A 50911-nucleotide genomic window follows, 5' to 3' on the forward strand; every position below is an offset into this window, starting at 1 on the left:
TGCCATCAACCCCGGCCAGCCGCGGACCCGCAACGCGGTTTCCTGCAGCATGGTCTTGTCGCTAACCAGCGGCAAAAGCTGCTTGGGCATCATGGCACGCGACAAGGGCCACAGGCGGGTACCGGCGCCGCCGGAGAGGATGACTGGATAGATTTTCATGCGCTAATTTTCTCTAAATTGTTATCTGTCTCTTCCGCGCCGTCCTTGCGACGGCTGCGGCGGCGATCGCGGGCATTCAGCCATTCGTCCGAGGTGTATTCCGACGAATGTTTCATCTCGCCGGCACGGTCGATGCTGTAGTCCTTGAAGACTATCATTTCGTGCAACGTTACATCATTTAACACGCGAGTATATTCGAAAAGCACGCTGCGGACGATTTCGGCACCCTCGCAGATGTGGCTGCCATGGCCGATCCAGGTCGGGCCGATGATGGTGGAGCCGGCCTCGATCTTGACGCCTGAGCCGATGTAGACCGGGCCCTTGATCGTGGTGCCGTTCCAGTCGATGCTGGTGTTCAGGCCGACCCACAGGCCCGGCTCGATCTGGATGCCGGGCACGTCCATGTGGTTGACCTCGCCGGTCAGCACGTTCTGCAGCACTTCCCAGTAGTCGGAGACGCTGCCGATGTCCAGCCAGTTGAACGGACGGCCCTGGGCGTAGAACGGCATGCCCTTCTCGGCCAGCAGCGGGAACAGCTGGGAGCCGATGTCGAATTCCACGCCCGACGGGATCAGGTCGATGACTTCCGGCTCGAAGATGTAGATGCCGGTGCTGATGAAGTTCGACAGCGCCTCTTCCTGCTTCGGCTTTTCCTGGAACTGGGTAATGCGGCCATCCTTGTCGGTGACCACCACGCCGTAGCTGGAGACCTTGTCCCACGGCACTTCCTTGGTGATCACGGTGGCCATCGCGCCCTTCTGGCGGTGCTCCAGCAGCGCGGCCTTCAGGTCGAGGTCGATCAGGGCGTCGCCGCACAGGACGATGGTGGTGTCGTCGAAGAAGCCGCCGAACTCCTGGATCTTCTTCATGCCGCCGGCCGAACCGATCGGCACGGCCACGACTTCGCCGTCTTCCTTCGTGTAGCCCTCGAAGGAATAGCCGATCTGGACGTTGAATTGCTCGCCCTCGCCAAAGTATTCCTCGATCTTTTCGTGCAGGTGGCTGACGTTGACCATGATTTCGGTTACGCCGTGCTTGCGCAGGTGTTCGATCAGGTAAGCCATGACCGGCTTGCCCAGCACGGGGATCATCGGTTTCGGCAGGTCATAGGTCAGCGGACGTACGCGGGTGCCTTTGCCTGCTGCAAGAATCATCGCTTTCATGGTTCGGTCCTCATGCTCATTTTGGGGTAGTTTGGTAGCGCCAGGAGTCGGCGCACATTTGCGCGATGTCACGCTGCGCCGTCCAACCGAGCTCCTCACGAGCGTGGGTCGGGTCGGCGTAGCATTTCGCGATGTCGCCGGGGCGACGGTCTACGATCTGGTAGGGAATCGGCTTGCCACTGGCCTTCTCGAAGGCGTGAATCATTTCCAGCACGCTATTGCCATTGCCGGTGCCGAGGTTATAGGTATGCAGTCCCGGACCCTGGACCAGCTTGTCGAGGGTCTTGACGTGGCCGATCGACAGGTCGACCACGTGGATATAGTCGCGCATGCCGGTGCCGTCCGGGGTCGGGTAGTCGCCGCCGTACACGGACAGCTTCTCGCGCTGGCCGCTGGCCACCTGGGCGATATAGGGCACCAGGTTGTTGGGGATGCCGTTCGGCTCCTCGCCGATCAATCCGCTTTCATGGGCGCCCACCGGGTTGAAATAGCGCAGCAGCGCGATGCGCCAGTCCGGTTCGGCCTTGAACAGGTCGCGCAGGATGTCTTCGATCATCAGCTTGCTGCGGCCGTAGGGATTGGTGGCCGACAGCGGGAAGTCTTCGCGGATCGGCACCGAGGCCGGGTCGCCGTACACGGTGGCCGACGACGAGAATACCAGCGTCTTGCAGCCGAACTTGGCCATGGTCTCGAACAGCACCACGCTGCCGGAGACGTTGTTGTCGTAGTAGCGCAGCGGCTGCGCCACCGATTCGCCGACCGCCTTCAGGCCGGCAAAGTGGATCACGGCGTCCACCTTGTGCGCGCCGAACGCGGCTTCCATCGCCGCGCGGTCGCGGATGTCGGCCTCGACGAACTCGAAAGCCTTCCCCGTGATGCGAGTCACCCGCTCCTGCACGGAACGGTTGGCGTTGGACAGGTTGTCGACCACGACGACCTCATGGCCCGCATTCTGCAGCTCGACCACGGTGTGCGAACCGATATAACCCATACCGCCTGTAACCAGAATCTTCATTGATGTGTGCTTTCGTAAAAGTTATGCCTGTCGCCATACCGGGTTGATCACCCGGCTGGCGTCTTCGTTTTATTCATGCGGCGGCTTCTATGGCCGCCGTATCCCTGCCTGGTGTTATTGCGGCGAACGCCTGGCGGCTTCCTTGATCAGCAACCACACGAACGCCATGTCCTCGATGAAATAGCGGCGGAACATCCGACGCGGCTCCTGCAGGAAGCGGTAGAACCATTCCAGGCCCGACTTCTGCATCCACACCGGCGCCCGCTTCACGTGGCCGATCGCCACGTCGAAGGTGCCGCCCACGCCCATCGCGAACGGAATCCTCATCTCGCCCTGGTAGCGGCCGAGGAACTGCTCTTTTTTCGGCGAACTGATCGCCACAAACAGCAGGTCGGGCCGCGCTTCGCGGATCTGTTCCACGACTTGCGCTTCTTCCGCCTCGCCCTTCCAGTAGCCGTTGCGGTAGCCCGCCAGCACCAGCCTCGGATACTTGCGCTGATAGGTGGAGGCCACCTTGCTGACCACTTCTTCCTTCGCGCCCAGCAGGAACACCCGCCAGCCCTTCTCCCCTGCCCGGCGCATCAGCGCCTCGAACAGGTCGACGCCGGCGACCCTTTCCTTGAGCGGCTTGCCGAGCAGGCGCGAAGCCCACACGACCGGCATGCCGTCCACGTTGATGAGCGCACAGTCGTTGATGATCCGGCGCAGGTCCGGATCGCGGCTGGCCTTGACCAGCTTGTCGACGTTCACCACCACATGCTGATGGGGCCTTCCTGTCTGGATGAAACCCTCAATGGTCTGCAATGTCTCCTCCATCGACAGGTTGTCGATGGAGCACCCCATCAGTGTGATGCGTTCGCTCATCTGTTCATCCTTTATTCAACGTTGAGTTCCTTTGCGAGGATCTCGACGATACGTTCCGCCGCCTTGCCGTCCCACAGGTGCGGCCGGCGGCCCTGCTTGCCTTCGCCGCGCAACACCTTGCGCGCCTCCAGCATGATGGCGGCCGGGTCGGTCCCGGCCAGTACGTTCGAGCCCTCGTCGACGGTGACGGGGCGCTCGGTGTTCTCGCGGATCGTCACGCAGGGCACGCCCAGCGCGGTGGTCTCTTCCTGCAGGCCGCCGCTGTCGGTCAGCACCACGGCGGCATCCTTCCACAGGTTCAGGAAGGCCATGTAGGCCTGCGGGCCGGCCAGGGTGATGTTCGGCCCCAGGTCGATGCCGAATTTGTCGATGTTGGCGCGGGTGCGCGGGTGCACCGGGAAGATCAGCGGCAGCTCGTTCGAGATTTCCTTGAGCGCGCCGGCGATGCGGGTGAAGGCTTCGGCATCGTCGACGTTGCTGGGGCGGTGCAGCGTGACCACGCCGTAGCGTCCGCCCGTGTCCTTGCGCGCCTGTTGCGTTTGCTTGTACGCGCTGGTGTCGAAGGCCGAGGTGTCGGAACGGGCCAGCTTGTCGGCCTGGTACAGCACGTTGTCGACCATCACGTGGCCGACGTAGTGGACCGCGGATTCCGGCTTGCCTTCGCGGCGCAGGTGCTCGAGCGCGGCCGGTTCGGTGACGAAGAACCAGTCCGAGATGCTGTCGGTGACGAGGCGGTTGATTTCTTCGGGCATGGTCATGTCGCCCGAGCGCAGGCCGGCCTCGACGTGGGCGACCGGGATGTTCAGTTTCTTGGCGACGATCGAGCAGGCCAGCGTGGAATTCACGTCGCCCACCACCAGCACGGCAGCCGGACGCTGGTTGACGCACAGCTCCTCGAAGCCGACCATGATCTTGGCGGTCTGCTGGGCATGGCTGCCGCCGCCGGCGGCCATGAAGACGTCGGGTTGCGGAATGCCGAGTTCTTCGAAGAACACGTCGTTCATCTCGCGATCATAGTGCTGGCCGGTATGGATGATCTTGTACGACAGCGTGCTCGAGGTCTGTGCCTGCAAGGCACGGACGATCGGGGCGATCTTCATGAAGTTGGGCCGGGCGCCGGCAACCAGATAAATAAGCATGAACCAATTCCCTAGTAATTAATATAAAAACAAGTACTGCGACTGCGGGGTATTAAAAAAACGTTATTGTAAACCTGCACTCGACTGGGACGGCGGACGATACGGTGCTGATCTTCAGCACGTCGCAAGGCTGCTTCGATTCGTAGCAGCGCGAATACCATCCCAGCGGCGGATTTTCGTTGGCGCGCACCAGTTCCAGCTTCAGGTCGGCGCCGTGCGCATGCATCTGCAGCGCGAAGCGCTTGCCGCGCACGTGCAGGCCGGAGCTGTCCAGGCGAACGCTCAAACCGGGCGCGAAATGCCAGAACAGCTCGACCTGGTGGTGCTTCTTGGCGGCAAACTCGTCGCGCACCACCAGGCTCGAGGTGGCGGCGTCGAAGCGCACGCTGCGCATGTGGCGCACCGGATCGGCCAGGCGCTCGTAGCCGTCGTGCGAGCCGCGGAAATCGAATTCGTGGGGCGACTGCGGCATGCGCTCGATGCGGGCCCTGGCCTTCTTCAGCCACATGAAGCGCCCGCCCGACACCGACTGGTCGAGGCCGTCGATGCGTACCGTGTTGTGGGCCGAGGTGCCGCGGAAGTAGTCGCGCCACTTGTGTTCCTGCCAATAAGAATAGGTGCCGGGGTCGACCAGGCATTCCTCGCCGCCGACCGACAGGTTCAGCGCCAGCGCGTCCGCATGGCCGTGGGCGGCGATGCCGAGGTAGCCCAGCGGGCCGCAGTCGACCATGCCCTTGATTTCCCTGGCTTCGCCGAAGTGGGAGCCGAACAGCAGGTAGCCGCCATCCGGGAACGCCCAGCCGGTCTCGGATTCGTGCGGATCGGCTTCCGGGCGCTTGCCCGGCAGCGCATGCAGCAGCCAGCGCACCCCGATGTGGGAAGGTTCCTGGCGCCGCAGCACCGCGTCACCCAGGGCCAGCAGCTGGGCCGCGCGGTCGCCGCCCGGCGCATCGAGGCGGAACACGATGCCGTCGTCGGCGTCGCCCACCATCGGCACGTTGCCGCCGACGTCGCGCACCGAGCGCAGGAAGCGCAGCGCGCGCTGCAGGCCGGTCCAGTAGGCACGCGAGAACGGATGGCCGCAGGCCTGGCCGACCAGGCCGGCGACGAACAGGAATTCGCTCGAGAAGATGTGGTAGGCGAAGGCCTGCTCGCGGTTCACGCCGTCGCGCGAGAACTGGGCCTGGGCCTCGTGTTCGAGTTCGCGCCGGGCCTGTTCCAGCCAGGCCCCGGACGACTTCCAGCAGGGCCAGACCGAAGCGCCCACGTACAGGCCGGCGAGTTCGCCGATCAGGTGATTGTTGGCCGAGGAGTGGCGCGACAGGTGACGCGCGATCGCGCTGCAGTGGGCGTGGATCGAGTCGAGCCAGTCGGCGCGCAGGCGCTCGCCGTCCTCGCCGGCGAACAGGCCACTGCCGTTTTCACTCCCGTTTTCGCCGCCGACCAGTTGCCAGACCAGGCTCCAGTTGATCAGCCGGATGCCCATCTCCAGCGAGCTGGTCCAGTTGGGGCCGGTCAGCGGCGGGCACTGGTCGAGCCAGCTGCGCAGCTGCTGGTGCAGGGCGTGCAGCCAGGCGACGTCGTTGGTCACGGCCCAGGCCTGGGCCAGGCGCACCAGGTGCAGGTGGCGGTTCAGCTCCCACACGTGCTTGATGTCGCCGACCAGTTCGCGGTTGGTGATGGCGATGTCGCCGGCGTAGATGGCCGGTCCGGTGACGCCGCTTTCCGGATCGCGGTTCCACAGCGGCGGCATGCCGACGTCGAAGCGGCGCTCGGCGAACAGGACCACGTGGCCGGCGCAGATGCTGTCGGCGTCGGCCAGGAGAAGCTCGCGCTCGGCCGCGCTCATCGCCGGGGCGCCGGGTACGTTGAAGGTGCGAGCGCGGGGCAAGGGCGGCGCGGCGCGCGGTCGCACCCGTTTCGCCACGCCCTTTACCGCCGCCTGCTGGATCCGGTAGCCGACCTCGGCCATCGACATGCAGCGCAAACGGTTCACCAGCCAAGTCATCCCTGTCGCTTCGCTCATTATTATGTCCCCGCCAATTCACGGTAGAGCGCGGACAGTTTTCCGCACACCACCTCGGTTGAGTAATGTTGCTCAATCGTTGCACGCGCACGTCCTGCCAGCCGTGTGCGCAGGGCCTCGTCGCCCAATACCTGTTCCAGCTTTCTTGCCAGCGCTTCCTCGTTGCGCGCCGGCACCAGCAGGCCGTTGTCGCCGTCGACGATGGTTTCCGGGATCCCGCCGACGCTGCTGGCGACCACCGCCGTGCCGGATGCCATCGCTTCCAGCATCGACATCGGCAAGCCTTCCGCATGCGAAGGCAGGCAGAACACGGCGGCGCGCGCCAGTTGCGCGTCGCGCTCGCGCGGACCGACCCAGCCGGGCAGTTCGATGCGTTCGCCAATGCCGAGCTCGGCCGCACGCTTGCGAATGGCGTCGGCATCGCCTTCGCCGCCGAATACCAGGCGCAGCGCCGGGAAGCGCGGCGCCAGGCGGGCACCTGCGGCCAGCAGTTCGAACACGCCCTTGGCCGCTTCGAGCCGGCCCAGGAACAGGATGCGCTGCGCTTCTTCCCGGTCGTTCGACAGTGGCGCCGGCAGCGGCACCGAATTCGGCAGCACCATGACCCGCGACGCCGGCGCGAACGACTGCACGAATTCGGCCCAGCCGTTCGAGAGCGTGATCACCACCGAGCTGGCTTCCAGCGTGTGGCGGATCCAGCGCCGCATCAAGGCGCCGGCCTCGACCGTCGCGAACTGGCGAAAGCCGCCGCCATGCAGGTGAAAAATGGTCTTGCAGCCCGCCAGGCGGGCGATCAGCAGCACGATCGACTTGCGCACGAAGCTGGCGCGCGAGGCCGCATGCACGTGCACCACGGCCGGATGCTGGCGCACGCAGGCCAGCACGGTGTTCCAGAAGCCGGACAGGGCGCCCCTCGCCTTTTCGGCCTTCGAACCCTCGCGATGGGTGGCGACGTAGCGCACCCGCTCACGCTCGAACAAGCCATGCTGGCGCAACACAGAGACGACTGCCGCCACCCCGCCCTTGCCTTCCAGTGCGGTGCCGACCATCAGTACCCGTGGTGCCGGCGCTTTCACGCCTTACTCCCCTGCTTCGTCGTTTGCTGTTGTAACAAAATTCACGCTCTTATTAAACGGGCAATGTTTCGATCATACATCATGAATTTCCCGTGGTGCGCACAGTTCGCCTTCCTCCTCGACAACAACGAACTCGAATTTGCCGCGCGGCCCGCGTGGAATGGCCGCGACTTGCTCCACCCTCACCTCGACGCCGGGCACGCGCAGCAGGAATTTGTCGACCATGGCCCGGCTGTCCGCCTCGCTCCAGCCTGCGGCGGCGACCACCCGCAGCACGAAGCGGCCGTTGCCGCGGTACGACACCTGGCCCTCGACCAGGTGGCGGTCGTGGCCCTGGAAGATGCGGTCCAGGCGCCCGATCATGCGGCCGTCCGGCAGGGTGATGACTTTTTCCTGGCGTCCCAGCACGGTCTTGATGGTCGGGAAGACGCGGCCGCAGGCGCACGCCTTGTTTTCACTTTCGTCGCCGGGAACCACGGTGTCGCCGGTGCGGTAGCGCTGCAGCGGCATCGCCAGGTTGTTCAGGCTGGTGCCGACCAGCTCCCAGGCGTCCGGCTTGTCCGTTTCCAGCAGCGCCACGCCGCTGTAGTCGGTCAGCACATGGTAGCTGCCGTGCTCGCAGGTGCCGATCGCGGCCACCCGCTCGGACTGGCCGTACCAGTCGAACACGCGTACGCCGAAGGCCTGCTCGACCGCCGCGCGCACCTCCGGCTCCATCGTTTCCGACGAGGTCATCACACCGCGCAAGGCCTTGCCGGCATAGCGCCGCCCGCGCGCGTTCAGCCAGGCGGCCAGCGCCGCGATCGAGGACGGGTAGGCGTGGATCACGACCGGTTCGAATCGTTCGAGCGCGTCGATGTAGGCGCCGATGGTGTCGTTCGACAGGTGATACGAGGACATCATCAGCATATTGCCGACCCAGTCGCGGCACCAGTAGCGCTCGTCCCGCGGGTGGTCGGCGCACACGATGTCGCCGCGGATCCAGGCACGCGGCTGGCCCTGGCGCCAGCCGATCCAGCGCAACTGGCGGTAGACGAAGCCTTCCTCACGCACCATATTGCCGAGCGACTGCACGATGGTGAGCGGCGTGCCCGAGGTGCCGCTGGTCTTGATGGTGGTGCGGATCAGGGAGCCGAAGCGGCGCGGGCGCAGCAGGCGTTCGGGATGCTGGCGCAGCTCCTGCTTGGTGAGCAGCGGAGTGCCGGGCGCCACGCGCGGCAGGGTGAACGGGTCACCGTCGAGCGCGACGCCGGCCTTCGCGGCGCGCTGCGCCACATAGCGGGCCAAGGTCTCGCGCGAGCGCTCGTTCCTGGCGAGAAGCGGATAGACGAACAGGCGTCCCCACAGGTTACGGACCAGCTCACGCCCGAGCGAACGCAGGGAGAACTTGAGCGAATGGGTCCACATCGTCGAGGCTTACTCCGTCAGGATTTTTTTGTAAGTTCTTGCAACATTCCTGCCGAGAATATCATAGGTGCGGTGGCTCTTAACGTACGCTGGACCACGCATCGCGAACTGCCGCGCCAGCCCGGCATCGTTCAGCAACTGCAGGGTGGCGGCGGCGAACGCCATCGCTTCCATCGGCACGCATAGCCCGGCCCTGCTCTCGTCGATGACCAGGCGCTGGTCGGGGATGTCGTTGGCGACGCTGGGGATGCCCAGCGCCAGGTATTCGACCAGCTTGGTCGGCGAGGAGACGTCGAACAGGGTGCCGCGCGGGATCGGCGACAGTCCGACCTCGGCCCGCACCGCGTAGCCGAGCGCCGTGCGCTGGGGCAGCCAGCCGGTCAGCAGCACGTGGTCGTCGAGGCCGCGTGCGGAGATTTCGCGCCGCATCCAGGCCATCTCGTCATCGGAAGGCGCATCGCCGGCGATCACCAGCAGGGTTTCCGGCATCGTCTTGCGCAGCTCGGCGGCGACCTCGAGCAGGAAGTCGGACTTGCGCGACTGCGCGATGCGCCCCAGGTAGAGCACCACCCGGCGCCCGTCCAGGCGCGCGTCATCAACGGGCGCGACGCTACTACGGTCGAACAGCGCGGCGTCGACGCCCATCGGCACCGCCGTCATGCGCGCGCGGTCGAAGCCCTTGACGCTCAGCCAGTCGGCCATCGCATCGCTTTGCACGAAGATGTGGCGTGCGCCCGGCAGCACCAGTTTGTAGATTGCCAGGCGCGAAGCCCAAGCGCGCAGCGCGTGCGCGGCCCACTTCAGGCGCCCCTTCAGGCCGCGCTCCTGGCGCGCGATGTCGTCGCGCCGCACTTCGAAGCCTTCGACGATGGGGAAGGACATCCAGTAGACAAAGGGCACGCGCAGGAGCGCGGCCATGACGCGGCCCAGCACGCCGCTGGCGATCTTGTCGCGCACCTGCAGGCAGTCCGGACGTTTTTCGCGCAGCGCGCGGCACAGGCCCAGGAAATCCCACAGCGGCGAGCAGACGCTGGCGAAACGCGAGCGCAGGCTGCCCACCACATGCATGCCGCCGGCCGGCCACGGCGAGCCGGGCGCATCGGCCCCGCCCTGTCCCACCAGCTCAGTGCGCACGCCGTAGCGCGGCATTTCGGCACCGAACAGGGTGAGCACGTCGGCGCGGATCGGGGGCAATGGATCGCGGACGATGAAGGCAATCGACAGCGTCGATTCTGGCGGCTGGCTCGGCATGGATTCCTTGCAGGATGCACAACGTTGGAAGCCGATTCTAACGTAGGGTGGGCACCCTGTGCCCACGCGGAGGCCAACCGTACGCGCGTTTACTGTCGCAATGCGAGCAGCCGCGGCAGCAGCGCCGCACTGGCCCGGCTGTCGATCTTGCGGCAGAAATGGGCCTTCGAGGCGGCGATGCGCTCGAAGTCGTGCTCGTCGAGGACCTTGGGATTGCGCGCACCCTGCTCCGGCCACTGGATGTAGCGGAAATTCTCGGGCAGCACGCGCTCCCTGAAACGCGAATTCATCACCAGGGTCTGGAAGAACATCTCGTCCGGGCAGGACACGCTGCGGAAGAAGCGCACCAGGCCGGGCTCGCGCCGGACACGCTCCAGCAGCTCGCGCACGCAGTCGCGCGACAGCGCCCACCACGACGAGCCGCCGTAGGGCGCGAGCCCGCCCGGCAGGCGCCGCGTGGTGCCGCAGGCGCGCATCGCGCGGTTCGCCAGCGAGCAGGCCAGGCGCCCCGCCTTGCCGGCCTCGTTTCGGTAAAAATATTGGTAGCGGTAGTCGGCCGCCCACTGCCCGGGCTCGCGGCCGATCGCCACGGTGTCGAGCAGCTCGTGTGCGCGCAGTCCGGCCAGCGCGGCCTTCAGGGCCGGGTTGGACAGCAGCGGGAAATCCTGGGCGCTGAGGAACAGCACCTTGTCGAAGTCGGGCACCTCGGCCACGATCTGCTTCAGGGAATTGAGGGTCGCCTGGACCTGGCTGAAGCAGCCCCAGTGCACGGCAACACGCTCGGCTATCTGCCGCGCGGCCGGGTGGACCTCGGCGGGGTCGATCGCACCCTTGGCGTCGAGGTGGACGTAGATCAGGAAATCCTCGTCGCGCAGCTGCTCGACCAGCGCGTTCAGCTGGTGAGGGTCCTTGTGCGCGGCGATGAGGAATACCTGTTTCATGGGGGACGTACGGGCGAAAAAAAAGTCCTTCGCGGCGCCTGCCTGCGAAGGACTTCGGGCCGCGCGCCGAGTGTAGCACGGCGCGCGGATTGCTCCGGTTCGGATCAGTTGATCGGCTTAGTTGATCAGCTCAGTTGAGCGTAATGCTCTGGGTACCGACGGTGACGGTGCGGCCGGTGCCGCTTGCCGCGACCTTGACGGCCGGGCGCTTGCAGCCGACGTCCATCAGGACCAGGAACTCGCCGACCGACTTGCCGTCGTTCTTCAGGTAGAAGGCGCCGTGGCTTTCGGTCACGCCGGCCTTCGGGGCCGGTCCGGTCCAGGTCGCAAACGGCGCGTTGCCGTTCAGGTCGCGCAGGCAGACCGACTGGCCACCCGCCGCGATCTTCACGCTCGACGGGCTCTCCACCGTGATCACCGTCGGGGCGTGGATGTTGAACTCGTAGGTGTGCGGGACCACGGCCGACAGCTTGTCGCGCACCAGCATCGCGTTCTGGGCCTTCAGGTACCAGATCTGGCGCTTGGCCATCGTCAGCTGACCGCCGTAGGACGGGGTGGCGTCGCCTTCCGCAAAGTCGTAGTTCGCATTCACGGCCCAGCCGGTGATCTTGCCGTTGCGCTGCAGCTGCTCGCGGTAGCCGTCCACCAGCTGGCCCTTGCCGCCGTCGAAGGTGATCGCGTTCTGCGACTTGGTCTGGTGGTACCAGTCGGTCCACAGCGGCGAGCCGTACCAGTCGTACCAGCCGGCCTTGACCAGCAGCGGCTGGCCGGCCACCGACAGCAGCAGGCCGTTCTGGTCGCCATGGCTGTGGTTGAAGGAACCGTAGGGGCTCGACTTGAAATAGAACGAGCTGCGGTTGGTATTGCCGATGTCGCTGTGGATCGCCACCCAGCCGGTGCTCGGGTAGTAGGCCTCATTCGACGGCGGGCTGAACACCTTGTTGCCGACGATCGGCAGCGGATACGGCGCTTCCAGCAGGGTCATGCCGTCGTCGACGCCGCCAATCAGGTTCGCCTGGTACCAGTTGGCGCGCGGGTTCACCATGCGCTGGGCAAACGGGCGGAACACACGCGGGTCCGGCATGGTCTCGGAACCGTCGCCGAAGGCGTGGACTTTCGAGCCCGGCGGGGTCAGCATCATCGCAAAGTCGAGGAAGCCCAGGGTCCAGGGCTTGGCGTACATGTTCACGCCGGTCGCCTGGTTGATCGCATCCCACAGCGCGACCATGTAGCCGGCCGCGTATTCGGCATACGCGGTACCGTTGGCGTAGCCGCCTTCCGGACCGGCCCACGGCGACGGGGTGTTGACGTAGGCGCGGAAGCAGAAATCGAACCACTTCTGGGCATCCGGGATGTCGTCCAGCGCCAGGCTCGAGATCAGCGACATGAAGATCATCAGGGTGTTGCCGTGCGAGTCGAACGGGTACTGGTCGAGGCGGCCGTTGTCGCCCGCCAGGTTGTTGAACATCTCGTTGGTGCGCACGCGCACGATGTCCAGCCAGCGGTTGCGGCGGGCAGCATCGAGGTCGCCCGGCAGCATGTCGATCGCCTTGATCAGCGACAGCGCGATCTGGCGCGTGGCCTGGTCCTGGTTGGCGTAGCTGGTCGGGCCGGTCGGGGTCAGCGAGGCGAGCTGGTCGCCGCGTTTGATCGCTTCGTTCAGGTAGATCGGATCTTTCTTGATACGCCACAGCAGGGCCGCCGCTTCCAGCTGGCGGCTCGCTTCGTTGACCTTGTTGCGTATGTCGGTCTGCTGCGCGGCCATCTGCGCGGTCAGCGGCGAGGTGATCGCGATCGGCCAGCGTGCGTCGCTCAGGTCGGGCAGCGCACCCGCCTGCAGCTTGACTTCGTTCATGAGGCGGCTCAGGTAGGGATCGAGCTCGGTCTTCTTGGCGGTGTTCCAGAGCGAGTACGGCGTGGTGGTCGACGGCAGCGAACGCGGACGCGGCTTGGCGGAGATGCGTGCGCGCAGGGTCGCGTTGTCGGGCACTTCGAACAGGTCCGACTTGTTGGTGATCGAGAACGCGCGCGGGGCCGACCAGTCGGTCGAGCCGGCCGGGCGCACGCGCCAGGTGTAGTTGCCGAGCGCCAGGGCCTTGGTCGGCAGGTACCAGTTACGGTCGACCGTCGCCTTCACCGGCGAACCGCCGACCGGCGTGATCTCGATTTCGTAGGCAGCCGGACCGGTCGGGTAGCGCGCCCAGGCGAAGCCGGGCGGATTCTGTGCCTGCACCTGGCCGTTGGCCGGTGCCGGCTGGACGACGAGTGGATCGGTGGATTGCGCCCAGTCAGCACGCGCGCTGAACGAACAAAATAGCGACGTCAGGGCGACCGCGAGGACGATTCCTTTCCGATGAAATTTCATGTGGGAGCTCCGAGAATATTAACTAAGACTTACAAGAGATGACCCGTCGGCGTGGCGCCAGGCGAATTCGGCGATATGTGCTGCTGTGAGCAACAAGCACTTATCAGTTCCGAATAATAGTACCGCACATCAATTGATTTGCGGAAAATTTCCCTTAGAAATCAAAGATTTTTCTCGTCGATCGCCGAAATCCAACGAGTGTATGGACGCCTCGGCAAAAGCAATATTTTCAGGAATATAAGGCTCGTTTTTTAACTGGAAAGATAGTCTGGAAACTCTGAGAGCAATCCGGCAAACTTGCCGGATCTACCATAATTTACATTCCCACCCCGCTCAGTGCGCCGCCTCGGCCTGCAAGGCCCGCATGCGCTTCATGTAACGCAGACAATACATACCAAAAGCCAGCGGCGCCTGCTTCATGTAGCGCCGCCGCACCTCGAATTCTTCCTGGCGCGCCTTGATCTTGTTGGCCGAGGACACGCTGCCCGCATGGTCGCGGAAGATCGTCAGCGGACGGTCCACGGTGGCCGGCCGTGCGACCCGTCCCAGCCGCAGCCACAAATCGATGTCCATCGCGTACTTCAGCTTCTCGTCGAACATCCCGACCCGGCCAAAGGCGCTGCGGCGGATGAACACGGCCGGGTGCGGTACCGAGGCGCGTCCCGCGGCGAACGAGGTGTAGCTGAACGGGTGCATCGGATACGGCGGAATCAACTCTCCGTCCTTCAGCACCTGCACGGTGCCGAACACCCAGTCCACGCGTTCGCTGGCGAAGCGCTCGGCCACGGTGGCCAGCACGTCGTCGCTGGCATAGTAGTCATCCGAGTGCAGGTGCGCCACGTATTCTCCGGTGGCCGCTTCGATACCCTGGTTCATGGCGCGGCTGATGCCGCCGCCGACGTCGCGCAGCACGCGCTTGCGGCCCGGATAGGCGGCGATCAGGTCCAGCGTGCCGTCGGTGGAACCGCCGTCGACGAAGATGTGTTCGACATCCTGGCAGGTCTGGCGCTGCACCGAGGCCAGGGTATCGGCCAGGGTGGCGGCACTGTTCCAGGTGCAGGTGACGATCGAGAAGGTAGGCTTGTTGGTCATATTATTCTGCATAGAAGTCCAGTATGCGGGGAATGGCGCTCGACACGTCCATCGGGAAGGAAGCCGGGAGCGGCACCGTCACTGGCGCACGTCCCAGCAGCTCGACCAGCCGCTCGACCAGCCGCGGCATGGTTTCGGCCAGCCGCAGCTGGCCATCGTAGTATTGGTAGGCCGCCAGCTCCGGCGTGCCGCCGCGCGCCAGCGCCAGGCACTGCTTGCCCAGCGCCAGCGCTTCCAGCACCGTGGTGGAACAGGCTTCCTCGCAGACCGACGGCACGACCAGCACGTGGCTGCGCGCCGACTGGCGGATCACCTCGTCGTACGGCTGCCAGCCGAGGAAGCGCACCTGCGGGCCGGCGTATTTCGCCTCGAGCGTTGGCCGCAGCGGGCCGTCGCCGATGATGGTCACGCGCGCATGCGGCGGCAGCCAGCCCTGGACCTGGGCCAGGAATTCGCCGAAGCCCTTGCCGGAATCGATGCGCCCGACCAGCATCACCTCCCCCGCGCGTACCTCGTGCGGCGCCGCCGCATGCTCGCGCAGGTGGGAATAGCGGATGAAGTTGTGGATCACGCGCGCGCGCGACAGGTCGGCATCCGGCACGGCGCGCAGGAAAGCGCGGCGCAGGAAGTCGGACACGAACACCGTCTTGTGGCGCGCGAAGGACTCGGCCGTCTCCGAACGGTAGCGCCGCACCGCGAGACCGGACACCGTGCGGCGCAACCCGTTCGGCGCCGGATGGATGCAGGCCGCGCAGTCGCGCACGTCGCGCGTCTCGCACACGTGCTCCTGCTTGAAGCGCAGGTGGATCACGCATTCGCTGCCCTGGTCGTGGCGGCTCTGGACGAAATTCACGCCCTCGGGCACATAGCGTCCCGCCATCGGCAGGTGGCCGTGGTAATGCACCACGTCGTACTTGCCGGCCACGCGCAGGAGGGCGCGCGCCACCCGGCGCGCGAACCAGGGACGCTTGAGCGGGTTGAAAAAGCCGAGCTGGGATTCCTTCCAGCCGGGGCGCTCGAAGCCGAAGCCGGGCAGCAGGCGCCCGCGAAAGCCGATCTCGGAGGCGCTGTCCGCATGGAAGCGGTCGCTGCGCCCCATGATGTCGACCTCGTGCCCCTGCTCCAGTAAAGCGTTCGACAGTGTGACCACATGCTTGCCAAGGCCGCCGATCTGCGTGCCCGGCAAATCCTCGGAAACCATCAGGATCTTCAAACCGTTTTCCTCATCGACAATAGACCTTTTACACGCGTCCAGGCCAGGTCCTTGTCGTCCTTCTCGATCACGAACAGCATGCCCCAGGCGAACAGCAGCGCCATCGTCAGCAGCACCAGCAGGATCAGGTCGAGCGGCCCGCCGTCGAACAGGCGGTTGCCCGCGGCAGCAAGCAGCGCGACCAGGCCGACCCCGAACACGCTGGGCAGGTAGGCCTGGCGCGCCAGGTCGCCGAGCCGTGCCGGCACCGTGCGGCCATGCACGGCGGCCAGGAAGGCGCAGGTCAGCAGCACCGATGCGATCAAGTGGCCCCAGGCCGCCCCGGCGATGCCCCAGCCGTCCACGCCCAGGTAGACCACGACCAGGCCGAACGCCGCCCGCGCCAGCGCGAACATGCCGGAAAAGCGCGGATGGCCCATGCCGTCGTTCACCAGGGACGGCAGGCTGGTGAGCGAATCGATGAACTGCGACAGCGCCATCACCGCCAGTACCACCTGGCCGGCGCGCGCGAATTGCGGGTTCATCCAGTAATACAGGATCTGGTAGGAGAACACGGCCACCAGCACCAGCACCGAGGCATTGATGAACACGACATAGCGGCTGGCCTTCAGGTACAGCGTGCGCAGGCGCTCCATTTCGCCGCGCGCGGCCAGCGCGCTGGCGGCCGGGAACAGCACGCCGGACAAGCGGTAGGTCAGGCTCAGGATGCGGTTCGCCAGGGTCGAGGCGACCGTGAAGTAGGCCAGCCCGGTCACGCCGACCAGGGCGCCGATGATCAGCTTGTCCGCATACGCATACGAGAGCGTGGCGAAGCGGGAGAGAAAAGAATAGGCGGAAAAGCCCAGCAGCTCGCGCCGGATTGCCGCGCCCGGCTTGCGCCAGGCAAGGTCCGGCAGCAGGCGCCGGATGCAGCGCCACAGCACCGCGCAGTTGACGGCACTGGTCAGCACCCGCAGCAGGATCACTTCGAACAGGCCGTAGCCCAGCATCAGCACGGCCACCGTCAGCAGCGGCACGCCGGTCCCGAACACCATCTCGATGCGACTGGCGATGTCGTAGCGCATCAGCGATTGCGGAATGCTGTTCAGGTAGCTCTGCAGCTGGCCGAGGAAGAAGCCGAGCGCCGCCAGCTTGAGCGTGGCGACGGCCTCCCCCACCAGGGCCGACGGCACCGAGAACACCCGGGTCACGAAGAAGTGGGCGCCGAAGAACAGGCCCAGGCCGCCCAGCACGCCGAGCAGCGCGTACACGGACAGGCCAAAGAACACGGTCTCGTTAATGCGGTCGCGGTCCTGGTGGGCATTGAACTCGGCGATGTACTTGACCGAGCCGGCGGTGACGTTGATGTCGATGACCGCGAAATAGCCGACGATGGCGGTGACCAGCGAATACACGCCGTAGCTGGCGTCGCCGAGCCCCTTGACCACCAGCGGCACGGTGCCCAGCGCCACCAGCGCCGGGATCACGGCGCCGAGCAGGTTCGAGAAGGCATTGCGGAGCAGGCTGAGAGTCATCTTGGGCTGCGCTCAGACGGAGGCATGCGCCGGCACCAGGTTGACGTGGCCGCGCTTCCTCTCCAGTTCCGCCTGGACGGCCGAGCGCTCGCGGCTCACTGCCATCGCCACGTAAGGCAGGGCCAGGCAGATCGCCAGCATCTGGGTCGTCCGCACTTGCGGGAACGGCGTGCCGACCAGCAGGTCGGGCAGCATGAAGGCCAGCCCGGCGGCACCCGCGGTCGCCAGGCCCAGCAGCTCGGGCGGCACGGTGCGCAGGGCCCGGCGCGTGAAGGCGCAGAAGGCCCAGATCGTCCCGCCCAGCAGGATCAGGCCCGGCAGGCCGGCCTTCAAAGCGATGTGCAGCACCCCGCTGTGCAGGAACAGGCCGCCGTCCTGGCCGGCCTGCCAGGAAATCTGCTCGTAGCCCGCGTAGCGTCCCCAGGTGCCGATACCGGTCAGCGGATGCGAGAAGAAATCGGCCAGCGCGAATTTCAGCTCCATCACCCGTTCGCTCTCGCTGCCGAAGCGCTTCGACTGCATGTCGAAGAATAGGCTGGACAGGCCGTGGCCGGCGCCCTTGGTCTGGCCCAGGCGCCGGAAGGCCGCGACCAGCAGGCCGGCGCCGACCACCGGCGTGCCCAGCACCATCAGCTGGATGCGACGCTGCATCGGGAAGCGCATCATGACGATCAGGCCGGCCAGCACGAAGCCGATCCAGGCGCTGCGGCGGTAGGACAGCACCACGCAGATCGCGGTCGCGCCCAGCGTCGCCCATTCGACCAGGCGCCAGAACGACGAGCGCTGGGTCTTCACGATCTGGAACAGGTTGACGGCGGCAATCGCGAAGGCGATCGTGCACAGCAGGCTGTCGTTGATGTCGAAGAAGGTCAGCTTGATCTTGATCGCGTTCATGTTGGCGTACACATTGTTCGGGTCGCCCTTGAATACGGCCCAGCGCACCAGGCCGAACATCGCCCGGCCCAGGCCGGCCAGCATGATGAAGCGCGACAGCTCGACCGCGTCTTCGCGGGTGCGGAAGGACAGCACCAGCAGCGAGACCAGCGGCGCCATCCAGACGATGTTCGAGAAGCCGGACACGGCCACGATATCGGCCAGCTTGACGTCCATGAACAGGCCGGCCGCCACGTGGGCGAGCAGCAACACGAACCAGCCCAGGAACCAGGGCCGCAGGTTGCACGGCGGGGCCGGCTGGCGCTGGAAGGTGGACGACACGCGGGCGCAGGCCCAGAACGCGAACATCATCCAGAACAGCAGCGGGAACAGCAGCACGCCCGAGCCGCGGGTGTAGATGCCGGGCGTGCCCATGGTTGCCAGCGAGCCGTAGTTGGTCGAGTTCTTGAGGAAGAACACCAGCAGGTAGCCGTAGGCCAGGTAGCGCGGCCGCACCATCCCGACGCCGGCCGCGGCCACCGCCAGCACGCACAGCAGCGCGACGACGATGAAGGGCAGCGAGGAATAGACGTAAAGAATCAGGGTATCCATCGAAGCGCCTTATCCGTGCTTGGTGGCCGCGCCCATCAGCCGGGCTCGCGCCTGCGGATCGACGGCGTCGAGCATCTGGTTGACGAAGCGGTCCTGGACCTTGTAGGCATTGCCCTCGTCCGCCTCGATGGTGGAGACGCGCACCAGCATGCCGTCCGGGATCCGGCCCGACAGGCCGTACACGAAGCGCTGCATCTTCTGGTCGAGGCCCGACATCACGGCCTTGTCGCCGATCGTGACCCAGTAGGTGATCGGCTCGTTGCGCGCGTTCTGGCGCGCCACCAGGCGCTTGACCGGGACATTGCCGAAACCGGTCGCCAGCTCGTCGCGGCGGTCCTTGACCATGTCGAAGCCCTGGGCCACGTAGCACACCTCGGGCAGATGCAACTGCAGCTGCTTGCTCTGGTCGCCGCCGTAGGCGATCGACAGCATCACGCGCTGTCCCTGGGCATTCACGTAGGTGCGCGACAGGGTCTGGTCGTAGAGCGCGGCGATCAGCTCCTTCTGGGTCGGGTCGGGCGTCAGCGGCACCACGCTGGTGTCGACGGTCCAGCCGGCGAAGCTGGTCGGGATCATCGCCTCCAGGTTGAAATTGGCGCGCGCGTCGGCGACCTTCTGGGTCGGCGTCAGGGCGCCGGTCAGGGCCGTGGTGCCGGCCATCGCCACGCCCAGCACCACGCTCGCGACGAATCGGCGGTCGAGCTTCGGCTTCATGCGGCCTCCTTGGTGCGCAGCGGCATGCCGGCCGCTTCCCTGCGCCGGATATACCACTGCAGGGCCGTGTCGATCGACAGGATCAGCGTCAGCGCGGTGACGAACAGCACCATGCCGGCAAAGCCGTGCAGGAAGCCCTGCCCCGCCGCATCGCCGTAGTAATAGGTGATCAGGGTCAGCACGATCACGCGGATCACGTTGGCCGAGAACGAGATCGGGACGATGAACAGGGCCAGGCCGATGTTGCGGAAGGCCGAGGGGTGGCGCATCAGGTTCAGGTAGAACAGGCCCAGCGCTTCCAGGGTCAGCAGGGTCTGCAGGCCGGCGCAGGCGTCCGCCACCAGCAGCTGGTACTGGCCGATCTGCAGGATCACGCCGGAGCGGCTGATCGGGTAGCCGAAGGCAAACAGGACGTGCTCGGTGGCCCAGGATACGGCCATCTTCATCGGCATCGTCACCGCGGCCACGAATTCGCTGGGCAGCGGCACCATGAAGATCATGAAGAAGAAGGGAAACCACAGCACGCGCAGGGAACGTCCGCCGCGCTTGACCAGCAGTACCGCCATCATCACCAGGATGATCGACAGGACTTCCAGCATCAGGATCTTTTGGGAGCGGCCCAGCATGTGCGCCAGCAGACCGACGACCAGGATGGGCCAGCCGGCCCAGTGGCTGCGCGGCGGCGTGGTCGCCTCCAGCATCTCGGGCCACTTGCGGTAGATCAGCCACAGCGCCAGGCCGAAGATGATCGGGCCGTGACCCTGCTCTTCGCCGACCCAGGGGCCGGTGAACAGGTCGTAGAAGGTCGGTACGAACAGCACGGCCAGGCCGGCCAGGATTGGCCACCATTCCGGCAGCGCAGCGCGGAAAGAGCGCATCGTACGAATGGCCAGCGTGTTCATCTTAAAACTCCATCACCACCGAACCGAGGATCTCGCAGCCGGCGTCGACCAGGTGCTCGGCGGTGCGGCCGATGTGCGAAATGCGGGTGTAGTTCTTGCGCGTGACCAGCAGCGCGCCGCCGGCACGGCTGGCGACCGCGATCGCGTCGACCCCGGCCTGGAACGGCGGCACGTCGTACAGCACGACGTCGTAGCGGCTCTCGAGCATGGTGTTCAGGTTGCGGAAGCCTTCGCGTGCCAGCAGTTCCTGCGGATTCGGGGGCAGCGTCCCGGACGGCATCACTGACAGGTCGACGAAGGCCGGCACGCGCGCGATCACGTCGAGGTCGGCGCGCCCGGCCAGCAGGTCGGACAGGCCCTGGCGCGGCTTGATCGCGAACGCATCCTGCTGGCGCGGTGCGCGCAGGTTGGCGTCCACCAGCAGGGTCTGTTCGCCGAGCTGGGAGAACACGATCGCCAGGTTGGCCGCGAACAGCGCGGCGCCGTCGTCCTGGTCGACGCCGACGATCGCCAGGGCACGGCGTCCGCGCGCGAACCAGCGCAGCATCAGCTGGCTGCGGATCGCGCGCAGCGATTCGACCTGGGGCGAGAACGGTTCGTAGGCGGCGATCAGCTTGGGCGACAGGCCGGCCTGCCCTTTCTGCAGGTAGGGATAGGAGAACTGGCGCGCCAGCACCTGCTGGATGTCGTCCTCGCTTACCAGGCCGAGGCGTACGGCCGCTTCGCCGAAGCGGATCCCGGTTTCCTTCTGCATGCGCAGCACGCGTTCGGCATCTTCCGGATTGAGTTTGCCGGAATCGAGCAGGAGCGCGCCCATGCTCATTTCGGCGGCGTGGTCGGCGGGAACGGCGGATAGCATCGGAGAATTCATGGTAAGTCCTCGATTAGTTCAGGCGCAGCAGGCGGCGCGGCGTCATCAGGGAGCGGATGCCGCCCACGCGGCCACGCGCCGGTTTCCATTCGATGGTGCCGAGCACCGGGATGCCCAGCATGTCCTTGACGTCGGACGGCGAGCGCACCGGACGGTTCAGCAGTTCCAGCAGCAGGGCCAGGCCGACGCCGAGCACGGTACCGGCCAGGATGCCGATCAGGGTATTCAGCAGCACGCGCGGGCCGGACGGCTGGGTCGGCGCCACGGCCGGGTTCAGTAGCGAGATGTCGGACTGCTCGGACTGCGCTTCGATGCGGGTCTGCGAGAAACGCTGCGAGGCGGCGTCGAAGGCGCGCTGGGCGCTGTCGAGATCCTTCAGCAGCACGCCGAGCTCGTCGCGGGCGCGGTTCAGCTCCAGCACCTTGGCTTTTTGCTGGGCCACGGCCTCGCGCAGTTCGGATTCGCGCTGGCGCATCACCTGGGCATTCGCGCCGACGCTGCGCGAGACGGTGCCGAGGGCAGCGTTCAGCTCGCCACGCACCTTGCTCAGCTCGGCCTGGGCGGCCAGGTACTGCGGGTGGTTCTTGCCGTAGCGCTGCGAGGTATCGGCAAACTTGCCTTCGGCGGTGGCCAGGTTGGCGCGCATCTGCTGGATCAGGGCATTGTTGGCGACGTCCGGCGAGCTCAGGGCCGAGCCGGCGGCGGCCTGGCGCGAATTGCCTTCCATCGCGGCGCTCTGGGCGGCGACCAGCTGTGCCGACAGCTCATTCAGGCGCTGCAGCTCGACGTCGACGCGGTTGTTGTCGAGGCTGACGATGCCCTTTTCCTGCTGGTATTTCGAGAGGCGCGCCTGGGCCGCTTCCACGTTGTCGCGCAGCTGCTTGGTCTGTTCATTGAAATACGACGACGCCTTCTTGGCCGGCTCGGTCTTGAGCTGGACGGTGATCTTCTGGTACTCGTCGGCGAAGGCGTTGGCGACCGCCGCGGCGAAGGCCGGGTCGGCGCCCTTGAAGCTGATCTCGACCACCGAGGATTCGCGCGACGGTACGATCTCGAGCTTCTTCAACAGCAGGTCGGCCAGCCAGTCGCGGACGCTACCGCGCCCTTCGTTGGCCTCGTTGAACTGCTGGATGACGGCCGGGCTGCTGGCCAGGTGCAGCGCATCGACCACCCGCAGCGCGACGTTCTTGCTGCTGATGATGTCGATCTGGGTGGCCATGTAGCCCGGCAACAACTGGCCCGGCATGGTCAGGCCGGTCAGCGGGTCCACACCCTTGTAGTTCAACAGAACTGAGGCCGTCGCCTTGTAAGTCTTGCTCTGGATTAAGCTCCAACCCAGGGCCAGCGCGACCGTCACCAGCAGGGTCGACAGGATGATCTTCTTTCGAGCAAGCAAGATCAGCAGGAATTGATGGACGTTCATGTTGAACCTTTTTTCAAAACGGGTGGAACAAAAAACCAGCTAAGCAATTACTAAAAAATTCGAAACCAAACGAATAGCAAGCACACCCACCAGCGTATCGGGACCTCGAGAAACCGTAGCGAGCAGGGCTCAGTTCTGGCCGAGAAGCGCAACCGTACTCAAGTACGGTGAGCATCGCAGGCCGGAAATGGGCCCGCGCAGTAGGTTTATCGAGGTTCCCCCAATCAGAACCAGGACTCTTTTACCGTGATGACGTCATCGACTTGCACCAGATCGTCGTTCTTCACGTCGATCGTATGGGCGACGCCATTGGCATCCTTGCGGGTGACGCGCAGGCCGCGCTGGGTACCGCGCGGGGTCAGGCCGCCGCCGGCCGACAGGGCCTGCTGCACGGTCATCGCGCGCTCGATGCGGAACGGACCCGGACGCTGCACTTCGCCGGTGATGTAGGCGCGCGGTGCCCGCTCGACGAAGATGATGTCGCCGCCGGCCACTTCGTAGTCACGGTTCAGTTCGCCCTTGCGCACCATGTCGACGATGTCGATGGTTTCGCGGGTGGTGGTGCCGTTACGGGTACGTACCAGGCTGACCAAGTCGCTTCCTTCCGGGTTGACGCCGCCGGCAAGGGCCAGCAGATCGAGCACCTTGCGCTTGCCTTCGATCGGGTAGCGGCCCGGGCGGTTGACCTGGCCCAGCACCGACACCTGCTGGCTGGCCAGCGTGGTGATCAGGAGGTTGACCTGAGCCTTCTTCAGGTAGCCGCCCTTCTCGAGCAGGCCGCCGATCTTCTTCTCGGCCTGCTGCGTGGTCAGGCCGCCGACCTGCACTTCACCCAGCAGCGGGAAGGTCATGCTGCCGGCTTCGGAGACGCGGGTCTCGGTGGCCAAGTCGGGGCTGCCGTAGACCGATGCCCTGACCACGTCGCCCGGCCCCAGCACCACCTCGGCGGCGCTGGTAAAGCCGGCGGCGAGCGCCAGGGTTGCTGCGATCATCCAATGTACGAGTCGTTTCATTTTGGTTCCCTCTTTTTTATCAATGTTGAACGTGTCACTTCAGTCCGGCGACGCCACGGTCGAGCGCAGCCTTGTCGGTGCTATTGCCGCGGTCCGGCGTAGCGGCAGCAGGCGTCGCGCCCGGCGCCGGGGTCGCACCCGCACCGGCGGCATTCGGCGTACCCGCCACGGCACTGGCCGGAGCATCGCCGGCCGGCGTCGCGGACTTCGGATCGGGCATCATCGATTTGTTCAGGTACTCGATCTTGGCGGTGGAGCGCAGGCGTTGCAGCTCGGCCGACCCCATTTCCTTGTTTTTCTGGTTCACCAGGAACTGCTCGATCTGCGGGGCGGCGACGGCCAAGGTCACCGGTGCATCCTTGACTTCGTTCACAGCGATGAACATCGCACGCGGACCTTCCTTGACCACGAACAACTGGCCTTTCGGCATGCCGAGCAGCTTGGTCGACAGCTCCCGCGGCACGTCGGCGGTGCTGCGGCTGATCTGGGTGCGGCCATACTTGATCTTGTGCGCGTCCAGCCAGACTGCGACCTCTTCCAGCGACTTGGCGCCGTCGGCCGCGCTGCGTACTTCAGGCGTGAGGTCGTTGGTAGCGATCACGATTTCGCTCATGTTGAACTGCTTGCGGTTCGAAAAGAATTCGGGATGCTTGTTGAAGTAATCTTCCACCTCCGCCGCCGTGGGCTTGGCCGTGTTGCCGATCCGCTTCTGCAGATAAGCCTGGGCGATGATCAGCGACTTGGCGCGGTCGATCGCCTGCATGACCTTCGGATCGCGGTCCAGGTTTTCCTTGGCCGCCGCCTCCTGCAGCAGCTGGCGGTCGATCAGGACCTGCAGCAACTGCTTGCTGGCGGTGTCCTGCTGGGCTGCCGTGACGCCGGCACGCTGCAGTTCTTCATTCAGCTGCAGCACGGTGACTTCTTCGCCGTTGACGCTCGCGAGCGCCTGCCCCGGTTTCTTTTCCTTCGCCTTGTCGCCGCATGCGCTCAAGGTTGCCGCAACCAGGATCAGCGCGGCGCACAGCACGCGCTTCGGAGTAGAGGGAGCAGATGTCGTTTTCATGGCAGCCAGGTGGTATGTGTTCAAGATAGTTTCCTTGAGGTTGGTGGAACTCTTTTTATAACGAAAGGTCTTACTGTGCAGTCTGCTACTGATGCATTCTGGATGCCGCACGCTTGGGGTTCTGTACGTCGCCTAACACTCAGCCGTATCCTTGCCTGCGGCGCCCGCTTCAGGCCGCAGCCCGGTTCTCTTCCGCCTCCATCAATTCGACGAAGGCAGCATAGGCTTGCTGCAAGCCTTCCGGCAGCGGAGTACTGGCCTGCCAGCCGAGCTGCCTCAGCTTCGACACGTCCAGCAGCTTGCGCGGCGTGCCGTCCGGCTTGCTGGTGTCGAAGCCGATCCGCCCGCGGTAGCCGACGGTCTCGCCGACCAGGCGCGCCAGCTCGGCGATGGTGACGTCCTCGCCGGTGCCGACGTTGATGTGCGAATGCATCGGGTCGGTGTACCGGGAATACGTATCGTGGTCGAGGTTCATCACGTGGACGCACGCGGCCGCCATGTCGTCGACGTACAGGAACTCGCGCATCGGCTTGCCGCTGCCCCAGATCACGACTTCCGGCGCATTGGCCAGCTTGGCTTCGTGGAAGCGCCGCATCAGGGCCGGAATCACGTGGCTGTTTTCCGGGTGATAGTTGTCGCCAGGACCGTAGAGATTGGTCGGCATCACGCTGCGGTAGTCGGTGCCGTACTGCCGGTTGTAGCTTTCGCACAGCTTGATGCCGGCGATCTTGGCCATGGCGTAGGGCTCGTTGGTCGGCTCCAGCATGCCGCTCATCAGGTACTCTTCCTTGATCGGCTGCGGCGCCATGCGCGGATAGATGCAGGACGATCCCAGGAACAGCAGCTTCTGCACGCCGTTGCTCCAGGCTTCATGCACGACGTTGGCTTGCACCATCATGTTGTCGTAGATGAAGTCGGCCGGATAGGTATTGTTGGCGTGGATGCCGCCCACCTTGGCAGCGGCCAGGTAGACCTGGTCGATGCGCTCGGCGCGGAAGAATTCGCGCACCTGGGCCTGGTCCGTCAGTTCCAGGTCCTTGTGGCTGCGGGTGACGATGTTGGTATGGCCGTGGGCGCGCAGGGCGCGCACGATGGCCGAGCCGACCAGGCCGTTATGGCCGGCGACGTAGATGCGAGGCTGAGTATTCAACGTTCACTCCATTGAAATTGCAACGTTGTAACCATGCGATGCCAGCAGTTTGTGGCGGCGCGCCGTGTCCAGGTCGCTCGCCACCATTTCCTGCACCATCGCTTCGAAAGTGGTGCGGGGCTCCCAGCCGAGGCGCTCGCGCGCCTTGCCCGGGTCTCCCAGCAGCGTCTCGACCTCCGTCGGGCGGAAGTATTGGGGATCGATCGCGACGATCGGCTGCCCTACCGCAACTCCCGGGGCCTTGTCCCCGGTAATCGAAGCGATCACGCCGCGCTCGTTCACGCCCTCCCCCTGCCAGGCGATCTCGATGCCCAGTTCGCGCGCGGCCAGCTCGACGAAGCTGCGTACCGAATACTGGCGCCCGGTGGCGATCACGTAGTCTTCCGGCTTGTCCTGCTGCAGCATCAGCCACTGCATCTCGACGTAGTCGCGCGCATGGCCCCAGTCGCGCAGGGCGTCCATGTTGCCGAGGAAGAGCTGCTGCTCCAGTCCCTGGGCGATGTTGGCCAGGCCGCGCGTGATCTTGCGCGTCACGAAGGTCTCGCCGCGGCGCGGGGATTCGTGGTTGAACAGGATGCCGTTGCAGGCATACATGCCGTAGGCTTCGCGGTAGTTGACCGTGATCCAGTAGGCATACAGCTTGGCGACCGCGTACGGGCTGCGCGGATAGAAAGGCGTGGTTTCGCGCTGCGGCGTTTCCTGCACCAGGCCGTACAGCTCGGAGGTCGAGGCCTGGTAGAAACGGGTCTTCTTTTCCAGGCCCAGGAAGCGGATCGCTTCCAGCAGGCGCAGGGTGCCGATGCCGTCGACGTCGGCCGTGTATTCCGGCGATTCGAAGGAGACCGCCACGTGGCTCATCGCGCCCAGGTTGTAGACCTCGTCCGGCTTGACTTCGCACATGATGCGGTTCAGGTTCGAAGTATCCGACAGGTCGCCGTAGTGCAGGAAGAAGTTCTTGTTCTCGACGTGGGGATCCTGATAGATGTGGTCGATGCGCTCGGTATTGAACAGCGAAGCGCGCCGCTTGATCCCGTGTACCTCATAGCCTTTCGAGAGCAGCAGTTCGGCAAGATACGAGCCGTCCTGTCCGGTCACTCCTGTGATCAGCGCTTTTTTCATGTTCTTGCTTGCCTTCCAGGTAGCAGACCGCAGATGGGCCGCTCCTCAAAATATTGCAATCTCATCAATTATTCTACGCAGCCCAACCGGTCTCGCAAGCGCCGATCCGATTGAATCCGCCCCTTTAAGTCATCTCTAAGTAGAAATCGCGATTTCGTCGATGACTGTTCCCTTCAAAAAGCATTCTCGCGGGTCAGCACCACCTTGACGGTCCTGAGCACGATCCACAGGTCGAGCCAGACCGACCAGTTGCGCAGGTAGTCGAGGTCGTACTGGATACGCGCTTCCATCTTGTCCAGCGTGGCGGTTTCACCACGCAGGCCGTTGACCTGCGCCCAGCCGGTAATGCCCGGCTTTACCTTGTGGCGCAGCATGTAGCCCTTGATCAGCTTGCGGTATTGCTCGTTGTGCGCGACCGCATGCGGGCGCGGACCGACAATGCTCATGCGTCCCTGAAGCACGTTGATGAACTGCGGCAACTCGTCCAGCGAGGTGCGGCGCAGGAAGCCGCCGATCTTCGTCACGCGGCCGTCGTTGCGCTGCGCCTGCTGCACGGCGGCGCCGTTTTCCATCACGGTCATCGAACGGAACTTGTAGACAATGATCTCCTCGCCATACAGGCCGTAGCGGCGCTGGCGGAAGATCGCCGGGCCCGGCGAACTCAGCTTCACGGCGATGGCGACCACCAGCATCAGCGGCGCCAGCAGCAGCAGGATCAGCGACGCCAGCACGATGTCGGAAGCGCGCTTGATGGTGCTGTTCAGGCCCATGAACGGGGTCTCGCAGATCGCGATCACCGGCATGCCGCCGACGTTGTCGAAGCGCGCCTGCATCAGGTCGAAGATGTAGACGTCGGGCAGGAAATAGACCGAGGCCGTGGTGTCCTGCAATTCGTCGATCAGCTTGCGGATGCGTGGCTGGGCCGAGATCGGCTGGCTGATGAAGATCATCTTGATGCCGTGCTCGCGCACGTACTGCACCAGTTCGCTGGTCTTGCCCAGCACCGGGTGGTGCATGCCGGCCGGGTGGCGGTCGTCGGCGCGGTCGTCGAAGAAGCCGCGCACCGCCATGAACAGGTTCGGGTGACGCTCGACCACGCTGGCGAACTTCAGCCCGACGTCGTTGGCGCCGACCACCACCACCGAGCGCACTTCCTTGCTTCGGCCCGGCGCGTTGGCGAGGCGCGCCGCGATGTGGCTGGTCAGCAGGATCGCCGGGGTGGCGATCGCCCAGGTCAGCAACACGCGCTCGTCATAGTAATACTTCAGGCCGCTCGACGAGCCGAGGAACCACAGCACGGCGAGCGTCACGGCCCAGCCGAACACGGTGTCACGTCCGTAGGCCCACATGCGCCCGCTGCGCCAGGTACGGTAGGGGTCGATGTGCTGGTACACGGCCGAGGAGATGAAGAAGGCCAAGATCATCAGCACTAGCATGTAGCCCGAGAACGGTTCGTGGAACAGCAAGGCGGACAGGTACAGCGTTCCCATGATGATCAGGGGATCGAGCACCCGCTGGAAAAACGATATCAGTGGTATGTCATTGACCGTCATAAGAACCTGAAAAACACTGCACTCAGAACTGGGCGTTGGCCGTCAGCGTCATGCTGTTCGACTTGAAGCTGCCCGTTCCGAGGGTCACGGAGCCGCTGCGCTCCTGGTGCGCGACTCCGGCCTGCACCTGGATCGTCGGGCGCGGCTGCCAGGTCACGCGCATGGTGGCGGTGCGGATCGAATCGCGCAGGCTGTCGGCACCCGTAAATTCCTGGCGCGCGCTGTAGTTGCGGCGCTCGTAGATGGCGTCCGCGTTGACCTTGATCTTGGCGGTGGCGTCCCATTGTGCGCCGATGCTGGCACCCTTGTTCAGCGTGTAGCTGACCAGGGTGCTCTCGATCGGGGCGAAGTCGCGCCAGACCGAGGCCGTATAGGTCATCTTGCCGCGCGGCTGGTAGGTCGCATTGATCTTGCCGGCCGCGCCGCTGGTCGCCCCCCCGAACGAGGGCTGGTCGCGGCGCGTGTAGCCGACCAGCGCATCGAGGGTGGTCGAGCCGGTGGCGAGCCATTTCACGCGCGCCTTCAGCTCATCCTGGGTGAAGCTGTCGTTGAAGGTGAACGGGCCGACCGGGCGCGGGAACGGATACTGGCCCTTCACGTGGCGCGCCACCAGGCCGACCGTGCTGCCGCTGCGCGGCAGGTAGTCGAGCTCGAGTTCGGTAGCGTCCTCGGTGCGGTTGTTGTAGCGGTTGCTGAGGGCCTCGTAGGTGTACTTGTCGCGCTGGAAGCCGGTGCGCACCTGCCACGACGAATGGAAACGCCAGGTGCCTTCCGCGTAGCTGCTGCGGCTGCGGCGCAGGTTGCGCTCGGTGCTGCTGAAATCGGTGTACGGGGCCAGCACCTGCTGCAGCGAGGTGCCGATCTTGCCTTGGAGGTGATTGCCCAGTTGCCAGGCCCAGTTCGCCTGCATGTCCTTGCCGTCGTAGTCGAGTTGCTTGAAGCGGTCGAAGTTGGTCTTTGACAGCTTGGCGACGAGTGTGATGCGCTGGCGGCTATATTCCTTGTCGAAGATCAAACCACCCTCACGCGTCCACCACGAATCGCCGCGCGCATTGTCGAACCCTGGCTGGTTCTCGGGGATGCGCAGCAGGTTATCGTCGTGGCCGTAGGCAACGCCGCCATACACGTGTAACGCATCGTTCGGACCGGCGCCGGCCGGGATGGCGGCAAAGGCGGAGAGGAGCAGCAGGGCAAGGGGACGCAGGCGGGAATTCAACATGATTGTTTGTCTTCTTAAAGTTAAACGCGCTGACGGATTTACCAGTACGACCAGTTGCCGGTCCGGACCACCCAGATTCCCAGCAGGCCATTGGTGACGGCATGCGCGAGGACCGGCGACCACAGTGTGCGGTGGCGCATGTACAGCAAACTGTACGCCGCGCCCGCGACGATGCCGGCCAGCCACAGGTTATGCTCGAAGCCGAACAGCAGGACAGTGATGATGAAGCTTTTAAGACCGAGTTGAGATGGCTCAACCGACTCGAAATCGGCGGCGTCGATCCAGCGCATCAGGAAGGAACGCCAGAATAATTCTTCCATCACGGGCACGACCAGGGCCGCGCCGGCGATGCGGATCGCCACCAGCAGCCAGTCGATCTGGCCCTGGCTGCGCGGGTCGAAGCCGGAAGGCTTACCGAAGATCATCCAGCCGGCGTCGAGGCTGATCCACAGGAGCAGCACCAGCACGCCGGTGGCGAGCGCGGCCAGGACCGCGGCGGGGGAAACACAGAAACGCCTGAGCCCGGCGAACCGAAGCTCGGAATACTGGCGCCAGAACGTCGCCAGCAGCAAGACGACGACGGCGATCTTGGCGGGATAGAGCCACAGCAGCGTGGAGGCGGCGGCGCCCAGGCGTTCGAAGACGTCACCGACGACGATGAAGAACAGGTAGGCAGCAAAAGGCAGTATGCGCACCCAGGCCGCACGGTTGAACATTGGCGCATCGGCCGAAATCGTCGCCGCGGCGGGTGAAGCGATGCGATCGTCATGTTCAGTCATGTTTCTCCATCAGCAGGCCCCTGGCCTGCGCTATCTAGCGAGCCATGCTACTCGCCCCGGACGCGCGCCTCGAGGCGCTCCCAGCGTTCCAGGGCATCAAGCAGCAAGTCCTCGATCTCCGCGAAGCGTGCATTGATCCTGCGCGCATCGGCGGGATTGGTCTTGTAAAAGTCTGGCGCGTTCAGCTGGGCCGTGATCGCCGACTGCTCGTCTTCAAGGCTGGCAATGAGCCGAGGGAGTTCCTCCAGCTCTCGCTGTTCCTTGTAGCTCAACTTTACCTTCTTGCCAGAGTCGTTCTGTGCGCTGGATGACATATCGGTCGTTTTAGGCGGGCTCGTCTTCGCGGCAGTAGACGGCGGCGCCGCCGGCGCCCTGGCAGCCTCGCTTTTCACGCGCTCCCAGTCGCTGTAGCCGCCGACGTATTCGCGCCACATCCCCTGCCCTTCGGAAACGATCACCTCGGTCACGACGTTGTCGAGGAAGGTACGGTCGTGGCTGACCAGGAACACGGTACCGCTGTATTCGGCCAGCAGTTCTTCCAGCAGTTCCAGCGTATCGATGTCGAGGTCGTTGGTCGGTTCGTCCAGCACCAGGCAGTTGGCCGGCTTGGCGAACAGGCGCGCCAGCAGCAGGCGGTTGCGCTCGCCGCCGGACAGCGACTTGACCGGCGAACGGGCGCGCTCGGGCGCGAACAGGAAGTCGCCCAGGTAGCTCATCACGTGCTTGCGCTGGCCGTTGACCTCGACCCAGTCGCTGCCCGGCGAGATCGTGTCGGCCAGCGAGGCTTCCTCATTCAGCTGCGCACGCATCTGGTCGAAGTAGGCGACGTTGAGTTTCGTGCCGAGCTTGACGCGGCCAGCGTCGGCCGTCTCTTCGCCGAGGATGATCTTGAGCAAGGTCGTCTTGCCGGCGCCGTTCGGGCCGATCAGGCCGACCTTGTCGCCACGCAGCACGATGCCGGTGAAGTCCTCGATGATCACCTTGTCGCCATAGCGCTTGGAGACATTTTCCAGTTCCGCCACGATCTTGCCGGAACGCTCGCCGCTGCCGACGTCGAGCCTGACCTGGCCCTGCTGGTCGCGACGCGCGGCGCGCTCCAGGCGCAAGGATTCCAGCCGGCGCACGCGGCCTTCGTCGCGGGTACGGCGCGCCTGCACGCCCTTGCGGATCCAGACTTCTTCCTGGGCCAGCACCTTGTCGAATTTGGCGTTCTCGATTTCCTCGATCGCCAGCAACTCCTTCTTGCGTTCCTGGTACTTACTGAAGTTGCCTGGGAAGGACAGCAGGCGACCACGGTCGAGCTCGATGATGCGGGTGGCGACGTTGTCGAGGAAGCGGCGGTCGTGGGTGATGAACAGGACCGAGCCGCGGAATTCGCGCAGCAGGCCTTCCAGCCACTGGATCGAGGTGAAATCGAGGTGGTTGGTCGGCTCGTCCAGCAGCAGAACGTCCGGAGCGGACACCAGCGCTACCGCCAGCGCGACCCGCTTCTGCATCCCGCCCGACAGCGTGCCCATCTGTGCGTTGCCGTTCAGGCCGAGGCGGTCCAGCGTGGTCTCGACCTTGTTGTCGACGCTCCAGGCATCGGTCGCATCGAGCTTGACCTGCAACTCGTGCATGCGCTCCATGACCGCGTCGTCATTGCCTTGCCCAAACTGCCCGGTCAGCGACTCGTACTCGGCCAGCATCGCCTTCTGCTCGCCCATGCCGCCGGCGACGGCGTCGAACACCGTCATGGCCGGATCGAACACCGGCTCCTGCTCGACGTAGGCGATCTTGATGCCCTGCTGCATGACCAGCAGGCCATCGTCGAGCTTCGAGCGGCCGGAGATAATTTTCAGCAGCGAGGACTTGCCGGTGCCGTTGCGGCCGATGAGCCCGACGCGCTCGCCGGCTTCGATGGAAAAATCAGCATGGTCGAGCAGCGCCACGTGGCCGAAAGCCAGTTGCGCGGAGGAAAGGGAAATGACAGCCATGATTGTGTGCGTGCCCGTCGCCGATGCGGCGTGCGGGTGAGTAAACTGTGAAGGAAAGGCGCATTGTACCGACTGCGAGGGCCGCACTTCCAATATTGTCCTCATCATCAGCTATAATTGCGGTCGGTTCACGATCCCGGCCTGCCCTGCAGGGTCCGCTCGCCGAACTGCAGGCTTGTCCTGCGCCGCCCTGCCCCGGCAGTGGCTAGCGTCCTCCCCGTAGCACAATGGATAGTGCACATGCCTCCTAAGCGTGGGATACTGGTTCGATTCCAGTCGGGGGGACCAACTTCCCGCCATGACGCCTTGCTCCCTGCCGTAAGGCCTGCTCATCCGTTCGGTGCGCGCCTTCGCTTCAGGAGCGTGACGCCTGCATCATTCTCTTGATGGCTGCGCGCATCACTTCCGTTGAGCTGTCCCGGGTCTTTCGTGGCGATCGCTGTGCGATGAATACCAGGAGGTAAAGCGACTGGGTGAGAAAATAGCGCTCGCGAATTAAATGTGGATCAGGATAAACGCCTGTGACAATGTCGTCGATGAGCTCTGTTACCGGATTCGATTCCATATCCGCCTTTTCGCCATACCTCCACGGCGCCAGTCTCAATCGCACGGTGGCCTGCAATTCAACATGCTCATACCTTAGCGACTTGCACCGGCAAAAGATATTTCCCCGGATTACCTCGGATTGACTGCTATTCGCTTCGTCCCTTCCGATTGCTATGGTCGACAAAGAGATCGAATAAATTGTTCTTCATGGCGTAGACCACGAGTTCAGAATTGGAATTGATTGCCAGCTTTTCCATGATGTTTGCCTTATGGGCGCTCACGGTCTTCGAACTGATCCTCAATTCATCCCCGATCGTCGATATCTTCCTTCCAATCGCCACCCTCTTGAGTATTTCAATCTCCCGCTGGGTCAGGCGAGAGAACGAATTCACTGCACCGAATGATTTGAGACTGGTAGCCATCAACATCGCCATCTCCCGGCTGACATAAATCCTTCCAGCCGATACCACACTTACGGCTTCGAGCAAATGCTCTTTCGGACAGCTTCGCGTTAATATTCCGCGTGCGCCGCTTTTCAATGCCGCTTGTACGTCGTCAATGCTTTTACCTTGCGCAATCATAACCATGGGCAGCGATGCCCGTTCACGGATCGCTCGCGCCGTTTCCTCGTCGTGGCCATGAGCAAGTGGCTCTGCGACAATAACCACTCTGTTTCTCTCTTCATCGTCAGTCCCCAGGATTTCCTGCATGGACGTCGCCTCGCCACACACCCTGAGATGCTTTTGGGATTCGATGATGGCCTTTATTCCCTCACGGAACAGGAACAAACTACTCGCAACTACGACGTTTATCATTTTCTCTTTCTGATACAAACCCATTCCTTACCGGACATTACGACTGTGCACGCAATCCTCAGGCAAAGAGGCACAGCTCCCGTATCGGAACGAGGGTGCAACAGCGTCTCTTGATTATGTCCTGTCGGTGGGCAAGACGCATTCCCGCGCGTCACCAACAGTCCCCAAACGGCCTCTACCGAAAATCCACATTAAACCGTTCGCCTTTTTTTTTCAATACCATTTTATTTTTCACCACATTGCAGTCTTGGCCAAATTTCCGAATAAATATTGAACAATTGCCGCGTGAAAAGTGTAGGCAATTCTTATAGTCAAGCATATTTGTTTTGAAATGTTTACCACCGCTTCTGAAGACAGGATTAATACTACCAAGAAACACCTTCGCAGCTACCCCACCGGGAAAATATGGATGAGTATTCAAAGACAAAAGAAAATTCTCTTTAATACAACAGTTTAAGCGAGCTCATTTACTACTGATCTAGATCAAACTCACCTCCCTCCTCCGATATAACTTTGGAACATTAATTCCGAGCCATTGATACGGCCACATATCTACACTCGGCATTAAGGCGTTTTCGATTACTCATCAATTCACCGGAACCATAATTTGCAATGATTCAATAATTATTAACATAGGCAAAATATGAAAAAAGCGTTGATTACCGGAATAACCGGCCAGGATGGGTCCTATCTCGCGGAATTCCTGCTCAAAAAAGGGTACGAAGTACATGGGATCAAACGGCGCTCCTCCGTCGCGAACACCCAAAGGATCGACCATATTGGCCAGGGCTTTCGTCCCAGCGACTTTGCCATTCACACCTACTTCGGCGATCTCAGCGATGGACCTAACCTCATCCGTATCGTCAACGAAGTGGAACCCGATGAAATCTACAATCTGGGCGCCATGAGCCATGTCGCCGTATCGTTCGATTCACCCGAATATACGGCCGACGTCGACGGTCTGGGAACCTTGCGTCTGCTCGAAGCGATCCGGCTGCTGGGAATGGAAAACAAAACGCGCTTCTATCAAGCATCGACGTCGGAGCTGTATGGGCTCGTGCAAGAGGTTCCCCAGCGGGAAAGCACCCCCTTCTATCCTCGCAGTCCTTATGCCGTCGCCAAGCTCTACGCCTACTGGATCACCGTCAACTACCGTGAAGCCTATGGGATGTATGCCTGTAACGGCATCCTGTTCAACCATGAGTCACCCAGGCGGGGCGAGACGTTTGTCACCCGCAAGATCACCCGTGCCCTGTCGAATATTGCGCAAGGGATCGAGAATATTTGTTTCTTAGGAAACCTGGACGCACTTCGTGACTGGGGCCATGCACGCGATTATGTCGAGATGCAATGGCTCATGCTCCAACAGGACAAGCCAGATGATTTCGTCATCGCAACCGGACGCCAATATTCGGTGCGCCAATTCGTCGAGGCCGCCGCTTCAGAACTCGGCATGCAAATCGCATGGGAAGGCGGCGGCGTGACGGAACGCGGCGTGATCGCCAGGATCGATGGCGACAAGTGCCCGGGAGTGCGGGTGGGCCAGACGATCGTTGCCGTCGACCCGCAGTATTTCCGTCCTACAGAGGTGGAAACCCTGCTTGGCGACCCGACCAAAGCGCATGAGTGCCTGGGCTGGCGGCCGCGCACGAGCTTCGACGACATGGTCAGGGAAATGGTTTTTCACGACCTGGAAACGGCGCGGCGCTCCAGGCTGCTCAAGTCCCATGAACACGAAAAAGACTTCTTCAGGGAGTAAGCCATGAATAATGTACAGGAACGCATCTTCGTGGCGGGACATCAAGGCTTGGTTGGCTCGGCCATTACGCGAGCCCTGCGTGCCCGGGGATACCCGAATATCGTCATGCGTAGCCACGCCGAACTTGACTTGACCGACCAGGCACAGGTACGCGCGTTCTTCGAAAACGAACAAGTCGACCAGGTCTACCTTGCGGCGGCAAAAGTCGGGGGTATTCACGCGAACAATACTTATCCCGCGGAGTTTATCTATAACAATATGATGGTGCAGGCCAACGTGGTGCATGAGGCATGGCGAGCCGGTGTCAAAAAACTGCTCTTTCTCGGCTCGTCATGCATTTATCCAAGAATGGCCGAGCAACCCATCCGCGAAGATTACCTGATGGGCGGCGCCCTCGAGCCCACCAACGAGCCCTATGCCATGGCCAAGATCGCCGGAATCAAATTGTGCGAAAGCTACAATCGGCAGTACAAAACGGATTACCGCAGCGTCATGCCGACCAATCTATATGGCCCTGGCGACAATTACCATCCACATAACAGCCATGTCATTCCTGCGCTGATGAGGCGTTTTCATGAGGCGAAACTGGCACGCCACGACCGGGTCGTGATCTGGGGCAGCGGGAAGCCGATGCGTGAATTCCTGTATGTCGATGATATGGCGGCGGCAAGCGTGCATATCATGGAGCTGGACCATGCCACGTATTGCCGGCACACGGCTCCGATGCAATCGCATATCAACGTCGGGACCGGAGAGGATATCCCCATCCACATGCTGGCCAGGCTGGTCGGCGATACGGTCGGCTACAGGGGCCGCATCGAATTCGACCCGACCAAGCCGGACGGCACGCCGCGCAAACTGCTCGACGTCTCGAAGCTGAAGGCGCTGGGCTGGGCTGCAGCGACGCCGCTGGACAAAGGCTTAGAACTGACCTACCAGGCTTTCCTGAATACGCAATAAACGGGCCTGCGGGCATGCATCGCTCCGGCGACACGTTTCGTCGGCATGAGCGATCACACATGCCACCGCAGTCGCCCGTCAGCCTCATCTCACCATGGCGACTATCATGAATCACGACCATACTGCTCTTCACACTACCCTTCGCGCCTCTTCCCGGATGGGTGGCCACGTCAATGAGCCGGCACCGGAGTTCTCGCGGGACGGCTCGACCACCGACCTGAAGACCTACTTCAGGGTACTGATCGAGAACCGCTGGCTCATCGTCGGTGTCGCCATGCTGGTTAGCTTGGCGGGCGCGCTCTTTGCAGCCAGCCGCACTCCGGTCTACGAGACCTCGCTCAGCGTCCGTGTCGAGGAACCGAGTCCGAACGCAACCAGGAACGTGCTGAGCGACGTTTCCTCGCTCTTCGAAACCAAGAAGACCACGATGGCGGAAATGGAACTCCTGCAGTCTCGCAAAGTGATCCAGCCGGCCGCCGAGAGGCTCGGGCTCGACATCGTGGCAGTTCCGAAGCGTTTCCCCTTGCCGGGACTGGCGCATCTGTTCGCAAATCGCGACGGCGGCCTGTCGGAACCCGGGCTGTTCGGCCGCGGAGGTTATGCCTGGGGCGAGGAAGAAATCGCCGTGCCGGTCTTCAATGTTCCCGACAGGTTGATGAACCACCCGTTTGAGCTGACGGCACTCGGCGATGGACGCTACCGTGTCGAGGACGGCATTCACCAGGGATGGTTGGGCATGGTTGGCCGGAAAATGATTGCCAGCACCTCGGTAGGAAAGATCGAACTGCAGGTCGACCGCCTGGAAGGGAAGCCGGGAACCCGTTTCCTGTTGCACCGTATACCGACACAGTCGCTCGTCACCGCCATACAGGCAGCAATGACGGTTACCGAGCGAAGCAAGCAATCGGGCATTATCGAAGTCAGGCTGCAGGGAGACGATCCGGTAAAGGTCAGCAATCTGCTCAATGAAATCGGACGGGAGTATCTGCGTCAAAACCTGGCCCACAATTCGGAACAGGTTGAAAAGTCGCTCGCCACCCTGAATGAGCGGCTGCCGCTCCTGAAACGCGAGCTCGAGCGCTCTGAAGCAGCCTATAACGACTTTCGGCATCGCAACGGCACCGTCAACCTCGGCGAGGAAGCGAAGCTCGGCCTGCAACAGTCGGCTGCAGCCGAAACGAAACGGTTCGAACTGCTGCAGAAACGCAGTGAACTGGCAAGCCGGCTGAGCGACCAGCATCCCTTGATGCTCGCCATTGACCAGCAATTGGCAGCGGTCGACAAGGAAATCAGGAAAAATACCGGAGCGATTCGTACCCTTCCCCGGCTGGAACAGGATGAACTGAGCCTTACCCGGGATATCAAGGTGAACACCGATCTGTATGCGCAACTATCGAATATGGCGCAACAACTGCGGATCCTCTCTGTTAGCAAGCTGAACAACGTACAACTCATCGATACGGCGTCCATACCTGATACGCCGGTCAAGCCAAACCGCCCTCTCATCATTTCGCTTGCCGTGATGCTGGGTTTGCTTCTGGGAACATCGATCGCTTTCGTGCGGCGCTCGCTACGAGCAGGCGTGGACAGCCCGGAGACCATCGAGCAATCGCTGCACGCCAAGGTCGTGCTTGCGAATATTCCACACAGCAGTTATCAACAGCGCCTGAACAGGCAATCCGATACCAGGCTGGGAAATATTCCGCTATTGGCACAGGTCGCTCCAGGCGACCCCGCCATCGAAGCATTGCGAAGCTTTCGCGCGGCGCTGCAATTCGCAATGCCCCACTTTCGCAACAATATTGTCATGATCACCGGCCCGACTTCGCACCTCGGCAAATCCTTCGTCGCGGCGAACACGGCGGCCGTCATTGCAGCAAGCGGCAAAAAAGTGCTCCTGGTTGACATGGACATGCGTAACGGCCATCTCCACCGTTATTTCGGCACCACGCAGGACAACGGCTTGTACGAAGCGATCACCAGCGCGACAGGGGCCGGCCAGGGTATCCGGCGTGAAGTGTTGGTCAATCTGGACTTTATTCCGACAGGAACAGGCGCAATAGGCCGGCACGAATTTCTCATGCAAAGAGATGTCGATATCTGGCTGAGAACTGTCAGCACGCATTATGACCTGGTGCTGATCGACGCCCCGCCCGTGCTCGCAGTCGCCGATGCGGCCATCATTGGCGCACATGCTGGTGCCGTGTTCATCGTCGCGAGGGCGGGTGTCACCACGGAAGAGGAAATCGGGGAATCGGTCGGCCGCCTGAACCACGCGGGGATTTCGCCGGAAGGCATCATTTTCAACGACGGCAAGCCACGACACCGCGCTTCCGAATACCTGTACAACTATGATGTCCCGACCAAGCGTATCGGATGGGGCGCGTAAAGCCTCTTGAGGCCGACTGCGGTCCTGAAAAGCGATAGTGCAAAGGATGCCCCATGCCGAATTCTGGTTGGCACGCTCTGAAATGGAACTACCTCGGTAATCTTGCACGGGGCATGTCGCAGTTCTTCATCGGCGTCCTGCTGGCACGCCTGCTGGGGCCGGGACCGTTCGGTATCGTGGCGCTGGCCTGGATGATCCTGGGCCTGGGCAGGCTGGTGGCGGATCTCGGCTTTGGTGCAGCGCTGGTGCAGCGCGCTAGCTTGTCGCAAGTCGAACTGCGCTTCATCTTTACCTGCCAGATGGCCTTCGCCCTGGTCCTGACAGGCATCGGGTGCCTGTCGGCAGCGACGATCGCGACCTACTTTCATAAGCCCGAGGCAACGCCGATGCTGATGGCAATGTTTTTCCTGTTCGTTATCGATTGCCCTGGTCAAACCGCAGCCGCCCTGCTGCGTCGAGAGCTGAACTTTAAGACAGTGCAGCAAATCGGCATAGCGAGCTATTTATGCGGCTACGTGGCGATCGGCATACCCTTCGCTTACCTGGGCGCCGGTGCCTGGAGCCTGGTGGCGGCCCAGATCACGCAGTCGGTGCTGAGTACTTGCCTGCTGCTGCGCGTGACACCGGTTCCCCTGACGCCATGCTTTCGTTGCCGGACACCCGGCTTGGCCAAGTTTGGCCTTAAAGTCACGACGGCCAATCTGAGCAGCTGGGCCATCAGCAATCTCGATACGGTCTTTATAGGCAGAGCCTTTGGCGTAGCGGATCTCGGCTTGTACAGCCGTGCATTGAACCTGCTGAACACGCCGATGAGCATTATCGCAACCGGCTTCCAGGGCGTGTTGTTCGCAGCCTGCTCCCGCCAGCAGCACGATACTGGCCGGCTCAGAATGATTTACCTTGAGACGAGCGCGGCCGTCGCACTCGTATGCATACCCGTTTTCGCTACCGCCGCGCTGGTGTCCAGGACGCTCGTGCTCGGCATTTACGGCGAGCGCTGGGAGGCATCGGTACCGCTTGTTGCGCCGCTCGCGCTGGCTGTCTTGGTCAATGCCCTGCTCGCCATCAATGGGCCGATACTGATGGCCGGCGACCAGGTGGGCGCCGAACTGCGCAGCCAGGCCTATACGGTCCTGCTGTTCGTGCCAATGCTGTTCATTGCGGTCCGATACAGCATGGTTGCCACCGCCTGGACCGTCTTTGCCGCCTACGCGCTGCGTTGGGCATTGCTGACGGCATCGACCCTGCGGCTGACCGGTACCGCTGCAGCCGACTACCTACGCAAGCTGTGTTTTCCAGCCGGCTTCGGTCTCACCGTAGCGTTGGTGGCGACCGGCACGGACCGATGCCTCGCCTTTCTCCCTGCCCTCCCGCGACTGCTGTCGGTGATCTTCATTGCGACCGCCGCATCGCTGCTGCTGGCCCAGCAGTTTGGCGCGTCTTTCCTGACGAGGAATATGAGCAGCCTGGTCATTATCGAACGGCTTTCCATGCCAATAAGAAAGTTCTTAAACGTCTAGGAGGCTGTCTTGAATCATGCACTTCGTATCGTAAGCCTGCTTGACGGCAACGGACCAACCGGCGTCGAAAAGCACTTCAATGAGATCCTCGCGCAAGCGCGGGCATATGACATCGATGCGGAGCTCGTTTCTCCGCATCCACGACGAGGGATATGGTCGAAATGCGCGAACCAGGCAAGGCGCTTGATGGCGAGGGTCAGCAAGGAGCATGCGGCTGTGTTCGGCGCCTGGATCGAAAGCAAGGTCATCGAAAGCATGTTGATGAAGACGCTTCCCAATTGCAGCACGCGCGGACGTGCGATCACCTTGTATGCCCAGGATCCGCTCAGCGCCAAGGCCGCCCTGAAAGTAAAAGCCAGGCATGAATGCCGGGTCGTCATCGTCATTCATTACAACGTGTCGATCGCGGAGGAGTTGCTGATGAAAGGCGAGGCGACGATCAACGGTCCGCTGTGGCGACTTGCGGTTCGTACCGAGCAGTCCACGCTGCCGTACGTCGACCAGATCATTTTCGTTTCCGATTTCATGCGCCAGGTTGCGCTCGACAGGTTACCGGGCCTGGTGAATGTGTCCCATACCGTTATCCCGAATTTCATCGCCGATCCGCCGTCTGCCGAGCATCCGGCGCACATGGATGCGGACGTGATCTCGATCGGCACGCTCGAACCCAGGAAGAACCACGCTTTCCTGCTGCATGTGATCGCCCGGACCAATTCGCTCGGCCATCGCTATACGCTGACCATCGTTGGTAACGGCCCGGAGGAAGCGCGGCTCAAGACACTGGCCTGCGAACTCGGCATTGCATCCCAGGTGATATTTGCCGGATTTCGAAAAAACGCTGCCAGGATGATCGTGCGGCACCGCGTACTGGCGCATGCAGCGCAGATCGAGAACATGCCGATTACGCTGATCGAAGCATTGGCGGCCGGTCGCCCCATCCTCGCGCCGGCCGTCGGCGGGATCATGGAAATCTTCGACAATGCCACCGAAGGCTATCATTGGCCCCTCGATGACGTCGACGCGGCAGCAGCCTTGCTGATCAAGGTGCTCGATGATCCCGACATGTATCGGCAGCTGTCGGATGCGGCGCTGACCCGTTACCGCAGCAAGTTCGATGGCGCACTGCTGGCGTCGCATTGGTTGACGACCATCCTGAATTCCTATGGTCCGAACCACGCAAGTTGGCAAAAGACCTGGAGAAAGCATGAGTCCATCGACCGACAACAGCTTGCCTGAGCGAGAAGACCAATGGCGACGATCGAAATTCTGAGTCATTCCGACAGTGCGGGCGGAGCCAGCCGCGCCGCGTACCGCCTGTACCGCGCGCTTCGTTCCTTTTCACCCGAAACCCGCATGACGGTCATGGACAAGAAGACCGACGACTGGCGGATTCGCGGGCCGGCAACTATCTACGAAAAGGTAGAACGCTATATCCGGCCCAAGATTGGGGGCCGGCTCGCGGCACTTCAAAAAAGCGCGAATTACTGTATTCATTCGCTGAATATTCTGCCTTCGAATATGGCAGCCGGGATCAACGACAGCGCGGTGGACCTCGTCAACCTGCATTGGGTGTGCGGCGAGTCCTTGTCCATCGAGGATATCGGCAAGATACGCAAGCCGCTGGTATGGACATTCCACGACATGTGGGCACTATGCGGGTCCGAACATATTACCGATGACGGGCCGAATGCAAGATGGCGTACAGGCTACTTTCCGGATAACCGACCCACCGGGGCTTCCGGGCTGGACCTGGATCGCTATACCTGGAACCGCAAGCGCCGCGCATGGAAAACGCCGATTCAGATCGTGACACCCAGCCGCTGGCTGGCCGACTGCGTCAGGCACAGCGCGCTCATGAAGGACTGGCCGGTCACGGTGATTCCGAACGTCCTGCAAACCGATGTATTCAAACCCCTGGACCGCGAGCACAGCCGTCACGCACTGAACTTGCCGCTCGACCAGCAGATCGTGCTGTTCGGGGCACTGGGCGGCACCCGAGACCTGAACAAGGGCTATGACCTGTTACTGCAAGCCCTGAATATCATGGCGGCCGGTGGAGCACGGCCCTTATGCGTCGTCTTCGGCCAGGGAGAACCGCGGCAGGCCTTGCCGGTGCCGTTCCCGGTGAGGTGGATGGGCCACATCGGCGACGATACGACCCTTGCCCTCCTCTACAGTGCCGCAGACGTCATGGTGGCGCCCTCGCGATTGGAAAACCTTCCGCAATCAGGTACCGAGGCGCACGCATGCGGCTGTCCGGTTGTCGCTTTTGACTGCACCGGGCTACCGGAAGTCGTCGAGCATCTGTCAACCGGCTATCTTGCCCGCCCTTTCGATCCGGGCGACCTTGCCAACGGAATTGCATGGGCACTCGGCGGTTCCGAATTGCGCCGGCGTCTCGGCGACGCGGCCCGCGCCAGGGCATTAAGACTCTGGTCGCCGCAAGTCGTCGTTCCGGCCTATGTCCAGCTTTACGAATCGGTGATCGAAAGCTGCAGGGCGGGATGCTTGCAGCTCCGGCAGATCGAACGCCCATCCTTGTAACGACACTCCAACAGGACATCACGTGTTGCACGACCTCTTCCTTACACCGATGCTTGCCATGTTTTCCTTCATGGCGCTGGCCTGTATCTCAGGATGGCTTGCATCCCAGCCTACGCATGCGGCGGCACTGTTGCTCGGCCTCGTTGTGCTGGACGCCCTCAACCTGCCGATCGAATTCAAATTCGGGATCTCGCTCTACCCGGCAGACCTGGTTTTCCTTGTGCTGACCGTCGCCTGCCTGATCCGCTTCTCCCTGTTTGCCAGCCCCAGGGTCGTCCCGGCAGCCTGGTGGCTCATCGGTCTGGTGCAGCTGGGGCTCGCCATCTGGGGAGTCAAGACGATCGGTACGCTGGCTGGCGTGGATGCGCGCGGACATTATTACTTGTGGGTGACGGTCGCCTACTTCTGCTCCGTGAAGTGGAGCGATCGCATGATTGCGAAGGTAATGAATTTGTGGATTCTCTGTTCCATATGCCTTTGCTTGCTGGTGTATTACCGCTGGATCAACTCCGCGCTCGACCCGAAATACGAACAAGAAATCATGGCGTTCGATACCACCGGGGTGCGGTTCCGGGTGATCGGCTCGGTCTCCACCCTTGTCATCGCGATCGGTGCCCTCGGGCTCTTGTTCCGGGCGATAAGAGGAAAGCTGGTTCCGTCACTGTGGCTGGTATTTCCACTAGAACTGGCAGCGATCGCGATCCTGCAGCATCGTTCCGTGTGGGTGAGCACCTTCGTCGGAACGGCCTGCCTGTTGTGGGCGAAGCCGGGGGGTGGTGGCAAACAACGAAGTGCCATACCGGTCCTTGCGCTGGTGCTGATCCCACTCGCCATTGCAGTCGCAATCCCAACCAAAGACAACAGCGTGCTGGCGTCGGTCAAGAGTTCAGCCGATCACGCGGTCAGCCTGGAAGAAGGAACAATGGTTGGGCGAGCTCAATACTGGAACGAGTTGCTGACCAGATGGATCGACTCCCGGGACCCCACTACTTACCTGGTCGGATTCCCCTATGGCAGTGGATACAATCCGATCGATTTCGGCGATGGGACGGGACAGGACATGGTGCCACACAACCATTTCGTCCATGTCCTGTACCGGGGAGGCATCATTGGACTGTTGGCCACGCTGTCGATTCTCTGGCGAACCTGGTGGGCCGCCGTCAACCACAGGAAACGGGGTGACAAGCCATGGGCGCGATTTTTTTTCGCTATCTTGCCTGCACTGTTCGCGTATTTCATTCCCTACTGGGCCACCTACGAGAGCGGACTGCTTCTCGGCATCGCCATCAGCTACCTGGGCGTTGAACGGCGAGTGAACCTGTCCATATCGTATACGGCAAGCGTAGCGCGTTTCGCACCCCGCCGCTTGCCGCCTCCCTACCGGCCCGTGCTCCGATATCAGTTCCGTAGCCGTCTACCGCCTGAATAGGATAGTCGCGATGCCACACTTGCCATGCAGGATTGCAGTGATCTTGTCGTGCTTTAACCGCAAGCAAAAAACGCTGGATGCCATCGGGTGCGTGCTGGCGCAATCGGCGCTCGAACAGGTCACCATCGATTTTTTCGTTACCGATGATGGAAGCCAGGACGGCACCAGCGAAGCCGTCCTGGCGAGGTATCCGGAGATTCGTATATTGAAGGGCAACGGACGCCTTTTCTGGAACGGCGGCATGCGGCTGGCATGGAGCGAGGCATTCAAGGGGTCTTACGACTTTTTCCTATGGCTAAACGATGACACTTTTTTATTTCCCGATAGTGTGCGCAGAATGTTGGAGACCCATGCGCTTGGACTGGGCCGCCATGGAAAGGCGGGAATTGTGGTGGGATCCACGCAGGACGAGCAAGGCCGGACCAGCTACGGTGGTGAACGCCAGAAAGGCCCTCTACGCCCTCTGACGCTGAAGACGGTCGCGGCACAAAGCCATATTCAGTCCTGCGATACCTTCAATGGGAATTGCGTACTGATATCGAACGCTGCCGCTGCCGTCCTTGGCAATCTCGACAGTCATTTCGTTCACGCCATCGGTGACACGGACTACGGATTACGTGCCAAGCGGGCCGGGATACCGATGTGGATCATGCCGGGCCATGCCGGCCGCTGCGTGAACGATCACTACCAGACAGGCAGCTTTACCGACCGGAGCCTTCCCTTGCGCCTGCGGTTCAGGCGGGTCATGGAACCGAAAGGTCTGCCATGGAAAGCATGGCTGGTCTTGTGCCGGCGCCATGCCGGTCCCTTGTGGCCAGTCTACTGGATGTGGCCCTATCTAAAAATCGTCACGACATCCCTTTGGTTCAAGGTCCACAGAGAGCCCTGATAGTCCAGAAAACCGGTCGTTGTAGTTTGCAGGTTCTAACAAGAAAGACTCCAGTGATCATGAAGATCGTTATCGTTACAAACGGCCCAGTTCCATATCGGATACCGGCACTGAACGAACTGGCAACACAAGCGGATGTCGACCTTCATGTCCTGTATTGCTGCGGGCGCGAGCCGAATCGCGACTGGAACCTGCCGCCCATCGAATACCATTGCACGTATTTACGCGAGCGTATTACGAAAATCAAGGACCGATATATCCACAACAATCCCGACGTCATCCCGGCGCTCAAACGGCTGCAACCCGACGTCGTTATTACATCCGGCTTCAATCCAACCCATCTTTACGCTTTTCTGTATGCATGGCTCACACGCATACCCCATATTTCCATGACCGATGGAACATATGACTCCGAGAAAGCACTGACGATCCTGCACCGCTGGGCCAGACGATTTGTCTACGCAAGATCGAAAGCTTTCTTATGGGCAAGCATCGGAGGCCGAAAACTGTTTGAAAGTTACGGCATTCCCTTAGACCGTTGTTTCCGGTCATGCCTTTGTGTTGAAAACACAAAGTTTTCGCAGTCCGAACCGCTTGGCGCCGATCTGTTCGATTTCATCTTTTGCGGCCGGATTGAATCGGTAAAAAACCCGCACTTCGCGTTCGACGTGGCACTCGCCGCCGCCGCCAGGCTGAAGAGAAAAACACGGATCATGTATGTCGGCGCCGGCAGCGAAGAACAGGCTTTGAAAAAACGGGTCGCATCATGCGAAGACCAGGTTGAAGCAAGCTTCCATGGCTTTGCCCAGCAGGAGGAGCTTCCCCAATTGTACCGCTCATCCCGGATTTTCCTTTTCCCATCTAAATGGGACCCGTGGGGAGTGGTCGCAAATGAAGCGTGTGCCGCAGGAATCCCGGTCCTGGTTTCTCCTCATGCCGGTGTCGCGGGCGAACTGGTCATCGATGGACAAAACGGCTATGTTTGCGACCTCGACGTATCCTTGTGGGCTGATCGCGCAGTGGAGCTGTTAACCCGTCCGGACATTTACCGGACATTCTCCGAACGCAGCCGTTCTTTGGTCAGCAATTACACTTTCGCGGATGCGTGCGCGGGAATTGCCGCCGCGTGTCGTTTCGCCACTTCGACGGACGGAATTTGAAGTTGGTTTCGATAGGAAGGCCTACAATGTTATCGAGTGATTGAGGCGGATATGGCGGCAGTATTTACTTGCTCTACGGACGACGGGCATCCATCGGATATGAAAATGGCGGAACTGCTGTGCAAGCATGACTTGAGCGGCACTTTCTTTATTCCAATTTTCAATCGCGAAGGCCCGCCTGTACTGAAAAAAAGCGAGCTACGCGAAATTGGCGAATTGTTTGAAATCGGCTCGCATACCCACGATCATTGCTATCTCAACACCGTTCAAGAAGAAGAAGCCGAACGCCAGATAAATTCTGGCAAGGCCGAGCTTGAAGACCTCATCGGCCAGTCGATTGATGGGTTTTGTTATCCCGGCGGAAAATTTAGCAGTCAACATCTTGCACTTGTCAAGGCTGCTGGATTTCTATACGCGCGAACAACGACCAACCTTTCTTTCGACCTCGGCGCTTGCCCTTACCAGATGCCAACAACGATCCAGTTTTATCCGCATTCAAGAGCAGTATATATGCGCAACTTTGTCCAGGCCGGGCATTGGGATGAACGCATCGATGGGCTATTACTGGCATTGAAAACAAGAGATTGGCTCGAACGCATCTATTCGCTTTTCGACTACTCATGTCAGCAAAACAAGGTTTTCCACATCTGGGCACATTCGAACGAGATTGACAGGCTGAATGCGTGGGGGGAGCTCGACCGTTTCTTCGCTTATGTCAACGGCAAGCTGCCAATGAAAAACCGCTTAACCAACTACCAGCTGGCGTGCCGGGCGCTGGATGGCGAAAACTAGTCTGGATGGGATGTCTGTTCAGCGTGCGATCAACGGCGCTTGTATGCGCCGGTGCCGCTGCCGGGATCGAAGCTTGGCGCCTGGGCATTCATCCGGCCGAGCTTGTCCGTCAGGAACGGGTTCTCGACTTTCATGGCGTATTGAACTCCCAGAAATTTCGCGGCCTTGGTATTGATGTGATTGGAATCCTTGTAGATTGCCATATTGCCAATATAGGTAAGACACTCGGTCGAGTTACACATCACCATTTTCGGATCGACAACAATCACCTGCTGTCGTGTGGTGCTCTTGACGCGGTCGATAATCCTGTCGGGTGGTCCTTGCGTGTTCTCCACAAAGCCATAAGGGATATTACAATTCGTATTCTGGGGAATCCATCCGCGCGTCCTATGAAGGATACATTGCGAAAGATTTTGTTCATAGGAAGCGTTGTCCTTCATGATCACAGGCGTGGCACCCGCCTGCTGGATAATCTGCACGACCTGTCGCAGATGCTGCTCAAAGTCCGCGGGCATACCGGCCCAGGACCCGCCAAGCACGACATACTTGTAGTGCGATGACAGGGCAAGCAAGTCTCGATTCCTCTTCTGGCATGTTCTTGCCGATTCATCGGTCGCAACCTGGCCCGGCAGATTGGTCGGTGCACAGGTGCCCTGGACATGAAAAACGGCTTTCAAACCGGCTGCTTTGGCAAGAGAGTCGAGGAATGGTTTGAAGTGGTTTGCGTGTGAGTCTCCCATCAAGAGAATTTGCGGCTGTGCTTGCGTCATATCGCCGAAAGCACAGTTTTTTTCCAGATAGGAAGCATCAATCTTCCGGTAGTCCTCACCCCGGATGGCACAGGTCCGGCCCAGGTCCCGCTCGAACGAATAGCTTGTTATCAGTTCTCTCATTTGACTGGAGAAACGGCCTGGAGCGCCTTCCGTCAAATAGGAATAGGCGCCAACGGCAACGAACGCGGCAGCGGGCAAGGCGTAGATCTGGAAGAACGCCCGCTTGAACTGGATATGCCTGTTTTGCCGTATCGGCATCTCGACAAATTTCCAGGTAAGGATGGCCAGGATGAACGACAGCCCGACAGCAGCAATGCCTACGGACAGGTCGACCTGGATTTGCCGATACCGAAGGAACATCAGGATCGGCCAGTGCCACAGGTAAAGAGAATAAGAGATGAGGCCAATGAAGACCATTGGCTTCGTCCTCAGCATGTCTGACACTGGATTATTCGTGCGTCCGGCATGGATGAGGAGGGCCGCTCCCGCACAAGGATAAAGAGAATTTAGTCCTGGAAAGGAAGTTCCAGGCCGGATAAGCATCATCGAGCCGATCATGAGCATCATTCCGGCGCAGGCCTGCAGGGTGGCAGGGACGCGACTGGGCGCTTGCATACGCTCGGCGGCAAAAAAGGTCAGCGCTCCAATCAACAGTTCATGGGCGCGCGTCGTCAACAAGAAATAGGACTTGACGTCGCCCGTCCTGGCCTCCGACCACGCAAGAAAAACCAGCGCCAGCACAAGCACGACCGGCAGGACCGCCTTCCTGGCGTAGCGGTACAGGCCGATCAACAGGACTGGGAAGAAAAAGTAAAACTGCTCCTCAACCGACAGGGACCAGGTATGCAGCAAAGGAAACTCTTCTGCACGAGTACCGAAGTAGCCCCAGCTCAGCATTGAAAAAAAGACATTCGATACGAAGGCCCAGGACGCTGCAAGCGAGGTCGTATAAAAAATATAATCGTTCGGGATGAGCAGCCAGGATGAAGCCGCTAGCGTCGCCACGGCCACGACTATATAGGCAGGAAAGATTCGCTTGATACGCCGTGTGTAGAAACCTGCAATGCTGAACGTATTGTCCTCAATGCGTTTTGCAATGAGCCCGGTGATCAAGTACCCCGAAATCACAAAGAAGATATCGACCCCAATATACCCACCCGGTAAAAGGCCCGACGCTGCGTGGAATGCGACGACAGCCAGCACGGCTACAGCGCGTAAGCCGTCAATATCGGGTCGATAGGCCTGGCTTGTCATAAGTGTTATCGATTACAAAAGTGAAGTGAACACGACTGCCCGCATGTCTCCTGAAGCTGACGCAGCAGAAGAGCTGCCGTACCAGAGTTTCAATTGCCAATATCGCCATGCTGTTCCGTCATGCATCAAGGGTTTACGGATTAAGTTTTGATATTACGCAATGTGTCCAAGGTACGTTTGATATTGATCAAATCAAAAAGAAGTTGAATGAACCCGATACGCACATGCATCTATATGTTCGATGCGAGGCGTAGCTGTCCTCTTCAAACACTTTCGCAACCATTGTCCCGGCTTTGCATCAAGGGCGAGTTATCGCTCGGCCTATCGATGCGCTAGCCTGATCATTGCCTCTTCCGCTCCCCGGTCGGCCCGGCCGATGCTTTCTTTGAGCACTCCTCCTTTTGATTCACCGCCGTGTCGATGAGCAGTATGGCCTGACTGGTGAAGCCGCTTGCCTTTTGCTGGCGAAAACTTCCCTACCGCAGCCATCTCCTCAGCCTTCCGCCATACCTTCCCTTCCCACAGCACATGGATTCGCGATTGATTGATTGTCAGTTCCGCCATTCAATCAATTAATTGAACATTAAAAATTTTACGCACGGAAAATTTTTATGCCGTGCTTGCTTTCATGAACAAACACAATCTTCCTGATTTCGGTCTTTTTATTCCCCTCAAGTTAATTGATTCCACTTCTGATGTTCCACATCTATTTTTCCTATGTTTAATAACTTTCTAAAAATGAACAGGCATTTTTTTATTTGAACAATATCTAAATTTCTTCCAAGTCAAGGCTTTTTTAAAGAATTCCTTCATTTTTTCTACCAAAAAATATTTTCTCGACGTATTATCGCCGCTCTGAAACTTTTTACGCGGAAAACAGTTACCTCACATTAACTTAGCTCTCCGGATGATTTTTCAGAAAGCTTCGCCTTTGTCATTTTGCTTTTGAATTTTTTGCAACCTGTCAAAGTTTCTCATGTGAACGTTCTTTTGAGCGTTATTACTGTTTTACGGTACTACCAGGAATCCAAATGCAACTGAATAAAGACTTGTACATCAATACCGCTTTTCCCCGTCTTCTCGCCGGCGCAGCGCTTGCGTCCACCCTTGCAGCCTGTGGCGCAGGTGGTTCCGATACTGCAGCCAATAGCAACACCCCCGCATTTGCCGCTACCATCTCCACGTCCGCAACCACCTGGACGAACTGCGGCATGGAATACGGCACCTGCTCGTTTACCGGCACCAAGCAAGTCCGGTATGGCGCGAATGGCTCGTATGTCACCAAGACCCTGACTGGCCCGGTTGCCTGTGCAACCACGACTTTCGGCAGCGATCCTGCTCCGGGCTTGCGTAAATCATGCGACACCGCGGATGTCCCTACCACCACCATTGTGCCCGTACCGGCACCGGCGCCGGCACCTGCGCCCGCTCCGGCACCAGTCACCACCGCGCCGACCCAGCCTGCCGCAACCGTGCTGCCGGTGCCGACGAATATCGCCAGCGGCGCCACGGTCAACCTGCAGTGCGGCACGACCTACCAGGGCACGCTGGACCTGAACGGCAAGTCGAACGTGACCGTCACCACGACC

The 50911-nt window shown here is 61.7% G+C and carries 40 protein-coding genes, 1 tRNA gene and 1 pseudogene; 12 read left to right on the forward strand and 30 right to left on the reverse strand.

The annotated features are described in order from the left end of the window. From ACI48D_RS23520 to ACI48D_RS23650, 27 genes are all read right to left on the reverse strand, one after another. Positions 1–159, reverse strand: a 159-nt coding sequence (locus ACI48D_RS23520; RefSeq protein ID WP_435573702.1) for a sugar phosphate nucleotidyltransferase, incomplete at its 3' end; no start/stop codon positions are given. Continuing rightward, a complete protein-coding gene (locus ACI48D_RS23525) occupies positions 156–1322 on the reverse strand; it encodes a sugar phosphate nucleotidyltransferase (RefSeq protein WP_435573664.1) in 1167 nt (388 codons plus the stop codon). The genes ACI48D_RS23520 and ACI48D_RS23525, both read right to left, overlap by 4 nt. A 16-nt stretch (positions 1323–1338) precedes the next feature. Further along, on the reverse strand, positions 1339–2337 hold the full coding sequence (galE, locus tag ACI48D_RS23530) for a UDP-glucose 4-epimerase GalE (protein WP_435573665.1): 999 nt from the start codon (positions 2335–2337) through the stop codon (positions 1339–1341). Positions 2338–2451: 114 nt separating this feature from the next. Continuing rightward, the gene (locus tag ACI48D_RS23535; RefSeq protein ID WP_435573666.1) at positions 2452–3201 is read right to left on the reverse strand and encodes a WecB/TagA/CpsF family glycosyltransferase; all 750 of its coding nucleotides are present in this window, start codon (positions 3199–3201) and stop codon (positions 2452–2454) included. An 11-nt stretch (positions 3202–3212) separates the two neighbouring features. Further along, a complete protein-coding gene (wecB, locus tag ACI48D_RS23540) occupies positions 3213–4340 on the reverse strand; it encodes a non-hydrolyzing UDP-N-acetylglucosamine 2-epimerase (RefSeq protein ID WP_435573667.1) in 1128 nt (375 codons plus the stop codon). A gap of 52 nt (positions 4341–4392) precedes the next feature. After that, positions 4393–6366 carry an alginate lyase family protein gene (locus tag ACI48D_RS23545; RefSeq protein ID WP_435573668.1) on the reverse strand — a complete coding sequence of 658 codons (1974 nt, stop codon included), beginning with the start codon at positions 6364–6366 and terminating at the stop codon, positions 4393–4395. A gap of 2 nt (positions 6367–6368) precedes the next feature. Beyond that, positions 6369–7442, reverse strand: coding sequence for a glycosyltransferase family 4 protein (locus ACI48D_RS23550; protein WP_435573669.1), 1074 nt, complete (start codon positions 7440–7442; stop codon positions 6369–6371). 72 nt (positions 7443–7514) lie between these two features. Beyond that, on the reverse strand, positions 7515–8849 hold the full coding sequence (locus ACI48D_RS23555) for a phenylacetate--CoA ligase family protein (RefSeq protein WP_435573670.1): 1335 nt from the start codon (positions 8847–8849) through the stop codon (positions 7515–7517). A 9-nt stretch (positions 8850–8858) separates the two neighbouring features. Next, the gene (locus tag ACI48D_RS23560; protein WP_435573671.1) at positions 8859–10100 is read right to left on the reverse strand and encodes a glycosyltransferase; all 1242 of its coding nucleotides are present in this window, start codon (positions 10098–10100) and stop codon (positions 8859–8861) included. Positions 10101–10189: 89 nt separating this feature from the next. Continuing rightward, positions 10190–11041, reverse strand: a complete 852-nt coding sequence (locus ACI48D_RS23565; RefSeq protein WP_435573672.1) for a beta-1,6-N-acetylglucosaminyltransferase — start codon at positions 11039–11041, stop codon at positions 10190–10192. A gap of 130 nt (positions 11042–11171) precedes the next feature. Next, positions 11172–13406 (reverse strand): DUF4962 domain-containing protein, encoded by a 2235-nt coding sequence (locus tag ACI48D_RS23570; RefSeq protein ID WP_435573673.1) that lies wholly within the window; start codon positions 13404–13406, stop codon positions 11172–11174. Positions 13407–13739: 333 nt separating this feature from the next. Beyond that, positions 13740–14498: a glycosyltransferase family 2 protein gene (locus tag ACI48D_RS23575; protein ID WP_435573674.1), complete on the reverse strand. Its 759-nt coding sequence runs from the start codon at positions 14496–14498 to the stop codon at positions 13740–13742. A gap of 1 nt (position 14499) precedes the next feature. Further along, positions 14500–15711: a glycosyltransferase family 4 protein gene (locus tag ACI48D_RS23580; protein WP_435573675.1), complete on the reverse strand. Its 1212-nt coding sequence runs from the start codon at positions 15709–15711 to the stop codon at positions 14500–14502. Further along, on the reverse strand, positions 15708–17225 hold the full coding sequence (locus ACI48D_RS23585) for an oligosaccharide flippase family protein (RefSeq protein WP_435573676.1): 1518 nt from the start codon (positions 17223–17225) through the stop codon (positions 15708–15710). Before ACI48D_RS23585 ends, ACI48D_RS23580 begins: the two co-directional genes overlap by 4 nt. Before the next feature lie 12 nt (positions 17226–17237). Further along, positions 17238–18710 carry an O-antigen ligase family protein gene (locus ACI48D_RS23590; protein WP_435573677.1) on the reverse strand — a complete coding sequence of 491 codons (1473 nt, stop codon included), beginning with the start codon at positions 18708–18710 and terminating at the stop codon, positions 17238–17240. Between the two features lie 9 nt (positions 18711–18719). Beyond that, positions 18720–19424 (reverse strand): exosortase-associated protein EpsI, B-type, encoded by a 705-nt coding sequence (epsI, locus tag ACI48D_RS23595; protein WP_435573678.1) that lies wholly within the window; start codon positions 19422–19424, stop codon positions 18720–18722. Next, positions 19421–20326: an exosortase B gene (gene xrtB / locus ACI48D_RS23600; RefSeq protein WP_435573679.1), complete on the reverse strand. Its 906-nt coding sequence runs from the start codon at positions 20324–20326 to the stop codon at positions 19421–19423. The genes epsI and xrtB overlap by 4 nt, the downstream gene beginning before the upstream one ends. Before the next feature lies 1 nt (position 20327). After that, the gene (epsG, locus tag ACI48D_RS23605; protein ID WP_047823270.1) at positions 20328–21197 is read right to left on the reverse strand and encodes a chain length determinant protein tyrosine kinase EpsG; all 870 of its coding nucleotides are present in this window, start codon (positions 21195–21197) and stop codon (positions 20328–20330) included. Between the two features lie 13 nt (positions 21198–21210). Then, positions 21211–22620 carry a chain length determinant protein EpsF gene (epsF, locus tag ACI48D_RS23610; protein ID WP_435573680.1) on the reverse strand — a complete coding sequence of 470 codons (1410 nt, stop codon included), beginning with the start codon at positions 22618–22620 and terminating at the stop codon, positions 21211–21213. A gap of 224 nt (positions 22621–22844) precedes the next feature. Beyond that, positions 22845–23633, reverse strand: a complete 789-nt coding sequence (epsE, locus tag ACI48D_RS23615; RefSeq protein ID WP_435573681.1) for a polysaccharide export protein EpsE — start codon at positions 23631–23633, stop codon at positions 22845–22847. A 34-nt stretch (positions 23634–23667) separates the two neighbouring features. Then, positions 23668–24720 carry an EpsD family peptidyl-prolyl cis-trans isomerase gene (locus ACI48D_RS23620; protein WP_435573682.1) on the reverse strand — a complete coding sequence of 351 codons (1053 nt, stop codon included), beginning with the start codon at positions 24718–24720 and terminating at the stop codon, positions 23668–23670. Between the two features lie 145 nt (positions 24721–24865). After that, positions 24866–25846 carry a GDP-L-fucose synthase gene (gene fcl / locus ACI48D_RS23625; protein ID WP_435573683.1) on the reverse strand — a complete coding sequence of 327 codons (981 nt, stop codon included), beginning with the start codon at positions 25844–25846 and terminating at the stop codon, positions 24866–24868. A 3-nt stretch (positions 25847–25849) separates the two neighbouring features. After that, on the reverse strand, positions 25850–26965 hold the full coding sequence (gene gmd / locus ACI48D_RS23630; RefSeq protein WP_435573684.1) for a GDP-mannose 4,6-dehydratase: 1116 nt from the start codon (positions 26963–26965) through the stop codon (positions 25850–25852). A 173-nt stretch (positions 26966–27138) separates the two neighbouring features. Next, entirely contained in the window at positions 27139–28518 is a 1380-nt protein-coding gene (locus ACI48D_RS23635; protein WP_435573685.1) for an undecaprenyl-phosphate glucose phosphotransferase, read from the reverse strand. Between the two features lie 22 nt (positions 28519–28540). Continuing rightward, the gene (epsL, locus tag ACI48D_RS23640; RefSeq protein ID WP_435573686.1) at positions 28541–29737 is read right to left on the reverse strand and encodes an XrtB/PEP-CTERM-associated polysaccharide biosynthesis outer membrane protein EpsL; all 1197 of its coding nucleotides are present in this window, start codon (positions 29735–29737) and stop codon (positions 28541–28543) included. Positions 29738–29775: 38 nt separating this feature from the next. Beyond that, positions 29776–30516, reverse strand: a complete 741-nt coding sequence (locus ACI48D_RS23645) for a CAAX prenyl protease-related protein (protein ID WP_435573687.1) — start codon at positions 30514–30516, stop codon at positions 29776–29778. A gap of 47 nt (positions 30517–30563) precedes the next feature. Further along, positions 30564–32492 carry an ATP-binding cassette domain-containing protein gene (locus ACI48D_RS23650; RefSeq protein ID WP_435573688.1) on the reverse strand — a complete coding sequence of 643 codons (1929 nt, stop codon included), beginning with the start codon at positions 32490–32492 and terminating at the stop codon, positions 30564–30566. A 213-nt stretch (positions 32493–32705) separates the two neighbouring features. Between ACI48D_RS23650 and ACI48D_RS23655 the strand changes: the two genes are divergently transcribed. After that, a tRNA-Arg gene (locus ACI48D_RS23655) sits at positions 32706–32780 on the forward strand. A 67-nt stretch (positions 32781–32847) separates the two neighbouring features. Here ACI48D_RS23655 and ACI48D_RS23660 read toward each other — a convergent pair. Then, positions 32848–33057, reverse strand: coding sequence for a hypothetical protein (locus ACI48D_RS23660; protein WP_435573689.1), 210 nt, complete (start codon positions 33055–33057; stop codon positions 32848–32850). 127 nt (positions 33058–33184) lie between these two features. Next, positions 33185–33853 (reverse strand): LuxR C-terminal-related transcriptional regulator, encoded by a 669-nt coding sequence (locus ACI48D_RS23665; protein ID WP_435573690.1) that lies wholly within the window; start codon positions 33851–33853, stop codon positions 33185–33187. Positions 33854–34496: 643 nt separating this feature from the next. Here ACI48D_RS23665 and gmd (ACI48D_RS23670) point away from each other — a divergent pair. The 10 genes from gmd (ACI48D_RS23670) (at position 34497) to ACI48D_RS23715 (ending at position 47295) form a co-directional block, all read left to right on the forward strand. Next, on the forward strand, positions 34497–35612 hold the full coding sequence (gmd, locus tag ACI48D_RS23670; protein ID WP_435573691.1) for a GDP-mannose 4,6-dehydratase: 1116 nt from the start codon (positions 34497–34499) through the stop codon (positions 35610–35612). 3 nt (positions 35613–35615) lie between these two features. Further along, complete coding sequence (fcl, locus tag ACI48D_RS23675; protein ID WP_435573692.1) at positions 35616–36572, forward strand: GDP-L-fucose synthase; 957 nt, start codon at positions 35616–35618, stop codon at positions 36570–36572. 106 nt (positions 36573–36678) lie between these two features. Next, complete coding sequence (locus ACI48D_RS23680; RefSeq protein WP_435573693.1) at positions 36679–38961, forward strand: GNVR domain-containing protein; 2283 nt, start codon at positions 36679–36681, stop codon at positions 38959–38961. A gap of 53 nt (positions 38962–39014) precedes the next feature. Beyond that, positions 39015–40481 carry a lipopolysaccharide biosynthesis protein gene (locus ACI48D_RS23685; protein WP_435573694.1) on the forward strand — a complete coding sequence of 489 codons (1467 nt, stop codon included), beginning with the start codon at positions 39015–39017 and terminating at the stop codon, positions 40479–40481. A 9-nt stretch (positions 40482–40490) separates the two neighbouring features. Further along, positions 40491–41717, forward strand: coding sequence for a glycosyltransferase family 4 protein (locus tag ACI48D_RS23690; RefSeq protein WP_435573695.1), 1227 nt, complete (start codon positions 40491–40493; stop codon positions 41715–41717). 12 nt (positions 41718–41729) lie between these two features. Further along, positions 41730–43025 (forward strand): glycosyltransferase, encoded by a 1296-nt coding sequence (locus tag ACI48D_RS23695; protein ID WP_435573696.1) that lies wholly within the window; start codon positions 41730–41732, stop codon positions 43023–43025. 22 nt (positions 43026–43047) lie between these two features. After that, positions 43048–44454 (forward strand): O-antigen ligase family protein, encoded by a 1407-nt coding sequence (locus ACI48D_RS23700; protein ID WP_435573697.1) that lies wholly within the window; start codon positions 43048–43050, stop codon positions 44452–44454. 10 nt (positions 44455–44464) lie between these two features. Further along, the gene (locus tag ACI48D_RS23705) at positions 44465–45343 is read left to right on the forward strand and encodes a glycosyltransferase family 2 protein (protein ID WP_435573698.1); all 879 of its coding nucleotides are present in this window, start codon (positions 44465–44467) and stop codon (positions 45341–45343) included. Positions 45344–45402: 59 nt separating this feature from the next. Further along, complete coding sequence (locus ACI48D_RS23710) at positions 45403–46503, forward strand: glycosyltransferase family 4 protein (protein WP_435573699.1); 1101 nt, start codon at positions 45403–45405, stop codon at positions 46501–46503. A gap of 51 nt (positions 46504–46554) precedes the next feature. After that, the gene (locus ACI48D_RS23715; protein WP_435573700.1) at positions 46555–47295 is read left to right on the forward strand and encodes a polysaccharide deacetylase family protein; all 741 of its coding nucleotides are present in this window, start codon (positions 46555–46557) and stop codon (positions 47293–47295) included. A 29-nt stretch (positions 47296–47324) separates the two neighbouring features. Here ACI48D_RS23715 and ACI48D_RS23720 read toward each other — a convergent pair whose 3' ends face one another. Next, positions 47325–49322: an acyltransferase family protein gene (locus tag ACI48D_RS23720; RefSeq protein WP_435573701.1), complete on the reverse strand. Its 1998-nt coding sequence runs from the start codon at positions 49320–49322 to the stop codon at positions 47325–47327. 1211 nt (positions 49323–50533) lie between these two features. On the opposite strand from ACI48D_RS23720, the pseudogene ACI48D_RS23725 reads away from it, so the two are divergent. After that, positions 50534–50911, forward strand: a pseudogene (locus ACI48D_RS23725) (hypothetical protein); the annotation flags it as partial.

The sequence above is a fragment of the Massilia sp. LXY-6 genome (assembly GCF_051233485.1).
In the GTDB taxonomy this organism is placed as follows: Bacteria; Pseudomonadota; Gammaproteobacteria; order Burkholderiales; family Burkholderiaceae_D; genus Telluria.

What these genes read in the sequence shown, in the direction of transcription:
- ACI48D_RS23575 (WP_435573674.1), bottom strand. Translation starts at nt 14,498, where the DNA reads ATGACCAACAAGCCTACCTTCTCGATCGTCACCTGCACCTGGAACAGT.
- ACI48D_RS23635 (WP_435573685.1), bottom strand. Translation starts at nt 28,518, where the DNA reads ATGACGGTCAATGACATACCACTGATATCGTTTTTCCAGCGGGTGCTC.
- galE (WP_435573665.1), bottom strand. Translation starts at nt 2,337, where the DNA reads ATGAAGATTCTGGTTACAGGCGGTATGGGTTATATCGGTTCGCACACC.
- epsF (WP_435573680.1), bottom strand. Translation starts at nt 22,620, where the DNA reads ATGAACGTCCATCAATTCCTGCTGATCTTGCTTGCTCGAAAGAAGATC.
- ACI48D_RS23590 (WP_435573677.1), bottom strand. Translation starts at nt 18,710, where the DNA reads ATGGATACCCTGATTCTTTACGTCTATTCCTCGCTGCCCTTCATCGTC.
- ACI48D_RS23695 (WP_435573696.1), top strand. Translation starts at nt 41,730, where the DNA reads ATGGCGACGATCGAAATTCTGAGTCATTCCGACAGTGCGGGCGGAGCC.
- fcl (WP_435573692.1), top strand. Translation starts at nt 35,616, where the DNA reads ATGAATAATGTACAGGAACGCATCTTCGTGGCGGGACATCAAGGCTTG.
- ACI48D_RS23650 (WP_435573688.1), bottom strand. Translation starts at nt 32,492, where the DNA reads ATGGCTGTCATTTCCCTTTCCTCCGCGCAACTGGCTTTCGGCCACGTG.
- epsI (WP_435573678.1), bottom strand. Translation starts at nt 19,424, where the DNA reads ATGAAGCCGAAGCTCGACCGCCGATTCGTCGCGAGCGTGGTGCTGGGC.
- ACI48D_RS23565 (WP_435573672.1), bottom strand. Translation starts at nt 11,041, where the DNA reads ATGAAACAGGTATTCCTCATCGCCGCGCACAAGGACCCTCACCAGCTG.
- ACI48D_RS23715 (WP_435573700.1), top strand. Translation starts at nt 46,555, where the DNA reads ATGGCGGCAGTATTTACTTGCTCTACGGACGACGGGCATCCATCGGAT.
- epsL (WP_435573686.1), bottom strand. Translation starts at nt 29,737, where the DNA reads ATGTTGAATTCCCGCCTGCGTCCCCTTGCCCTGCTGCTCCTCTCCGCC.
- ACI48D_RS23680 (WP_435573693.1), top strand. Translation starts at nt 36,679, where the DNA reads ATGAATCACGACCATACTGCTCTTCACACTACCCTTCGCGCCTCTTCC.
- ACI48D_RS23685 (WP_435573694.1), top strand. Translation starts at nt 39,015, where the DNA reads ATGCCGAATTCTGGTTGGCACGCTCTGAAATGGAACTACCTCGGTAAT.
- gmd (WP_435573691.1), top strand. Translation starts at nt 34,497, where the DNA reads ATGAAAAAAGCGTTGATTACCGGAATAACCGGCCAGGATGGGTCCTAT.
- ACI48D_RS23570 (WP_435573673.1), bottom strand. Translation starts at nt 13,406, where the DNA reads ATGAAATTTCATCGGAAAGGAATCGTCCTCGCGGTCGCCCTGACGTCG.
- ACI48D_RS23535 (WP_435573666.1), bottom strand. Translation starts at nt 3,201, where the DNA reads ATGAGCGAACGCATCACACTGATGGGGTGCTCCATCGACAACCTGTCG.
- ACI48D_RS23525 (WP_435573664.1), bottom strand. Translation starts at nt 1,322, where the DNA reads ATGAAAGCGATGATTCTTGCAGCAGGCAAAGGCACCCGCGTACGTCCG.
- ACI48D_RS23665 (WP_435573690.1), bottom strand. Translation starts at nt 33,853, where the DNA reads ATGATAAACGTCGTAGTTGCGAGTAGTTTGTTCCTGTTCCGTGAGGGA.
- wecB (WP_435573667.1), bottom strand. Translation starts at nt 4,340, where the DNA reads ATGCTTATTTATCTGGTTGCCGGCGCCCGGCCCAACTTCATGAAGATC.
- ACI48D_RS23585 (WP_435573676.1), bottom strand. Translation starts at nt 17,225, where the DNA reads ATGACTCTCAGCCTGCTCCGCAATGCCTTCTCGAACCTGCTCGGCGCC.
- ACI48D_RS23710 (WP_435573699.1), top strand. Translation starts at nt 45,403, where the DNA reads ATGAAGATCGTTATCGTTACAAACGGCCCAGTTCCATATCGGATACCG.
- ACI48D_RS23720 (WP_435573701.1), bottom strand. Translation starts at nt 49,322, where the DNA reads ATGACAAGCCAGGCCTATCGACCCGATATTGACGGCTTACGCGCTGTA.
- ACI48D_RS23645 (WP_435573687.1), bottom strand. Translation starts at nt 30,516, where the DNA reads ATGACTGAACATGACGATCGCATCGCTTCACCCGCCGCGGCGACGATT.
- ACI48D_RS23545 (WP_435573668.1), bottom strand. Translation starts at nt 6,366, where the DNA reads ATGAGCGAAGCGACAGGGATGACTTGGCTGGTGAACCGTTTGCGCTGC.
- ACI48D_RS23660 (WP_435573689.1), bottom strand. Translation starts at nt 33,057, where the DNA reads ATGGAATCGAATCCGGTAACAGAGCTCATCGACGACATTGTCACAGGC.
- epsG (WP_047823270.1), bottom strand. Translation starts at nt 21,197, where the DNA reads ATGAATTCTCCGATGCTATCCGCCGTTCCCGCCGACCACGCCGCCGAA.
- ACI48D_RS23705 (WP_435573698.1), top strand. Translation starts at nt 44,465, where the DNA reads ATGCCACACTTGCCATGCAGGATTGCAGTGATCTTGTCGTGCTTTAAC.
- epsE (WP_435573681.1), bottom strand. Translation starts at nt 23,633, where the DNA reads ATGAAACGACTCGTACATTGGATGATCGCAGCAACCCTGGCGCTCGCC.
- ACI48D_RS23555 (WP_435573670.1), bottom strand. Translation starts at nt 8,849, where the DNA reads ATGTGGACCCATTCGCTCAAGTTCTCCCTGCGTTCGCTCGGGCGTGAG.
- gmd (WP_435573684.1), bottom strand. Translation starts at nt 26,965, where the DNA reads ATGAAAAAAGCGCTGATCACAGGAGTGACCGGACAGGACGGCTCGTAT.
- xrtB (WP_435573679.1), bottom strand. Translation starts at nt 20,326, where the DNA reads ATGAACACGCTGGCCATTCGTACGATGCGCTCTTTCCGCGCTGCGCTG.
- ACI48D_RS23560 (WP_435573671.1), bottom strand. Translation starts at nt 10,100, where the DNA reads ATGCCGAGCCAGCCGCCAGAATCGACGCTGTCGATTGCCTTCATCGTC.